This is a genomic window from Bradyrhizobium sp. Crot121, from assembly GCF_059512385.1.
In genome coordinates, this window is record NZ_JCAMOR010000003.1 from 338077 (window position 1) to 394636 (window position 56560).

55 protein-coding genes (2 of these 55 running past the window's edge) are annotated in these 56560 nt (G+C 64.3%); 28 read left to right on the plus strand and 27 right to left on the minus strand.

Annotation, left to right across the window (positions count from 1 at the left end; all coding sequences use genetic code 11):
* Positions 1–64, plus strand: partial view of an oxygen-independent coproporphyrinogen III oxidase gene (gene hemN / locus AC5ZGW_RS05730; RefSeq protein WP_130223996.1) — the final stretch only. The gene continues 1289 nt to the left of window position 1, outside the view; 64 of the gene's 1353 nt are visible here — the last part of the coding sequence; its start codon lies beyond the left edge, outside the window; its stop codon occupies positions 62–64.
* Positions 65–309: 245 nt separating this feature from the next.
* On the opposite strand, the gene AC5ZGW_RS05735 is transcribed toward hemN, so the two are convergent.
* The 6 genes from AC5ZGW_RS05735 to AC5ZGW_RS05760 form a co-directional block, all read right to left on the minus strand.
* Positions 310–2223 carry a nitric oxide reductase activation protein NorD gene (locus tag AC5ZGW_RS05735; RefSeq protein ID WP_130223994.1) on the minus strand — a complete coding sequence of 638 codons (1914 nt, stop codon included), beginning with the start codon at positions 2221–2223 and terminating at the stop codon, positions 310–312.
* A gap of 10 nt (positions 2224–2233) precedes the next feature.
* On the minus strand, positions 2234–3046 hold the full coding sequence (locus tag AC5ZGW_RS05740; RefSeq protein WP_130223992.1) for a CbbQ/NirQ/NorQ/GpvN family protein: 813 nt from the start codon (positions 3044–3046) through the stop codon (positions 2234–2236).
* Positions 3047–3106: 60 nt separating this feature from the next.
* Complete coding sequence (locus tag AC5ZGW_RS05745) at positions 3107–4453, minus strand: cbb3-type cytochrome c oxidase subunit I (RefSeq protein ID WP_130223990.1); 1347 nt, start codon at positions 4451–4453, stop codon at positions 3107–3109.
* Positions 4454–4493: 40 nt separating this feature from the next.
* Entirely contained in the window at positions 4494–4946 is a 453-nt protein-coding gene (locus tag AC5ZGW_RS05750; RefSeq protein WP_130223988.1) for a c-type cytochrome, read from the minus strand.
* 105 nt (positions 4947–5051) lie between these two features.
* Positions 5052–5318, minus strand: a complete 267-nt coding sequence (locus tag AC5ZGW_RS05755) for a cytochrome C oxidase subunit IV family protein (RefSeq protein ID WP_349645053.1) — start codon at positions 5316–5318, stop codon at positions 5052–5054.
* Positions 5319–5888 carry a cytochrome c oxidase subunit 3 gene (locus tag AC5ZGW_RS05760; RefSeq protein ID WP_130223986.1) on the minus strand — a complete coding sequence of 190 codons (570 nt, stop codon included), beginning with the start codon at positions 5886–5888 and terminating at the stop codon, positions 5319–5321.
* Between the two features lie 161 nt (positions 5889–6049).
* Here AC5ZGW_RS05760 and AC5ZGW_RS05765 point away from each other — a divergent pair, with 161 nt between their 5' ends.
* Positions 6050–6205 carry a hypothetical protein gene (locus tag AC5ZGW_RS05765; RefSeq protein WP_165435078.1) on the plus strand — a complete coding sequence of 52 codons (156 nt, stop codon included), beginning with the start codon at positions 6050–6052 and terminating at the stop codon, positions 6203–6205.
* Positions 6206–6222: 17 nt separating this feature from the next.
* Here AC5ZGW_RS05765 and AC5ZGW_RS05770 read toward each other — a convergent pair whose 3' ends face one another.
* From AC5ZGW_RS05770 to AC5ZGW_RS05810, 9 genes are all read right to left on the minus strand, one after another.
* Positions 6223–7626: an amidase gene (locus AC5ZGW_RS05770; RefSeq protein ID WP_130223984.1), complete on the minus strand. Its 1404-nt coding sequence runs from the start codon at positions 7624–7626 to the stop codon at positions 6223–6225.
* A gap of 92 nt (positions 7627–7718) precedes the next feature.
* Positions 7719–8480 (minus strand): SDR family NAD(P)-dependent oxidoreductase, encoded by a 762-nt coding sequence (locus AC5ZGW_RS05775; RefSeq protein ID WP_130223982.1) that lies wholly within the window; start codon positions 8478–8480, stop codon positions 7719–7721.
* Positions 8481–8556: 76 nt separating this feature from the next.
* Entirely contained in the window at positions 8557–9267 is a 711-nt protein-coding gene (locus AC5ZGW_RS05780) for an ABC transporter ATP-binding protein (RefSeq protein ID WP_130223980.1), read from the minus strand.
* Complete coding sequence (locus AC5ZGW_RS05785) at positions 9257–9976, minus strand: ABC transporter ATP-binding protein (RefSeq protein ID WP_130223978.1); 720 nt, start codon at positions 9974–9976, stop codon at positions 9257–9259. Before AC5ZGW_RS05785 ends, AC5ZGW_RS05780 begins: the two co-directional genes overlap by 11 nt.
* A gap of 1 nt (position 9977) precedes the next feature.
* Complete coding sequence (locus tag AC5ZGW_RS05790; RefSeq protein ID WP_130223976.1) at positions 9978–11051, minus strand: branched-chain amino acid ABC transporter permease; 1074 nt, start codon at positions 11049–11051, stop codon at positions 9978–9980.
* Between the two features lie 11 nt (positions 11052–11062).
* The gene (locus tag AC5ZGW_RS05795) at positions 11063–11929 is read right to left on the minus strand and encodes an ABC transporter permease subunit (RefSeq protein WP_130223974.1); all 867 of its coding nucleotides are present in this window, start codon (positions 11927–11929) and stop codon (positions 11063–11065) included.
* An 82-nt stretch (positions 11930–12011) separates the two neighbouring features.
* Positions 12012–13250, minus strand: a complete 1239-nt coding sequence (locus AC5ZGW_RS05800; RefSeq protein ID WP_130223972.1) for an urea ABC transporter substrate-binding protein — start codon at positions 13248–13250, stop codon at positions 12012–12014.
* Between the two features lie 33 nt (positions 13251–13283).
* Positions 13284–14282 (minus strand): acetamidase/formamidase family protein, encoded by a 999-nt coding sequence (locus AC5ZGW_RS05805; RefSeq protein ID WP_130223970.1) that lies wholly within the window; start codon positions 14280–14282, stop codon positions 13284–13286.
* Between the two features lie 17 nt (positions 14283–14299).
* A complete protein-coding gene (locus tag AC5ZGW_RS05810) occupies positions 14300–15700 on the minus strand; it encodes an amidase (protein WP_130223968.1) in 1401 nt (466 codons plus the stop codon).
* Positions 15701–16120: 420 nt separating this feature from the next.
* On the opposite strand from AC5ZGW_RS05810, the gene AC5ZGW_RS05815 reads away from it, so the two are divergent.
* Positions 16121–17296 carry a transporter substrate-binding domain-containing protein gene (locus AC5ZGW_RS05815; RefSeq protein WP_130223966.1) on the plus strand — a complete coding sequence of 392 codons (1176 nt, stop codon included), beginning with the start codon at positions 16121–16123 and terminating at the stop codon, positions 17294–17296.
* Positions 17293–17880 carry an ANTAR domain-containing response regulator gene (locus AC5ZGW_RS05820; protein ID WP_028162218.1) on the plus strand — a complete coding sequence of 196 codons (588 nt, stop codon included), beginning with the start codon at positions 17293–17295 and terminating at the stop codon, positions 17878–17880. The genes AC5ZGW_RS05815 and AC5ZGW_RS05820 overlap by 4 nt, the downstream gene beginning before the upstream one ends.
* Before the next feature lie 12 nt (positions 17881–17892).
* On the opposite strand, the gene AC5ZGW_RS05825 is transcribed toward AC5ZGW_RS05820, so the two are convergent.
* The 3 genes from AC5ZGW_RS05825 to tcuA form a co-directional block, all read right to left on the minus strand.
* Positions 17893–18195 (minus strand): putative quinol monooxygenase, encoded by a 303-nt coding sequence (locus tag AC5ZGW_RS05825; protein ID WP_130224099.1) that lies wholly within the window; start codon positions 18193–18195, stop codon positions 17893–17895.
* An 82-nt stretch (positions 18196–18277) separates the two neighbouring features.
* On the minus strand, positions 18278–19384 hold the full coding sequence (gene tcuB / locus AC5ZGW_RS05830) for a tricarballylate utilization 4Fe-4S protein TcuB (RefSeq protein ID WP_130223964.1): 1107 nt from the start codon (positions 19382–19384) through the stop codon (positions 18278–18280).
* Complete coding sequence (tcuA, locus tag AC5ZGW_RS05835) at positions 19371–20762, minus strand: FAD-dependent tricarballylate dehydrogenase TcuA (protein ID WP_130223962.1); 1392 nt, start codon at positions 20760–20762, stop codon at positions 19371–19373. Before tcuA ends, tcuB begins: the two co-directional genes overlap by 14 nt.
* Before the next feature lie 141 nt (positions 20763–20903).
* Here tcuA and AC5ZGW_RS05840 point away from each other — a divergent pair, with 141 nt between their 5' ends.
* On the plus strand, positions 20904–21584 hold the full coding sequence (locus AC5ZGW_RS05840; protein WP_165435077.1) for a GntR family transcriptional regulator: 681 nt from the start codon (positions 20904–20906) through the stop codon (positions 21582–21584).
* Positions 21585–21597: 13 nt separating this feature from the next.
* On the opposite strand, the gene AC5ZGW_RS05845 is transcribed toward AC5ZGW_RS05840, so the two are convergent.
* From AC5ZGW_RS05845 to AC5ZGW_RS05870, 6 genes are all read right to left on the minus strand, one after another.
* Positions 21598–22353: an IclR family transcriptional regulator gene (locus tag AC5ZGW_RS05845; protein WP_130223958.1), complete on the minus strand. Its 756-nt coding sequence runs from the start codon at positions 22351–22353 to the stop codon at positions 21598–21600.
* Between the two features lie 8 nt (positions 22354–22361).
* Positions 22362–23246 (minus strand): NAD(P)-dependent oxidoreductase, encoded by an 885-nt coding sequence (locus tag AC5ZGW_RS05850; RefSeq protein WP_130223956.1) that lies wholly within the window; start codon positions 23244–23246, stop codon positions 22362–22364.
* Between the two features lie 51 nt (positions 23247–23297).
* Complete coding sequence (locus AC5ZGW_RS05855) at positions 23298–24494, minus strand: ABC transporter substrate-binding protein (RefSeq protein ID WP_130223954.1); 1197 nt, start codon at positions 24492–24494, stop codon at positions 23298–23300.
* 20 nt (positions 24495–24514) lie between these two features.
* On the minus strand, positions 24515–25372 hold the full coding sequence (locus AC5ZGW_RS05860) for an alpha/beta fold hydrolase (RefSeq protein ID WP_130223952.1): 858 nt from the start codon (positions 25370–25372) through the stop codon (positions 24515–24517).
* A complete protein-coding gene (locus tag AC5ZGW_RS05865; protein ID WP_130223950.1) occupies positions 25369–25806 on the minus strand; it encodes a hypothetical protein in 438 nt (145 codons plus the stop codon). The genes AC5ZGW_RS05860 and AC5ZGW_RS05865 overlap by 4 nt, the downstream gene beginning before the upstream one ends.
* Before the next feature lie 361 nt (positions 25807–26167).
* A complete protein-coding gene (locus tag AC5ZGW_RS05870; protein ID WP_165435076.1) occupies positions 26168–26314 on the minus strand; it encodes a hypothetical protein in 147 nt (48 codons plus the stop codon).
* 234 nt (positions 26315–26548) lie between these two features.
* Here AC5ZGW_RS05870 and AC5ZGW_RS05875 point away from each other — a divergent pair, with 234 nt between their 5' ends.
* Together AC5ZGW_RS05875 and AC5ZGW_RS05880 are read left to right on the plus strand one after the other, a co-directional pair.
* Positions 26549–27910, plus strand: coding sequence for an epoxide hydrolase family protein (locus AC5ZGW_RS05875; RefSeq protein ID WP_130223948.1), 1362 nt, complete (start codon positions 26549–26551; stop codon positions 27908–27910).
* A gap of 45 nt (positions 27911–27955) precedes the next feature.
* Positions 27956–28621, plus strand: a complete 666-nt coding sequence (locus AC5ZGW_RS05880; RefSeq protein WP_130223946.1) for a VOC family protein — start codon at positions 27956–27958, stop codon at positions 28619–28621.
* Between the two features lie 85 nt (positions 28622–28706).
* Here the strand turns inward: AC5ZGW_RS05880 and AC5ZGW_RS05885 are convergent, their stop codons facing one another.
* Positions 28707–30056 (minus strand): MFS transporter, encoded by a 1350-nt coding sequence (locus AC5ZGW_RS05885; protein ID WP_130223944.1) that lies wholly within the window; start codon positions 30054–30056, stop codon positions 28707–28709.
* An 88-nt stretch (positions 30057–30144) separates the two neighbouring features.
* Positions 30145–31017, minus strand: coding sequence for a phytanoyl-CoA dioxygenase family protein (locus AC5ZGW_RS05890; protein ID WP_130223943.1), 873 nt, complete (start codon positions 31015–31017; stop codon positions 30145–30147).
* A 121-nt stretch (positions 31018–31138) separates the two neighbouring features.
* On the opposite strand from AC5ZGW_RS05890, the gene AC5ZGW_RS05895 reads away from it, so the two are divergent.
* Positions 31139–32149, plus strand: coding sequence for a LacI family DNA-binding transcriptional regulator (locus AC5ZGW_RS05895; RefSeq protein WP_165435075.1), 1011 nt, complete (start codon positions 31139–31141; stop codon positions 32147–32149).
* Here the strand turns inward: AC5ZGW_RS05895 and AC5ZGW_RS05900 are convergent.
* Positions 32146–33093: a hydrogen peroxide-inducible genes activator gene (locus AC5ZGW_RS05900; protein WP_130223939.1), complete on the minus strand. Its 948-nt coding sequence runs from the start codon at positions 33091–33093 to the stop codon at positions 32146–32148. The genes AC5ZGW_RS05895 and AC5ZGW_RS05900 overlap by 4 nt on opposite strands.
* Positions 33094–33219: 126 nt before the next feature.
* On the opposite strand from AC5ZGW_RS05900, the gene katG reads away from it, so the two are divergent.
* From katG to AC5ZGW_RS06000, 20 genes are all read left to right on the plus strand, one after another.
* Entirely contained in the window at positions 33220–35394 is a 2175-nt protein-coding gene (gene katG, locus AC5ZGW_RS05905) for a catalase/peroxidase HPI (RefSeq protein ID WP_165435074.1), read from the plus strand.
* A gap of 319 nt (positions 35395–35713) precedes the next feature.
* Positions 35714–36964 carry an ABC transporter substrate-binding protein gene (locus AC5ZGW_RS05910; RefSeq protein WP_130223936.1) on the plus strand — a complete coding sequence of 417 codons (1251 nt, stop codon included), beginning with the start codon at positions 35714–35716 and terminating at the stop codon, positions 36962–36964.
* Between the two features lie 125 nt (positions 36965–37089).
* The gene (locus tag AC5ZGW_RS05915) at positions 37090–37917 is read left to right on the plus strand and encodes a helix-turn-helix transcriptional regulator (protein WP_130223934.1); all 828 of its coding nucleotides are present in this window, start codon (positions 37090–37092) and stop codon (positions 37915–37917) included.
* 272 nt (positions 37918–38189) lie between these two features.
* Complete coding sequence (locus tag AC5ZGW_RS05920; protein WP_130223932.1) at positions 38190–39200, plus strand: branched-chain amino acid ABC transporter permease; 1011 nt, start codon at positions 38190–38192, stop codon at positions 39198–39200.
* Between the two features lies 1 nt (position 39201).
* Entirely contained in the window at positions 39202–40272 is a 1071-nt protein-coding gene (locus AC5ZGW_RS05925) for a branched-chain amino acid ABC transporter permease (RefSeq protein ID WP_130223930.1), read from the plus strand.
* Positions 40265–41047 (plus strand): ABC transporter ATP-binding protein, encoded by a 783-nt coding sequence (locus AC5ZGW_RS05930; protein ID WP_130223928.1) that lies wholly within the window; start codon positions 40265–40267, stop codon positions 41045–41047. The genes AC5ZGW_RS05925 and AC5ZGW_RS05930 overlap by 8 nt, the downstream gene beginning before the upstream one ends.
* Positions 41040–43256, plus strand: a complete 2217-nt coding sequence (locus AC5ZGW_RS05935; protein ID WP_130223926.1) for an ABC transporter permease — start codon at positions 41040–41042, stop codon at positions 43254–43256. Before AC5ZGW_RS05930 ends, AC5ZGW_RS05935 begins: the two co-directional genes overlap by 8 nt.
* A gap of 3 nt (positions 43257–43259) precedes the next feature.
* Entirely contained in the window at positions 43260–44093 is an 834-nt protein-coding gene (locus AC5ZGW_RS05940; protein WP_130223925.1) for a phosphoenolpyruvate hydrolase family protein, read from the plus strand.
* 21 nt (positions 44094–44114) lie between these two features.
* Positions 44115–46997 carry a flotillin family protein gene (locus AC5ZGW_RS05945; RefSeq protein ID WP_130223923.1) on the plus strand — a complete coding sequence of 961 codons (2883 nt, stop codon included), beginning with the start codon at positions 44115–44117 and terminating at the stop codon, positions 46995–46997.
* A 9-nt stretch (positions 46998–47006) separates the two neighbouring features.
* Positions 47007–47444 (plus strand): SRPBCC family protein, encoded by a 438-nt coding sequence (locus AC5ZGW_RS05950; protein ID WP_130223921.1) that lies wholly within the window; start codon positions 47007–47009, stop codon positions 47442–47444.
* A 191-nt stretch (positions 47445–47635) separates the two neighbouring features.
* Positions 47636–48079 (plus strand): SRPBCC family protein, encoded by a 444-nt coding sequence (locus AC5ZGW_RS05955; protein WP_130223919.1) that lies wholly within the window; start codon positions 47636–47638, stop codon positions 48077–48079.
* Between the two features lie 16 nt (positions 48080–48095).
* Positions 48096–48914, plus strand: a complete 819-nt coding sequence (locus AC5ZGW_RS05960) for an FAD binding domain-containing protein (RefSeq protein WP_496113882.1) — start codon at positions 48096–48098, stop codon at positions 48912–48914.
* Positions 48915–48921: 7 nt separating this feature from the next.
* Positions 48922–49401, plus strand: coding sequence for a (2Fe-2S)-binding protein (locus tag AC5ZGW_RS05965; protein WP_130223917.1), 480 nt, complete (start codon positions 48922–48924; stop codon positions 49399–49401).
* A gap of 12 nt (positions 49402–49413) precedes the next feature.
* Complete coding sequence (locus AC5ZGW_RS05970) at positions 49414–50991, plus strand: xanthine dehydrogenase family protein molybdopterin-binding subunit (protein ID WP_496113883.1); 1578 nt, start codon at positions 49414–49416, stop codon at positions 50989–50991.
* 2 nt (positions 50992–50993) lie between these two features.
* On the plus strand, positions 50994–52016 hold the full coding sequence (locus AC5ZGW_RS05975) for a xanthine dehydrogenase family protein molybdopterin-binding subunit (RefSeq protein WP_130231828.1): 1023 nt from the start codon (positions 50994–50996) through the stop codon (positions 52014–52016).
* 11 nt (positions 52017–52027) lie between these two features.
* Positions 52028–52909, plus strand: coding sequence for an AAA family ATPase (locus tag AC5ZGW_RS05980; protein WP_130231830.1), 882 nt, complete (start codon positions 52028–52030; stop codon positions 52907–52909).
* Positions 52906–54024: a vWA domain-containing protein gene (locus AC5ZGW_RS05985; protein ID WP_496113884.1), complete on the plus strand. Its 1119-nt coding sequence runs from the start codon at positions 52906–52908 to the stop codon at positions 54022–54024. The genes AC5ZGW_RS05980 and AC5ZGW_RS05985 overlap by 4 nt, the downstream gene beginning before the upstream one ends.
* Positions 54021–54908 (plus strand): amidohydrolase family protein, encoded by an 888-nt coding sequence (locus AC5ZGW_RS05990; RefSeq protein WP_130231425.1) that lies wholly within the window; start codon positions 54021–54023, stop codon positions 54906–54908. Before AC5ZGW_RS05985 ends, AC5ZGW_RS05990 begins: the two co-directional genes overlap by 4 nt.
* Before the next feature lie 45 nt (positions 54909–54953).
* Complete coding sequence (locus AC5ZGW_RS05995; protein ID WP_130231423.1) at positions 54954–55802, plus strand: MBL fold metallo-hydrolase; 849 nt, start codon at positions 54954–54956, stop codon at positions 55800–55802.
* Positions 55803–55822: 20 nt separating this feature from the next.
* Positions 55823–56560, plus strand: partial view of an isochorismatase family protein gene (locus tag AC5ZGW_RS06000; protein ID WP_130231421.1) — the beginning only. The gene runs 834 nt beyond the window's last position; the window shows 738 of its 1572 coding nt (coding positions 1–738); it begins with the start codon at positions 55823–55825; the stop codon falls past the right edge of the window.

Sequence of the window (56560 nt, forward strand, 5' to 3'; positions counted from 1 at the left end):
CGTCGCCTCGGCATTCGACGCGCATCTTCCACGATCCGTGGCCACACACAGTCGTGCTGTCTAGACCTGCCGGAAGGTTAGGGCGTACTGAGATCAGGCTAAGTGGGCGCCACGTCGGAAGTGTCTTACCTCTCCCCATCGGGGAGAGGTCGGATCGCATGCAGCGGAGCGAAATGCGATCCGGGTGAGGGGGATGCGCTCAATCGAGGGACCGTAACCCCTCACCCGGCGCTGCGCGCCGACCTCTCCCTATGGGAGAGGTGAACAAGCGCAATCACCCCGATTCAAACAAAGGTCATCGCGCTCTAACTATTGCGTCAGCTGGCGGTAGAGCGCCGGCAAGGCGGCTGGCAGGCGCCGGATGTTGCCGACGATTGCGTAGCCGCTGCGCCCGAACAGCGTCGGAAAATAGCTCTGGGCGGTCGCATCGATCGTGACGCCGAAGACTGCGGCGCCGAGCCGGCGCGCCTCCTGGACGGCCTTGCGGGTGTCTTCGATGGCGAAACGCCCCTCATAATGGTCGACGTCGTTCGGCTTGCCGTCGGTGAGAACGATCAGCAATTTCTTTCGCTGCGGCTGGGCCGCAAGTTCCGACGCGGCGTGGCGCACTGCCGCGCCGATGCGAGTGTAGTATCCGGGCTTGAGTGCCCCGATGCGCCGCTCGACCTGCGCACTCATTGGCTCTCCGAACGCTTTGACGGTCTCGAGCCGCACCCAGGAGCGACGGCGCGAGGTGAAGGTCAGGATGCTGTGGTGATCGCCGCAGGCCGACAGTCCGTGCGCCAGGACAAGCAACGCTTCCTTCTCCACGTCCAGGACGCGGTACCCATCGACCCAGGCGTCGGTCGAGAGCGATACGTCGACGAGCAGCGTCACCGCCAGATCGTGACCTTGCGGCCGCATCGCGAGGTGAACGCGATCGAGCGTGCCGCTGCCGGCACGGAGATCGCAACGCGCACGGACCAGCGCGTCGATGTCGAGATCGTGCCCGTCGGGCTGTGCCCGCGCGAGCTCGTGGCGAGGCCGCAGCGCCTCGAACTGGCGCCGCACCTGGCGGATGCGGCGGCGCGTGGCCTGGTCGGCCGCCCAGCTTTCGCCGGTCTGGCTCGCATGCGCCGTCAACACGCGGCAGTGGTCCTGCAGATAGATGCGGCCGCGATAATCCCATTCCGGGTACAGCCGCTCGCCGTCCAGCCGCGAGGGGTCGACCGCTTCCGGCGGCAGGTCGAGATCGAACTTCAGCTTCGTCGCAGGTTTTCCGCTGCGCCGCCCGATCGACAGTTCTTCCAGATCGTCGGCCGCCTTGCGCGCATTCTCGTCCTCGGTGTCGTCGGAGGGGCGATCAACGTTCACCATCTCCGCCATAGCCAGGATCTTCTCGAACCGGTTGAGGATGAACGGATCCCTCTTGTCGGCTCCGTTCTCCCGCTCGCGGGTCGCAAAGCGCTTTCGCGAGTCCGGCGCGTCCGCCTGGGCGTCGTGCGAGACATCGTCCTGATCTTGAGATATCTGGGCGAGGTCGTGGGTCCAGCAATCGCCCCACAACGGACACGGCAGCACCGGGCGATATCCGGGCGGCGCGCGTTCCGGCAACGCGTTCTCGCCGATCAGCGAAAACCACAGGTCCCCTCGTGGCGGAGCCGCGGCGCCAAGGAGCGCGAGCACGATCTGTTCGACCTCGCGCTCCACGCGAGGCAATGGCCGCTGCGGCCGGGCGGATACCACTGCCGCAGCCAGTCGTGTGTAGGAGTCTGCGAGTCCGGGAAATCGAGCGGCGACCATGGCGGCCGTGGCACGGGCGCGACGTAGGATGAGGAGATCGCGCCGCAGCGGATCGGTCTCGTCTATCGCCTCCAGCGGCACGGTGGCAAACCAGGCAGCGAGCCAACGATACAGCGCCGCGTTCAGGGCGCGATCCGGAAACAGGGCGATGCGCTCTGGCAGGAACACGGTCGCCGCGTCCCGTCCGGGATGGGCAAGGGATTCGTCACCGAGGCCAATCCGCTGCCTCCAGGCGAGCCGGTGTCCGGATTTGCGGGCGCCCGCGCCGGCGAGCGCGACGCCCGCCTCGCCGCCGAGCGCGCGGAACATGACGGCGATCTGTCCCTGCATCTCGGAGAGTGCGACCGCGTGATCGGCGTGAACCGGATAGGACGCGGTCGCGCCGACCAGGCGATGCCACGCACGGCCGACGGTCTCCTCCAGCTCGAGAAAATCCAGCATCGACGCTCACCTATCCAATGACGGCCCGTGCGACCTCCACCAGCGCGGCCTTGACGTCGTTATCATCAGTCAACGGCTCAATCATGCCGGCGAGGACGGCCTCGGTGACGGAAACACCGGCGGCGACGAGGGTGGCGGAGTAGACGATGAGGCGCGTCGAGACACCCTCCTCCAGGTCATGTCCCTTGAGCGCGCGCAGACGTCCGGCGAGCTGCACCAGCGGCCGCACGCGATCCGGTGGAAGCCCGCTTTCCGCCGATACGACGGCGATCTCCTGCTCCGGCGGCAGAAAGTCGAACTCGATGGCAACGAAGCGTTGCCGTGTCGACGGCTTCAATGCCTTCAGCAGACTCTGGTAGCCGGGATTGTAGGAGACGACCAGCATGAAGCCTGGCGGCGCGACAAGCTCCTCGCCGGTGCGCTCCAGCGGAAGGATCCGGCGGTCGTCCGTCAATGGATGCAGCACCACCGTCACGTCCTTGCGGGCTTCCACCACCTCGTCGAGATAACAGATGCCGCCTTCGCGCACCGCCCGGGTCAGAGGACCGTCCGTCCAGACCGTGTCGCCGCCCTTGAGCAGGTAGCGGCCGGTGAGATCGGCCGCGGTGAGGTCATCGTGGCAGGCGACGGTATGCAAGGGGATGCCGAGGCGTGCGGCCATGTGGGCCACGAAGCGGGTCTTGCCGCAGCCGGTCGGGCCTTTCAGCAGCACCGGCAGGCGGTGACGCCACGCGTGCTCGAACAGAGCGCACTCGTTTCCGCTTGGCGCATAAGCCGGAATCTCCGAAGCGGGGCCTGCCACAGCCTGAAAGACGGATTTCATGATGGTTCTCCGGGACATCGAGGGAATGGCGGCCGCGACGCGCGCGGCCGCCGCGTTGCTTTACTCGGCGGGCTGCAGCGCTCCGCCGGCGAAGGACCGCTTCTCACGTCCGGGCACCAGCACGGCCCAGACGAACATCAGCGCAGAGATCGCGACGAACACGCCGGAGCCGAGACGGACCCAGTAGAACATTGCGAGCTGGTCCTGCACTTCCATGTAGCCTTGGCCGAGCACGCGCTGCAGATGGACCTGGACGACGCCGGCGAAGGTCAGCGCGAAGGTCATCGTCAGCATCGCCGTGCACATGATCCAGCAGCTTGCCATGCTGAGCCACTGGTTGTAGGGCGCGCGGCCGCGGATCTCCGGGATCGCGTAGGCCATCACCGCGAGGTTCAGCATCACATAGGCGCCGAAGAACGCGAGATGCCCGTGTGCGGCGGTCACCTGGGTGCCGTGCGTGTAATAGTTCACCGAGGACAGGGTGTGCAGGAAGCCCCACACGCCTGCGCCGAGGAACGCCATCACGGAGCAGCCGACGGACCACAGCAGCGCCGCGCGGTTCGGATGCTTGCGTCCAGCCTTCCAGGTCATCTGCACGGTGAAGATCACCATGGTGAAGAAGGGCGCGACCTCCAGCGTCGAGAACAGCGAGCCGATCCATTGCCAGTATCCCGGCGCGCCGATCCAATAGAAGTGGTGGCCGGTGCCGAGGATGCCCGAGAACAGCGCCAGGCCGATGATGACGTAGAGCCACTTCTCGACCACCTCGCGGTCGATGCCGTTGAGCTTGATCATCAGGAAGGCGAGCACGGAGGCCATGATCAGCTCCCAGACGCCCTCGACCCACAGATGCACGATGTACCACCAGTACATCTTGTCGACCGCGAGATTTGCTGGATTGTAGAACGCGAACAGGAAGAAGATCGCAACGCCCCACAGGCCGAACAACAGGATGTTCGTCACCGTGGTCTTGCGCCCCTTCAACGCCGTCATCGTCACGTTGAACAGGAACATCAGGCAGACGACGACGATGCCGACCTTGATAATGAAGGGCTGCTCGAGGAATTCACGCCCCTCATGGTAGTGGAAGAGATAGCCGACGACCGCGGCGCCCGCGGCGCCGAAGAACATCCAGAACTGGATCTTGGCGAGCAGCGGACTGAAGAGCTCGGTCTCGGTCTCCTCCGGCAGCAGGTAATAGGTCGCGCCCATGAAGCCGATCAGCGACCACACGATCAGGGCGTTGGTGTGTATCATCCTGACGATATTGAAGGGCAGGAGGACCGAAAGCGTGTTCGGCAGGACGTAGATCGTGCCTGCAAGCAGGCCGAAGATGACCTGGGCAAGGAAAAGCGTCAGCGCGCCGTAGAAATACAGCATCGCGACTTTCTGGGTCTGGTACTTCATCGAAAAGCTCTCTTGTTGAAGGGCTGTCGGGACGCGGTGCTCATCCGGCCTTGTTGGGCGGCCAGTCCTGGCGCTTGATGGTGCTGGTCCATTGCAGGAAGTCGGCGAGATCGTTGAGTTCCTGGTCGGTCAGGTTGAATTGCGGCATCTGCCGCCGGCCGGGCGCGCCTGACGGCTGCGACTGCATCCACGACTTCAGGATGTCCCTTGCCGCGGCCGGATCTTCCTTGCCGCCCCAGCGATCCCACACGTTGCCGACCTCAGGCGCGAAATAGGCGCCCTCGCCGAGCAGCGTGTGGCAGTTGATGCAAGAGTTCTTCTCCCAGACATGTTTGCCGCGCGCGACCGAATCCCTCAGCGTCGAGGTGTTGGTCGAGGTGTTCACCATGTAGTAGTGGCTATGGGCCGTCAGGCCGAGGAAGATCGCAAAGAAGAAGGCGGACCCCCCGTAGAAGACGTTTCGGGCAGCCGTTTTCGTGAGGCGTTCAGCCATCACCTATCCTTTCCCGTTCTTGTTGATGGTGCGAGCGCCCGGCCAATCTACGCAGCACTCCCGTCGGTTCTTTGTGCTGGAGCAACCAGCGCCACATTCGACGCCTCAGATCAGCAATCTGGCGACGGAGGCCGCCCAGGCGAGCGATGCGACGGCGAGCACCCAAGCGGTGATCAGTCCGCGCCAGATCGCGGGCACGGAGCGAAGTCCGAGGAAGTCGAGCAGGATCCATCGCCCCTTCAGGGCCGCGAGCCCGAGCACGACGATATTGCCGAGCCATGCAATCGGCACGCTTCGGGAAGCGATCAGCGTCGCGATCGCGAGGCCAATCAGGAGGATCAGGGTCGTGTCGAGCGGATGACGGGCCATCATTCAGCGCACCAGGTAGATGATCGGAAACATCAGGATCCAGACCAGGTCGACCATGTGCCAGAACGACGTTCCGGTCTCGACCGCGTCCCCTTCCGCACCGCGCTGAACCATTGCGAGGATCACCATGCCGAGCACGACGTGCAGCAGGTGGAAGCCGGTCAGCAGGAAATACAGCGTGAAGAACGTGCTGGTCTCCAGTTCCACACCGGTCGCGATCTCGCCTGCATATTCGAGCAGCTTGATCGCGACGAACACGCCTCCAAGCGTGATCGCGAGCAGCAGCCAGCGACGGCAGGCTGCCGCTGCACGCGCGCGAGCGGCCGCCGCGCCACGTGCCGCGGCCCACCCGCTGGTCACCAGCACCAAGGTGTTGAGGGCCGCGAGGCCTGGATCCAGGACGGCCTGGCCGGAGGCGAAGACGGCGGGGTTGATGGCGCGGGCGACCGCGAACGCGCCCAGCAGCAGGCCGAAGACAGCGAATTCGCTGAAGATCAGGACCCAGATCATGGGATCGCCGGGGAGTTCAGCCAGCAGGCCGCTTTCCTGCACTTCGCAATCTTGAGCCGACATGGATCCTCCGGGCGGGGTCGTTCCTGGGATCGCTATCGGGGATGACAGCCCCGATCTTTGTCGCGGGACAAAGACGGGTGCAGGCCGCCGCGTAGGGTCCGGGTCCGCACGGTCGCGCGAAGACGGGCGGCATCGAGTTGCTACGAATCGGAGTTGGAACCATGAGCGACGCGCAGGTCGGCCTCGTCACCGCGACGCCTCTAATCATGATCTTCGCCTGCGCGCTGCGAGCGATGGGTGTCCTGTCGACCACCGCGACGATCGCGGCGATTGCGCTGTCGGGCGCTATCGCCGGCGTGCTCTTCTTCACGCAATAGGCCGGTCCCGGCCAGGGTCATCCAATCGGCGGCCGCAGGGTATGCCAGTCCGTCGTGGACTGGAAAGCATGGGCTGCGCGAGCAAGCACATCCTCAGACAGATGCGGGCCGACCAGTTGCATGCTCAACGGCATCCGATCCGACGCCATCTCCATGGGGAGCGTAATGGTCGGACTTCCACTGAAGTCGAACACCGCGGTGAAGCGCAGGATGCTCAACAACACATTCGGATCGGCGCCATACTCACTCATCTTCGCAAGGGTCGGAATCGGCACCGGCATCGTCGGAATGAGCAAAAGGTCGATATCCCCAAACAATGCTGCCAGGCTGCCGCAGAACTTGAGGCGCTCATGATGAATAGCCGCGATTTCGACACCGTTGACCGACCTGCCCTGCTCGATCAACTGCGCAAGGTCCGGACCGTATTCCGATCTGCGTGCTGGATAGGTCTCCAGGTGCGCTTCCGCCGTCTCGACCGAGCACATCGGGATCCATAGGCTGACGAGTTTCTCGTAGGAGGGAAATCGAACCTCACGGATTTCGGCACCGAGCTCCACCAGCGTGCGCTCGGCCTCCAGCAAGGCCGCCACGACCTGCGGGTCGATTCCTTCCTGCGTGTATTTGCGATCCGCCCCGATCCTGAGGCCGCGTACGCCATCGCCGATTCGGGCCAGATAATTCGGAACGGGAGCCTGCAGAGCCGTCGGGTCGTTGACATCAGCGCCTGCGATGACGCCCAGCATCGCTGCGGCGTCCGCAGCACTTCGGCACATCGGTCCGATATGATCGAGCGAGTCCGCCAATGGGAAAATCCCGTATCGGCTCACCCGGCCCCATGTCGGCTTGATCCCCGTCAACCCGCAGGTCGCCGAAGGAAATCTGATCGAACCGCCGGTGTCGCTTCCGATCGATCCGTAGCAGAGACCGGCGGAGGTGGCGACGCCCGATCCGGTCGATGAGGAGCCGACCCAATAGTCCGCATTCCAGGGATTGAGCGGGGCCTGATCATCAGGATGATGGCTCGTATAGGCGCCTTCCGTCATCTTGAGCTTTCCGAGCGTGACCGCGCCGGCGCGCTCGAGCCGATCAACGATCGTCGCATTGAAGGACGGCACGAACGTCGCATGAACCTTGGTGCCGCCCGCCGTCGGCGCAAATGTCGTGTAGCACAGGTCCTTCAGACCGATCGGAACGCCATGAAGCGGGCCGCGCCAAATGCCCTTGGCGATCTCGCTGTCATGCTGCCTTGCCTGCGCCATGGCCCGCTCCGCGAGGACGACGGCATATCCGTGCAAGCCTCCATCGAGCTTGTCGATGCGGTTCAACGTTGCTTCAGTGACCTCCGAAGGCAACACCTCCTTGCGGCGAAACAATTCGGACAGTTCAGATATGGACTTGTAGTGCAGTTGATCCGCAGACATGTCGAGTTCCTGTTGTCATCGGGAATGCGCTCGCGCGCCAGCACCGGACGCTCCGGCGTCGGGACCTTTCATTCGAATTCCGCCGCGCCTACCTAGAACTGCACGCCTCGTGTCAAGGCACCGTCCACGACAAGGTTAGTTCCCGTGATGAAGCTGGCCGCCCGGCTCGCAAGGAACACGACGGCATTCGCCATCTCCTGTGGCGTGCCCATCCGTCCTGTCGGATTGAGCGCCAGCGCACTCTTGTACAGTTCGGGATTGCTGTCCTTGATCATGTTCCAGACACCGCCCTCGAAATAGGTGTTGCCCGGAGACACGGAATTGGCGCGTATGCCCTTCGCGGCGAGCTGATAGGCCAGGCCCTGCGTATAGTGGATGATCGCCGCCTTGAAAGTGCCGTAGGGGCCGCTCGCAAAATCGACCTCGCGTCCCGACACGCTGGAGATCGTCACGATCGCAGGAGCGCCGCTCTTTTCCAGATATGGCATCGCGGCATTCACCAGGCGGACCGTTCCCATCATGTCGGTGGAGAATTCCTTCTCCCAGCTTTCCTCGTCCTGCCCTATGGAAAGGGCGCTGACATTGGCGACGACGACATCAATGCCGCCGAGCTTCGATGCCATGTTGCTCACCCAGGCCTTGAGTGCCGCACCATTGGATACATCGACCGAACCGCCAAACGCCGCAACGCCCTTTGCCTTGAGGGCGGCGACCGTGCTGTCCACGTCCGCCTGATTGCGCGCGCAAATTCCGACATTGGCGCCCTCAGCGGCGAAGGTCTCTGCGATCGCCCTGCCGATGCCCTTGGTGCTGCCCGTGACGAGAACGTTGGCTCCTTTAAGACCTAAATCCATGTTCGTCTCCCTCCCTGATCATTTTGATTTCAAATGACGCGTTCATGAACAAGGCGCGCTCCTGCAAAGGTGAGGCTCATAACAGCAGTTGCGCGCGGACATTGTCTGCGTTGACGTCCTCGCCGGCCAGCGACCGCGTGATCTTGCCTTTTTCCATGATGTAGCAGCGCTCGGCGATCTCCAGGATCGTGTCGAGATTCTGTTCGACGAAAACGATCGTCGTCCCCAACTCAGCCCGGAACGATTTCAACGCGTCGCAGATGTGCTGCACGATCGACGGCTGGATACCCTCGGACGGCTCGTCGAGGATCATCAAGGTCGGATTTCCGATCAGAGCCCGGCCGATCGCAAGTTGCTGTTGCTCGCCACCCGACATGGTCCCCGCAACCTGCCGTCGCCGCTCCTTCAGCCGTGGAAAATACTCGTAGACGAGCTCGGGCAGCTTCTTGCCCTCTGGTCCGCCGATCAGTTCGCCGACCTGCAGGTTTTCCTCGACGCTCATCTGCGGAAACACATCCCGTCCCTGCGGGATGTAACCGAAGCCGGCGCGCGCCCGGGCGTCGGCCTGCAACTGGGTCACATCCTCACCTAAGAAGGTGATCGTGCCGCGCCACGTCTCCAGAAGCCCGATCAGGCACCGCATCAGCGTCGACTTGCCGACGCCGTTCCGGCCGATCACGCCGACGATCTCGCCGCGGGACACCGACATGCTCACGCCCTGCAGGATCGGCGTGGCGCCGTAGCCCGCCCAGAGTTCCGATACGTCCAGAATCCGATCAGTGGGCATGCGTCTTACCAAGGTAGATTTCAGCGACCTTCTCGTCCTGAATGATCGTCTCGAGACTGCCTCGCGCGAAGATCTTGCCGAGATGCAGCACGGTCACGCGTTGCGCAATCTGCCGCACAAATGCCATGTCGTGCTCGACGACGAGAATCGTCATGCTCTCGGCATTGAACGACTTGATGAGCTCCCCGGTCTTGAACGTCTCCTCCGGCGACATGCCGGCGGTCGGCTCGTCCAGCAATAATAGCTGCGGCTGCAGCGCCAGCGCCATGCCGATTTCGAGCCACTGCTGCTGGCCGTGCGAAAGAGCACCGGCCAATTTGCCGCTGTCCGACGCAAGATCAAGAAGCGTGAGCAGCCGCTCCTCCTCAACGTCGCGCTCCGCGCCCGAGAGGCGCCCCTGCAGCGCGATCTGGATATTCTGCCGGACTGGCAGCTCCTTGAACACGCTCGGCGCCTGCATCTTGATGCTCATGCCCCGCTGCACACGCGCAAAGGGGCGCTCCTCGGTGATATCGATGGAGTCGAAGAAGATGCTGCCTTTGGTCGGCGGATAGAGGCCGACGATCAGCTTGAACAGCGTGCTCTTGCCGGCGCCGTTGGGGCCGATCAGGCAATGAACCTCCCCGGCATTGATAGTCAGATCGACGTCGGAGACCGCCGTCAATCCGCCAAAGCGTTTAGTCACGCCCTTCACATCGACAAGTGCCATGTCAGGCCTCATCCGATTGCAGGCGACCGGTGTCCGCCAGAGTGGAATTCGCGTCACGCCGCCGGCGCCCGGTCCAGCGATCGACCACGAGCTTGCCGACACCGAGCACAAAACCCTGCGGCGCCAGCATCACGGTGGCGAGCAGAAGCGTACCCATCAGCACGAGCGCAGCCTGCTGGCTATAGACAGTGATGGTCTGGAAGCCGAACAGCAGCAGGAACGAGCCGACCAGCGTCGCCGTCAGATCGCTTCGTCCGGAGAATGCGACCCACACGATCGGCATGGCGGCGGCCGGCAGTCCGATGCTCGATGGGGTGATGAACTGCCCCCAGGACGTATAAAGGGCGCCGCTGAGGCCGGCGAGCCCGCTCCCGATGACGAATGTAAGCAATTGATACTTGCGGACGTCGTAGCCGAGCATCTCGGCGCGCTGCGGGTTCTCGCGCGTCGCAACTATCACGTTGCCGATGCGCGAGTTCACCAGCATGCGCAGCGCGATGTAGACGATCACGATCAGCGCAACCATTACGTAGTACAGCGCGGATCCCTCGATGTAGAAATCGCCGACGGTGAGCGGGTCCATGCCCTTCATGCCGTTGAAGCCGTTCAGCCGCGCAGTGCCGATGTGCCATTCCGGCCCGGCGGTCTGTCCAAGGAAGAACGCCAGCACCAGCGTCGCCGACAGCGTCACGATGCCGAAGAAGATGCCGCTGATGCCGCCCCAGATCATGAAATAACCGAGGATTCCTGCCGCGATCATGGCGATGAGCACCGACAGCACCAGCGCTGCGATCGTCGTCGAACCTCCGCCCATGTTGATGGCCAATACGCCATAGGCATAACCGGAGATGCCGAAGAAGAATGTCTGGCCGAACGACAGCATGCCGCCATAGCCCCACATCAGGCAGAGGCCGAGCGCCATGAAAACCCAGATCAGGAAGTAGGAGAAGTTGCCGACATCGTAGGAGTCCGCGAAGACCGGATAGATCAACGCGGCTGCCAGCACGGCGAGAAAGCAGGACCAGAACGTCCATCCACGTCCCAAGGTCTGCGGACCATCTAGCAGTTTGAACATCACACCCCCGCTTAGCGTCCGCGACGGACCAGCACGCTGGAAAGGCCTTCGGGCAAGACACGGATGATCAGGATCACTGCAAACAGCATGCCGATCTGGCCGATGATCTGCCCATAGCTTGCATTGAGGGCCATTCGAATCATCGCCAGGAACACGGCGGCCGGCGCGGTACCAAGCAGGACATTTGCCCCGCCGACCACGACGGTGACGAAACTCTCCACCACGAACGTAGCACCCATCGTCGGAATCAGCGTCATCGTCGGCGCGTAAAGCGCACCGCAAAGACCGGCGAGCCCGGCGCCGATGCCGAAACTGATTGCGTAGATCCGCCCGGTGCGCGCACCCAACGCCTTTGCCATCGCGGCATTCTGCATCGTCGCGCGCGCCATCACGCCGAATCGTGTCTTCATGAAGATCACATAGAGACCGATCAGCACAGCGACCGCACACGCGAACAGCACGAGTCGATAAGTCGAGAATGTGTAGCCGCCGATCGCAAAGCTGCCCTCCGGCGTGCCGATCCCCGTGACCGACGATCCCACGAACAGCAGCATCGATTGCGTGACGATCAGGCTGAGTCCCCAGGTGGCGAGCAAGGAATCCAGCGGTCTCTTATATAGCCGACGAACAATGAGGTATTCGACGGCAACCCCGATCAATCCAGCCGTCACCGCGGCAAGCCCCTGCGCAATGGCAAGCGGGACGCCGAGCTTCACAAGTCCGACCGTCACATAGGCCCCGCACATGATGAACTCGCCATGCGCCATGTTGATGACGCCCATCATGCCGAACACGATCGCAAGACCTGCCGCCGAGAGGATCAGAAACGCGAAGACGTCGGCGAATTGGTAAAATACCGAGAATAGTTCAGCCGACATCGTCGGTCTCCCGCTCCTTCGTCATGGACGCCGCAGCGATGCGCCGTCCGCGCAATCCAAAGTCATGATCCGATGAGTGGCGTCACGACTTGTTGGGCAAATGACTCGGCGTGTACTGGTCCTTGTCATTCTTCTTGGTGAGGTCGCAGCCGATGTCGCCAAGCCAGTACGGCTTGATCGTTCCGTAGTCCTTCACGACGGTCACCTCATGTTGAGGACCGACGGAGATCAGACGCATGCGGTGAGAAGTGTGCTGGCTCTTCGGGTCGATGCAGACCTTGCCTTCGGGTGCATCGATGCAGGCCTCACCAGTTGCGATCACCTTGCGCATGTCCTCGAGCTTGGTCGATTTCGCCTTCTCGACCAGCGCCTTGTACATGTAGAGCGCGTTATAGGCGTTGTAGCCCATGTCGTTGATGTAGAGTTCATCGGGGAACTTCGCGTGCCAGCGCTTCTTGAAGTCGTTGGCTTCGGGCGTATCAATCTCCTCGAACCAGTTCGCGGTCGCATGCATGTTGTTGAGCGCCGGCGGCTTGAACCGCTTGTGCTCGAAGCCGAGCATGACCTTGATCGACGAGCCCATCGGCAAATTGAGCTTTGCCGCGGCGGCCTGCTCGAAGAACGAGTCCTGGGCGGCGCCGACATTGATGGTCAGGAGCCAATCCGGCTTCGCCTTCTGGATATTCTGGATCGTCTGCGCGAACTGCGAAACGCCGAGCGGGATGAATTCCTCGCCGACGACCTCGCCGCCGAGGTCCTTCATGATCTTGCGGTTCCACTCCGCCGAGATCTGTCCGAAATTGTAGTCGGCAGCGATGACGTAGACCTTCTTTCCGAACTTCTCGACCATCCAGGGGATCAGCGTCGAGAACTGCTGCTCGGGGACCGCCCCCATGCTGATCATGCTCGCGTCGCAGACGCCGCCTTCGTACTGGTTGGTGTAGAAATACGGCGTCGTCGTACGATCGATGATCGGCCGGACGGCCTCGCGCGAAGCGGACGTGATGCCTCCGATCAGCACGTCGACTTTGTCGCGGCTGAGCAGACGTCGCGCAAACTCCTGATAGCGGGCATTATCGCCCTGCGGATCGAGATGGATGAGCTCGATCTGCCGCCCGAGGATGCCGCCGCTCTTGTTGATCTCTTCGACCGCAAGCTGCGAGCCGTGGAGTTTCGGCATGCCCATGAACGCAAGATCGCCGGAGACGTCTTCGAGCAGACCGACCTTCAATGGCGGCTCGGCTGCCTGCGCGGCGCCGAACGCCGCCGCCCCAAGCGCGACGCCGAGAACAGCAGTCCTGAGCAGATGTCGTGATTGCATTGAAATGTCCCCTTGTTGAAAAGCGGCTGAAATTTACGCCTTGAGGTAGGTTTTCAGGATCGATGCACCCATCGTGTATTTCGGGTCGACCATGTTGCCGAGCCGCATGCGTCCGGTCTGGCTGAGCAGCATGTACGCGTCGATCTCGTCGAAGCCGTAGTCGGCGCTCATCCATCGCGTGAGTTCGCGGTAGGCGATGCGGGCCGCATCCTCGAGCGGGCGTGCGCTGCCGATGGTCATGATGAAGTCGCGCGTCTCCAGACGCGGCCAGGCAAAGCTCCAGTTCTTGATCAGATCGATCTGGAGCGTGACCGTCGCACGCTGTTCGAGCGCAACGCCGGAGAGTTCGCCATCGCCCTGTGTTGCATGGCAGTCGCCGACGTAAAGAAGCCCGCCCTCGGCATGCACGGGCAAATAAAGAACGGCCCCGGGTGCGACATCGGGCAGGTCCATGTTGCCGCCATGATAGTCCGGCTGCAACGAGGAGATTGCCTCGATCTCGGGCGAGACACCAATCGTGCCGATGAACGGCTCGTAGGGCAGCGTGATCTTGTCGTTCCAGCGCACGCCGTTCCTGTCGACATGCAGCTTGCGGACGCGCTCAGGCAGCGGTGGATTGAGCATCGCTGTCGAGCTCGTCCCGACAAGCCCGCCGAACTCAGGGATGATGCAGGTCGTTCCGGCCGGCTGCTCGCCGCGAGTCTCAACGTCGTGGATATAAACGGCAAGGCAATCGCCCTTCTTGGCGCCCTTCACTGCGATCGGCCCGCATTGCGGGTTGAGGTAGGGAAAGTTCAGTTTCGCCGTCGGACTGTCGCTCTCGCTCGTAAGCACGCCGCCGAACGCGTCCTCGGTCTCGACGACAACGACCTCTCCCGGATCGATCGACAGCGTCGGCTTCGCATAGGGTCCGTAGACGTAGTGAAAGCCCCCCTGCTGCTCGATCGTCAAACTACGTTTCGTGCCGGCCACCCCCTTGGCGAGGCCGCGCTTCGACATGATGGAACTCTGCAACCAATCTTCTGCTGTCATGCGAACGGCTCCTTGGATCAGAGAGCGGGATGATGCTTGTGCCAATCGGTGACGCGCTGGAACGCGTCACCCGCATGGACAAGACCCGCTTCATCGAAATGGCGGCCGACAAACTGAAAGGCGACCGGGCCGCCGTTCGGGGCGAAACCGCCCGGAAGCGTAATGGTCGGGCTTCCGGTCATGTCGAACGGACAGGTGAAGCGCAGCAATCCGGCGATCAGGGAAGCGTCTTCGCCGAGCGTTGCCATCGTCGCGAGCGTGGGTGCGGCAAAGGCTTGGGCCGGCACAGCGATGAGATCGACCGTCTCAAACAACCGTCGCACCGCGCCGCGAAACGCTTCGCGCCGCAGCACGATCTTCTGATAGTCGGTGCCGGACTGCTGCAGGCCGAGATCGAGCAGCCCCGCAAGCGCGGGACCGTATTCGCCCTTGCGCGACGGGTAGGTCGCCTCGTGCGCAACCGCTGCCTCGATGCCGCAAAGCGGAAACCAGTCGTCGACAATGGCCTTGGTATCCGGAAAGGCGATCTCGCCGATTTCTGCGCCGAGGTCCACCGCGACCCGCAAAGCTTCACTGAGGACCTTGCTTGCGGCCTCATCGGTGCCTTCGCTGGTCCAGCGCCGATCGACACCGATCGCAACGCCCCGCAGACTGCCGGACAGGCCGGCAAGATAGTCCGGCACGGCCAGCGGCACGGCGGTGGTGTCCTTGGCGTCCTCGCCCGCGATCGCGCCGAGCATGGCACCGCAATCGACCGCGCTGCGCGTCATCGGCCCGATATGATCCAGCGTCGCCGCGAGTTCGAACGCGCCATAGCGACTGACCCGCCCCCAGGTCGGCTTCAGCCCGGTGATGCCGTTGGCTGCGGATGGAAAGCGGATCGAGCCGCCGGTGTCGGTGCCGAGCGAGCCGAAGCAGAGGCCGGCTGCGGTGGCGGAACCCGAACCGCTCGACGACGCGCCCGACCACAAATCCACGTTCCATGGATTTTTCGGTGGGTCGATCTTCGGATGATGATCGGCGTAGGCACCTTCGGTCTGCTGCAGCTTGCCAAGGATGATCGCGCCCGCCTCTTTCAGGCGCGCAACGACCGTGGCATCCTCACTCGGACGGAAGTCGCGATGGATGGTCATTCCATGCGCGGCCGGTGCGCCCTTGACCCAGCAAAGATCCTTGATCGCAACCGGCACGCCGTGCAGCGGCCCCTTGACCTTACCAGAGGAGATTTCCTTTTCTGCTGCCGTCGTTTCCGCAAGCGCGGAATCAGCCATGACACAGGCGTAACTCTTGAGCTTGGGATCGAGCCGATCAATCCGTTCAAGCATCGCCTTTGTCACTTCGACAGGCGACAGCTTCTTCGCCTGTATCTGCTGCCCAACCTCGACCAACCCGAGATAGCAAATATCTGTCGTCGGCATCGCCTTTTGTTCCTCGCTCGTCGCTTCCCAGGCGCATCAGGCCGATCGTCGCGCACGCGCCATCGGCCTGGCGACACGCATGTTTCGCCAGTTTCTTGTACGGCAAAAGAAAAAAGCCACCCGCCCCTCCGGAATGAGGTGACGAATGGCTCAAATGCCGCTGCTATGGTCTATCGCATGGGCTCAAGATCGAACGGAGCAGTCGCCGCTGGGATCAGGACGTCATCGGCCTGACCGAAGCAAATTAAGGTTCGACAGTAAGCCCGGCAGTCAAAAATACTAGGTTCGTGCCTAGCGCATTGTCAACGAGGGAGGTTGCACAAATTTCGCGAGCGTCATGCGCAGTAAATCGGCAAGACCTCTTGCACCGATATCGGCGATGATGATTTCCTCAGGGCTCCGTCTCGTCGAAAGCCATCAATGACAAAGCCGTCGGTTCCAGTTGGCATCATATGTTCGCAGTCCGGGCCCTATCAGGCCATGGGCCGCGAGATATTGAAGAGCGCCCTGATGGCGGTCGACGAGATCAACAATCACCCTGACTTTGATTTCTCGCTCACCGCGCATGTCCGCGATCCCCGCGGGGTCATTTCGGAATACCACACGGTTTGCGATGACCTCATTCGCAACGCAGGCGTCGAGCATATCATCGGCTGCTACACTTCGGCCTCGCGCAAGCAAGTGCTGCCGATCGTCGAGCGAACCGATCGCCTGCTCTGGTACCCTGCCCGTTACGAAGGGTTCGAATGCTCCGACAACGTCATCTATGTCGGCGCGTCGCCCAACCATAATGTGCTGCCGCTCGTGCGCTACGTGCTCGACAATTTATCACGACACATCTTCTGCGTCGGATCCAACTATGTCTGGACCTGGGAGACCAATCGCGTCACCCGCGAACTGGTAACAGCGGCGCAGGGAAGCATCCTTGCCGAACGGCTGCTCGAGCTGGGCGAAAGCGCAGTCGGGCACATCGTCGACGAAATCGTCCGCCGCAAGCCGCCCGTCGTCTTCAATACGCTCGTCGGCAGTTCGAGCTACGATTTCATCCGCGCCTTTCATGCCGCTACCACGGCGGCCGGTCTCGACATTCCGATGCTGAGTTGCAGCCTCTGCGAGCCGGAGCTCAAGATAGTCGGACCCGCATCCGCAGGATGCATCACGTCGTCAGCCTATTTCGAGAGCATCCGCCTGCCCGAGAACCTCGCCTTCATGCAGCGCTGGAAGGCGCGTCATGGCGAAGCCAGCAGCCCCTGCGTCGATGGACAATCCACCTATGTCGCGGTGTATCTCTTGGCGCGCGCGCTGCATCGGGCCGGGACGTCTAACATTGGTGAGGTGCGGCGCGCGGCCGCCGGCTATCGCTACAATTCGCCGCAGGGACCGGTCTGGATCGATGGTGCCAATAACCATTGCGTCCTTACGCCGCGTCTGGCCGTCTCGAATGCGCAGGGACAGTTCGACATCTTCTGGGAGTCCGACGCACCGGTTAAGCCGGATCCCTATTTGACGCAGCTCGACATCGCCGCCGGACCCGTGCGTGAGAAGTCAAGGGACGGAACGTCGCCGAGTGCGCTTCATTTGCGGGTTGTGAAATGAGCAAACCGTCTTCATTTTCCCTCCGCGGCCGCAAGGCCCTCGTCGCCATCAAGGACGAGCGCGACCTGTCGATCGTCAGGCGCCAGTTCGAACGTCTGGGAATCGACGTCCTGACATGGGAGCAAGGAAGCGCTCTCGCGTGTCAGTCGGATGTGACGCTGATCGACGATGAATTCCTGCCGCTGACCTCGCCGACGCAGCGGGCCTTGCTTGGACAATGTCCTGTCATCGCCCTGCTCGGCACGGAGACTCCAAGCCGGCTGAAGCTGGTGCTGGAACTCGACCCGGCGTCATTTCTGGTCAAGCCGCTGCGCTCAGCCGGCATCTACGCCGCACTGGTGATGGCGTTCGAGCGGGCCGAGCGCACCAACGAATTGAAGCAACAAGTCCTCAAGCTGGAAGAACGCCTGCGCTCGCGCCGCGTCGTATTGGCTGCCGTCCTTCAGGTGATGCACACGCACTCCGTTGCCGAACCTGCCGCTTTTGCGCTGATCCGGCGAGCTGCCATGGAGCAGCGCAAAACCATCGAGCAGATGTCGGCCGAAATCGCCGCGAACGGCAGCCTACCCCGCGCGACAGGATAGATTCGCGATGATCTAGTCGTTCTTCCTGGAAATTTCGGTGCCGGTCACCAGCGTCACCTCGCCATCGATGATGGGCTTGGCGACGCCGAAGAAGCGGAGGACGGCGTCGGAATTGTTGTGCATATCCATCGCTGCGCGATCGACGTAGCGCTCGTAGGTCGTGAACACACACGGGTCGATCGTGTCCTGCGATATGTAATAGCCGACAGTCGTCGTTTCGTTCGCGCGAACGCTCGCTGCGACTTCGAGCAGCGCCTGACGCATGACGGCCTCATGGCCCTTCTTGGCCCGGATAATCGCGGTGATGGTCAACATGTCGCCCTCCCCCGGCTCACGGATGATCGGCGGCGCCAGATCATCGTCCGGCTCGCGCAGCGCGAACATGCCATCTGTTCGCCTAATCGCTCAAGCCGTGACGCCGCTCCTGTGCATAGCGCACCAACGCGGCGAAGCGGTAGATGCCGTGGACGAACTTGCCATAGGGCATGGTGATGAACAGCGCGAACACGGCGCCGAGATGCAGCGCGAGCAGCGGTCCCATCGCCGGCGTCTCGCGCAACAGCAGCAGCGCCATTCCGGTGATGCCCGTCAGGAACAGCATGGCGATGAACCCGACATCCATGCCATAGCTGGCATCATCGAGCAGCGCGGGATCACGCTGTCCTTTCGCCAGGAGCAGCCCGATCGGCCCGACGATCAGGCCGATGCCGCCGAGCGAGCCAAGCACGACCGGCAGGTCCCACCACGCATACGGCGCCTCGCGTCCCAGAAGATAGTGATAGAGCGTGGCGACCGACGTCGCAGCAAAGCACAGCAGGAAGCCGTAGAAAGTGAAATGATGATAGAGCTTGCGCCGATCGGTCGGACGGTCGTCCTCATTGTAGCAACCGACCCCGCCGCCATGGAGATAGCGCAGCTCGCCGGCATCGCGGATCGCCTGGAAGATCGAGCCACCGTCGGCGCGCCCACCGGTCGGCTCGCCAATATCGCGCCAGAATGCGCGCACGCTCATGACGAGAGCCAGGATCGCATAGAGAAAAGCCGCGCTGAACAGCGCCGCCATCGCATTGTGCGGCATCAGCTTGTAGAAGGCGCCGGGGCCGGTGTGGACGCCGAAGAGCAGCGTCGGCCCGTTGAAGGCGGCAAAGCCGAAGATGAAAGCGGCCATGCTGAAGGCGGCAATCAGGCTGATGACGAGCCCATTGCGTGCGAACACGCCGGACAGCGCGCGCGGCCAGGCATAGGCGGCATAGGATTCGGCGCGCGCCACCGCCAGCGTCTTCGGCACATTGACGTTGAATTCATGCGGCGGCGAGAACTGGCAGTCGACATAGCAGGCGCCGCAGGCGTGACAGAGATTGGCGAGATAGTTGAGGTCGCCATCAGAGAACGACCGGCGCATCTCCATCGCGGGGAAGACCGCGCACAGCCCCTCGCAATAGCGACACGAATTGCAGACCGTCATCAGACGATCGGCTTCCTGCAAGATCCTAGTTCCGTGCATTCTTTGCCGCTTCCCGTCCTGCGATCCGGCCGAACACGCTGCCGATGGTCATGCCGATGCCGGCGGCATAGCCGCGTCCCAGCACATTGCCGGCCATGATCTCGCCGGCGGCGAACATGTTGGCGGAAGGTTTGCCATCCTTCATCAGCATCCGCGCCTGCTTGTTCACGCGCGTGCCGAGATAGGTGAAGGTGATGCCGGGCCGCACCGGATAGGCGAGATAAGGCGGCGTCTCGATCCGGCGCGCCCAATGCGTCTTCGGCGGCACGATGCCTTCGGTGCGGCAATCATCCAGGATGGTGTGATCGAAGGTGCCGGGCCGCACCGCGGCGTTGAACTCGATGATGGTCTTTTCCAGCGCCGCCGGATCAAGCTCGAGCTTGCCGGCAAGCTCGGCGATCGTACCGCCCGCGATCGGCGGGAACAGCGTCGGCATGAAGCTGGTCACGACGGTCGAATCGAAAATGATGTTGGCGATCTGGTCGGGCTGTGCGGCGACCAGCCGGCCCCAGATCGCATAGCGCTTCGGCCAGATATCCTCGCCTTCGTCGTAGAAGCGCTCGGCGTGTTTGTTGACGACGATGCCGAACACGACGGAGTCATGGCGTGTGATGATGCCGCCGTCGAATTTCGGCGCGCGGGCGTCGATCGCCACCGCGTGGCACTGCGTGGGATCGCCGACCTCCTGCACGCCCTTGGCCAGTAGCACCTTCAGGATCGAGCCGCGATTATAGGGCGTGCCGCGGATCAGGAAGTTGTCGGCGGCCTCGCCCCAATATTCCCTGAGCCATTCGATGTTGGCCTCGAAACCGCCGGCGGCGGCCACCAGCGCCGCAGCGTGCACCTCGGTCGTGCTGTTGATCGGCCGCCTCAGCTCGGCCGAGAGGAACATGCCGTCCTCGACCTTGATATCGACGACTTCGGCATCATAGCGGATGTCGACGCCAAGCCGTTCCGCGGTGAGATAGAGCGCGTTCAGCATCGCGCGTCCGCCGCCGAGGAAGAATGAATTGGTGCGGCCAAGGCTGAGCGTGCCGCCGAGCGAGGGCTGCCAGCGCACCCCCTGTTCCACGATCCAGTTCAGGATATCCTTGGACTCGTGGATCATGAATCTGGCGAGGTCCTCGTCGGTCTCCCCGCCGGTAACGCGCAAGAGATCGTCCCAGAATTCCTCCTCGGTATAGGGGCCGGTGAGGATCTCGGTCGCGGCGTCGTGGGCGCAGCGCATGTTGCGCGTATGGCGCGTATTGCCGCCGCGGTAGAACTTTGGCGCCCCCTCCAGCACCAGCACCGAAGCGCCCGCACGGCGCGCGCTGATCGCCGCGCACATGGCCGCGTTGCCGCCACCGATCACCAGCACGTCGTATTTGCTGCTCATTCCCTCTGCCCAACCGAAAGGCCATTTTCGACGCTTTCCGGGATGCCTGCACCATTGTCCATTTGTGTATACAAAGATATACATAAGCACCGCAAGCGCCGTCTTTGCATGGGATTGATGCGCTTTGCGACCGGAGACAGGATGGCAAAGCGGCCAAACAAGGCGATCGGATCGATTTCGCGCGGTTCCGGCGTTCAGCTCGGGGAAGCCGTGTTCCGCTCATTGTGCGAAGCGCTGAAGGCGGGGGCCTACCGGGCCGGAGACCGGCTGCGGGAAGAAGAGGTGGCACAGCGACTGAAGGTTAGCCGCACGCCCGTGCGCGAGGCGCTGGGCCGGCTTGCAGCGCGCGGTTTCGTGGCGCCGGCGGGCGGACGGGGGCTGATCGTCCGCAGCCTCGATATCGGCGAGGTGCTCGAGCTTTATACCATGCGCGAGATCCTGGAAGGCTCGGCCGCCCGGCTCGCCGCCGAACACGCCTCGCAGCCCGAGATCGATGCCCTCACTGATATCGAGCAGGCCTTTGCGGAACACCCGGACGATCCAGTCGAGATGGCAGAGCTCAACCGCGCCTTCCATGAAGCGATCTGCCGCGCTGCCCGCAATCGCTATCTCGATAATGCCTCCAGGGAGCTGCAGGATTGGATTGCGCTGCTCGGCCCCACCACGTTCTCCGTGGCCGGCCGCCCGTCGACCAGCCGCAGGGAACATCGCGCCATCATCAGCGCTATCGCGGCCCGCGACGGCGACAAGGCGGAGAAGCTGGCGCGCACCCATATCCGGGAAGCGCTGCGCTGCCGCCTGAAACTTCTGCAGAAGCAATAGCGCACGCTGCGCGCTATTTCCTTGCCCGCCGCTGCGTACGCGCCGTCCCCTCGAGCGGTGGGGTGGCGCGGTCCAGGAGCTCGGTCGGGCCGCCGAGCGAGTGCGTCAGCCGCGCCGCCGCTTGCGACAGCAGCGATGACATCGTCTTGATACTGTCCTTGGTGAAGCGCGGTTTGGGGCCGGACAGCGACAGCGCGCCGACGAGCTTGCCGTTCGGCCCGAACACGGGACAGGCAATGCCGGCACAGTCCGGGTCGCGCTCGCCGAACGAAACCGCAATGCCGCCCTTCCTGATGGGATCGTAGGCCTCGCCGCTCTCGCCATCGAACGCCAGGATGACTCGTCCTGCGGCGCCGCGGTCGAGCGGCAGCAGCATGCCGGCCTCGACGCGGTCGAGCGTCGAGTGCTGGGAATCGATGCGAAACACGCACAAGCGGCGCTTGCCGTCATGTCGGACGTGGAACGACGGACTTTCCGTGCCCGCGGCCACCAGTTGCCGCAGGACCGGCATCACCTGGTCATGCAGATTATTGGCGCGCTGATAGATCGCGCCCAATCGGAACGGCGTCGGCCCGAGATGGTAGCGGCCGTCGGTGAGCTGCACGAGATAGCCGAATTCCTGCAGCGAGGTCATCAGCCGCAGCAGCGTGCTCTTGTACATCCCGGTGTGCCGCGACAGCTCGGCGAGACTCATCGGCTCCGGCTTTTCCTCGAACGCTCCCAGGATGGTGAGCGCACGGTCGACGGCGGCAACGCCGGGCGAACGCATGGTGCTTCCTATTTGGAGAAGCCGGCGGGATCGATCAGCTTTGCGATGACTGGAAAATACGCATCCCCCATCCCCTTGTCGATCGTCTCCTCGAAAATGCTGCGCAGGAGCGCTGCGCCCCGCAGGTTCAGGCCGGCCTGGCCGCCCAGCTCAAGCGCATAGGTCAGATCCTTCAGTGCATATTCGGTCGAGAATGCCCGCAGCGGGAATTCCTTCGCCACGATCGCCTTCATGCCGTGATTGCGGAGCGCAAAACTGTCCGCCGACCCCTTGGACAGGGTTTCCAGCAGCAGCTTTGGTTCGACGCCGCTGTGGCTCGCGACGGCAACAGCTTCTGCCAATGCATTGACCGTCTCGAACAGCACCATGTTGTTCAAGATCTTCGTCACCTGGCCGGCGCCGGTGCCGCCGCAGAGCGTGACGTCGGTGGCGAAATGCCGGATCACCGGCTCGACCTTGGCAAACGCATCGGCCGTCGCGCCAACCATCACGCTGAGCGTGCCATCCTGCGCCGCCTGGCGGGTGCGCGCGATCGGCGCGTCGATCCACAGCGCGCGCTTTTCCGCCAGGCGCCGCGCAAACTCGCGGGTCATGCCGACTTCGGAGGTACCGAGGTCGATCACGGTCTGACCGCTTCGGATCGATTGCGCGATGCCGCCCTCGAAGGCCGATGACACATGCTTCGCGCTCGGCAAGCAGATGAAGGTGATGTCGCTGCCGCTGACAACATCGGCAATCGACCCGGCGGCCACACCGCCATCGGCGACGATCCGGGCCAGCGGCTCCGCCGAAAGGTCGAACGCCAGCACCTTCTGTCCGCTCTTGCGCACCAGATTGCGGCAGATCGGCTCGCCCATGACGCCAAGACCGATGAACCCGATTGTCCCTGTCATGCAGGCATTCTCCTCACACTTTGGGGCGGCACCCCGCCCGTCTCGATAACTTCACTTGACCAGCGGACAGCCGCCTTCGCTCATGGGCCGGAACACCTCTTCGCCAGGCCTCGAGCTCACGATCCTGTAGTAGTCGTACTTGTACTTCGATTCTTCCGGCTTCTTCACCTGCACGAGATACATGGTGTGCAGCACCCGTCCATCAGGACGAATCACGACATCCTTGTTGTACATGTCGTTGACCTTCATCTCGTGCATCTTGGCGGCAACGGCGGTTGCATCTGTCGTTCCGGCCGCCTTCACCGCGGCGAGATAGTGGTGGACGCCGCTATAGACGCCGGCCTGGACCATGCTGGCGACCTTGCCATCCATCAACGCCGCATAGCGCTTCGACCAGGCGCGGGTCACCTCATTGAGGTCCCAGTAGAAGGAGGTCGTCACCTGCAGGCCTTGCGTCGCCTTCAGCCCGAGCGAGTTGACGTCGGTAATGAAGACAAGGAGACCCGCCAGCTTCTGCCCGCCTTCGACGATGCCGAACTCGCCGGCCTGCTTGATCGCGGTCTGCACGTCCGCGCCCGAGGTCGCAAGCCCGACGACATCGGCCTTCGAGCCTTGCGCCTGCAGCAGGAACGAGGCGAAGTCCGCCGTGCCGAGCGGGTGCGCGGCCGAACCGATCACCTTGCCGCCGGCGGCCTCGATGAACTTGGTGGCGTCGCGCTGCAAAGCATGGCCGAACGCATAGTCTGCCGTGACGAAATACCAGGTCTTGCCGCCGGCGCGCGTGATCGCATCGCTGGTCAGCTTCGACAGCGCATAGGTATCGTAGTTGAAGTGAAAGCTGATCGGCGAGCAGGACTTTCCGGTGAAGTCGGACGAGCCTGGGCCGCTGATCACGAAAATCTTGTTCTTCTGCCGCGCGATTTCGAGGATGGCAAAGCCGGCGGACGATGCGGCACCATCAGCGATCATGTCGACGCCTTCATTGTCGAACCATTTGCGCGCGGTGGCGGAGGCAATGTCCGGCTTGTTCTGGTGATCGGCGGTGATGATCTCGATCTTCTTGCCGAGGATTTCGTTGCCGAAATCCTCCGCCGCGAGCTTCGCCGCGGCCACCGAGCCGCGGCCACCATTGTCGGCGAACACACCGGATTGGTCGTTGAGCACGCCGATTCGAATGACGTTATCGGCTGCCGACGCGACACTCACCTGCGCGGCCAGCACGGCCGCGATTATCAAACGCAACTTCATCAATGCGCTCCCTACCTAACTCAAGTATTCTGTCCGTTCAGGATGTCCTGCAGCACTGGAGCGATGTAGGCGCGGAATTGCGCTGGATTCTCGCTCATCGGGAAATGGCCGAGCCGCTCCATGATCGTGGCCTTGGCGCCGGGAATGCTCGCGGCGGTACGCAGCGTGTCCTCCGGAGTGCAGGAAAAATCGTATTCGCCGGTCAAGAGATAGAGCGGGCACTGGCGCACATCGATCTGGCCGACGCGGCCGCGCAAATCGCCGTCGACCCGGTAGAAATAGAGATCGCCCTTGAAGATGCCGGGACCGCCCTGCTTGTAGCCCCAAAGGGTCTCGTCGCGCGCGACCACTGGACCGTTCGGCGCGATCAGGCCCGAGACCAGCGCCGCGCAAACTTCGCCGCCATGGACATCGGACCGGTTCAGCCATGCCGTGTCGTACCAGGGCTGCTGGAAATCGGCGGCCTCAAGGCCGATCAACGCGCGAAACTCGCTGGCGTGCGAGATCGCAAGATTGAGGACGATACGGCCGCCGATCGAGCAGCCCATCACCACCGGCCGATCGAGATTCAGCGCGCTGCAAAAGGCGCGGATGATGGCCGTGTAGGTCGCGGTCGTCAGCCTGTACTCGTTGCCATACTGGCTGTCCGGCGGGTTCGACTTGCCGTGCCAGGGCATATCAAACGCGATGATGCGGAATCGCTTCGTGAACTCTTCGTCGACCAGCAAATGGCGCCACTGCCGCGCATCGGAGCCGGCGGTGTGCAGGCAGACCAGGGGAATACCGGTGCCATTCTCCTCGAAATAGATGCGGTTGATCTCGCCATCGATCTCGACATGGACGTAGCGTCCGACGATCGGTTCGACAAAGCCGCTCATGGCGCGCTCACCAATTCGCTGCGACGTGGCAGCGCCAGGAGATCCTTGAAGTACTGCAGGTGCGACATGAAGGGATGCAGATCGCCTTCCAGTGTCGCCTCCCCGCGCTTGGTAAGCGCGAGCAGATCGTGCCAGCCCGGCGGCGGCACCGCCTGCCAATAGGCGCGATACGCGGCCGGCGTCGCGCGATAGGCGAAGCGCCAGGACCGCATCAGCACCGGCGCGGGAGTCATATCGAGGATGCGCCCGCCGCAAATGGTCACGTGAAAGGGCTGCACCGTGGGTCCGAGCAGGCACTCCACGTCAAGCAGCCGGCCGCGGCCGATCAGCTTCTCGTCGCGCGACAGCAACTCTGGAATGGTCTTGAACGCATCGACCACCTGATTGTCGAACGCAACAGATGGCCGGTCGGTCGATGCCGCATCAGGGTTCACGCTCGATTCCTCCGGGCCGTTCGTTCTGCAGAACAGAACGACGTTCTATTTTTCTGTCACCCGTTTAAACGCACTTCCTGGCTGAACTCAAGGGGATTCGGCCGCGGTTGGCGGTCGAGCCAGCGCTAAAGGTATTTCCGCGCGATCCGAGGGAGCGCGGGCATCACCACAATGGCGGCGGGATGATCCGTGCCCGGCTAACGCGCCGGGGAGATTCTCTGTAATGAGGCGATGTCAGCGCGGTTGATCGCGGGAAGACGTCGAATGCAAGCGCGTCGACCGCCGCTGCTGGCGCCAATGATATATTTCGATCGAGGCCGGAGCGCTCAATGCGCGCCAAGGCAGCCGTCTTACGGTAAAATCACCGGCGTTGCGGCGTTTCGTCGTCCTGCTGTGAGCTGGCTTCATCCGCCGCCGGGAATATGGCGTCGTAGATCGCACGCGCTTCCCGGATAAGCCGGGCCCGCTCGAGCTCAGACTTTGGAACAAATCGAACGACTTCACCCATATGCGGCTCCAAGCCAGACTGGGGCAGTTCCCCGTTGGATGACAACTATCATTTCAAATAGATCGTAAATCCTGTCCGGATCCGCATCCCATCTGTCCCGATGCGGGCATAAAATGATCGTGAAATCGCGTGAGAGAAGGAACCGAAAGTCCCCGACTATTTCCTCGAAACGGTGACGACTGCCGAACTGATCGCTGCTTTGTCGACGACTTCTGATTCAAAGGAGACAGTTCAATGACCGCTCGCATCGAGACACCCGTCGGAGTCGCGGCGGAGCAAACAAATCCCGAGATCGTCAACCAGGATAGGCGCAAGTTGCTGACTGCCACCGCGATGGGAATCGCTGTCGCAGGCGCGGCCAACTTGTTTCCTGCCTATCCGGCGCCGGCCGACACAAACGATGCGATCCGGCCCTTCCGCATCAACATCCCCGAGCAAGACCTCGTCGAGCTTCGCCGGCGCATCGTTGCGACGCGCTGGCCCGACCGCGAGACGGTCGACGACCAGTCGCAGGGCATCCAACTCGGCAAGCTCAAGCCGCTCGTCGAATATTGGGGCAAAGGCTACGACTGGCGAAAGGCGGAAGCGAAGCTGAACTCTCTGCCCCAGTTCATGACCGAGATCGACGGCCTCGATATTTATTTTATTCACGTCCGCTCCAAGCATCCCAATGCGCTACCGGTCATCATCACCCATGGCTGGCCGGGCTCGGTGTTCGAGAAGCTCAAGGTCATCGGTCCGCTGACGGATCCGACTGCCCACGGCGGACGCGCGCAGGACGCCTTCGACGTGGTCATCCCTTCGATGCCGGGCTTCGGCTTTTCCGGCAAGCCGACCGACACCGGGTGGGGTCCCGACCGCATCGCGCGAAGCTGGGCGGAGCTGATGCAGCGTCTTGGCTATACGAGATACGTCGCGCAGGGCGGCGACTGGGGCTCGCCCGTGTCGAGCGCGATGGCGCGCCTGGCCCCGGCAGGCCTGCTCGGCATCCACATCAACCTGCCGGCGGTCGTGCCATCGGAGATTGCCGCTGTGATCGCCGCCGGTGGGCCAGCGCCGGAGGGACTGTCCGAGAAGGAACGCGCGGCGTTCGACGCGCTCAGCGCGGCAGCCAAAAAAGGCAACAGGTCGTACGCGGTGATCATGGGCGCGCGGCCCCAGACCATCGGCTACGCCTTGGCGGACTCTCCGACAGGTCTCGCAGCATGGATGCTCGGCCATCCCGGCTTCACGAATTGGACCTACGACAACAGCGATCCAGAAAAGTCGCCTGACGAGGTGCTCGACGACATCACGCTTTACTGGCTGACGAACAGCGCAACGTCGGCGGCGCGGATCTATTGGGAATACGGCGGTGAGCGCAGCCCTGTGCTGGCGGCCGGAGAAAAGACTTCCGAGATCTCGCCGCCGGTTGCCATCACGGTATTTCCGGGGGAAAGCTATCAAGCCCCGGAGACCTGGGCCCGACGCGCCTATCGCAACCTCATCCATTTCCACGAGGTCGAGAAGGGCGGCCACTTCGCGGCCTGGGAGCAGCCGGAGCTCTTCAGCGCGGAGATCCGAGCCGCGTTCAGGCCGCTGCGGCAATCGATGTGAGATGAACAGGCACGCCAACCGACGACCAACATCAGGGAGATATCCATGACCGGTGCAACCGAAGGCGTGAGAGTACGGGTCGACATGAAGCTGGAGATCCTCGTCATTCCCGTTTCGGATGTCGACCGCGCGAAGCAGTTCTACGCGAACCTTGGCTGGAGGCTCGATGCCGACTTCGCCGCCGGTGACTGGCGCGTGATCCAGTTCACGCCGCCTGGCTCGCCCTGTTCAGTCATCTTCGGCAAGAACGTCACCGCGGCGGCGCCCGGCTCCGCGCAAGGCCTCTATCTGGTCGTCTCCGACATCGAAGCCGCCCGCAACGATCTGCTCAGTCGCGGCGTCAAGGTCAGCGAGGCCTTCCACGGCGGCGGCGACGTGCACACTGGCACTGACGAACCCTATCTATTTGGCCGGCTGCGGGTCAGCGGCCCCGATCCCGAGCGTGGGAGCTACCAGTCGTTTGTCTCCTTCAGCGATCCTGATGGCAACGGCTGGCTGGTCCAGGAAATCACCGCGCGTTTGCCGGGACGGGTGGACACGGACGGCACGACATTCGCCTCGCGTACCGATCTCGCGAGCGCGCTCCGGCGTGCGGCGGCCGCACATGGCGAGCACGAGAAGCGCAGCGGCGGCCAGCGCGACGAGAACTGGCCTGACTGGTACGCCGAGTACATCGTCAATGAACAGGCCGGCAAACCGCTGCCGTCATAGTGGCGGCTTACCCGAGGCAGCGCGGCGGCCAGTCGCCGCTCCATGAAGCAGAGCGGCGACTGGACGCGGAGCGGCTGCGTTGCCCTCAGGCCCGCTGCGGCATCGCCACGGGCAAGTCGTGCTGCACCACGGGCTCGTCGGCGGCGATATCCTCCCGATAGGTCTCGGGCCCGATCCACACCGCGATCACCGTACACAGCGACAGGAACATCGCGTAGCAGGCGACCGGCCACCAACTGCCATAGGCCGCGACCAGCGCCGTTGCGACGAACGGCGCCGGACCGCCCGCAAGCAGCGAGCCGAGCTCGCGCGCAAACGCGAATCCCGCAAAACGCCGCTGCGGCGGGAACAGCTCGGCGAAGTAAGCGGCTTGCGGTCCGAACATCGCGGCCGTCACCACGGCCCTCGCCAGGATGAAGGCCACCGCGATCCAGATCCATTCTTTGGTACCGACCATCCAGAAGAACGGGAACGCCAGCGCCACGCCGGCGAGCGCGCCAAACATGTAGACCGGCCGCCGTCCGATGCGATCGGACAGCGCCGCAAAGCCGAGGATCGCAAACAGTTCAACGGTGAACGCGAGCATCAGCGCGCTCAGCGCCTCCGATTTCGGTACGCCCACCGTGGTGATGACGTAGCTGAGGCCGAACACCGGGAAGAAATAGCCGAGCCCGTTCTCGGCCATCCGCGCGCCGAGCACGACCAGGAAGTTGCGCGGATGCTGGCGCAGCGCCTCCATGGCCGGATTGCGCTCGATCTTGCCGCGCGCGACGACGGCCTCGGTATAGACAGGCGTTTCCGTCACGCGCAGGCGCACGAAGATGCCGACCAGGATCAACAGGAAGCTCGCCAGGAACGGCAGGCGCCAGCCCCAGCTCAGCATCGCCTCGCGCGGCAGCATGGTCACCAGCGCAAAGGCGCCGGCGGCAAGCAGATTGCCGACGGATACGCCAAGCGGCGCGAAGCCGCCCCAGAAGCCGCGATGCCTCGCCGGCGCATTCTCCACCAGATAGATCACCGCCCCGCCATATTCAGCGCCGGCGCCAAGGCCCTGCACCACGCGCATTGCGACCAGCAGCAATGGCGCCCAGATCCCGATCTGATTGTAGGCCGGCAGTAGCCCGATCGCGGTAGTGCCGACGCCGATCATCAGCAGCGTCGCGACCAGCACCGGCTTGCGGCCATAGCGATCACCCATGATGCCGAAAATGATGCCGCCCAACGGGCGCACCACGAAGCCGACTCCGAAGGTCAGGAACGCCAGCAGCGTTCCGACGACGGGATCGCTCTTGGGAAAGAACAGCTCGCCGAACACCAGCGCAGCCGCCGTGCCATAGAGGAAGAAGTCATACCATTCGAGCGCGGAGCCGACGCTCGCAGCAAGGATCACACGTAAACGCGATTGGCCGGCGCCGCCGGCCTTGAGCTCGGTCATTGGTTTCCATCCCTGTTGATTTGTTTTTTGGTCGTCGCAAGCGCGAAGCCCGCGGGAGTTGCTCCCCGCGGGCTTCGTCAGATTTCTTTTAGGCAGCGCGCGTGAAGTAGCTCTTTTTCGACGCGGACTGCGTTTCGTAGATCGAGCCTTGGCGCTTCGGCGGCGGCAGCGGCATGCGCACGGGAACGCTGGTCATGCGCGGCGCGACCACCGAGCCGCCGGCGAGCAGACGGCTGTCGAACTCGGCAAAGTCCTTCACGCCGGCCAGCGGCCAGGCATCGCTTGCCGCGACCTCATAGAGCAGAAGGTTGCGCGGGCGGTTCGAGGTGTTCGTCGCCGAGCCGTGCAGCGCGCGCACGTGATGGAACGACATGCTGCCGGCCTTGCCGATGCAGGGCACCGCACGCTTGATCTCGTCCTGAATCACATCAGGGTCGATCAGGCCGGCGAAGCAACCGTCCTCACCATGATGATCCCACATGGTGTCGCCGACATGCGACCCGGGCGTCACCAGCATGGGACCGTTCTCCAGATCGCAGTCGTCGAGCAGCACGCCGATCGCAAGGATGTCATCATTGGTGTGGGGATAGAACGCCCAGTCCTGATGCCACTCGACCGGCGAGCCGTACTGCGCGGATTTCATGTTGAGCTTGGAGCCATGCAGGCGCAGGCCAGGGCCGATCAGCTTGGTAAGGATGGAGATGACCGGCTCGCTGCGCACGATCTGATCGAAGATCGGGTGCACCTTGTGCGGCGCCTTGATGCGGCGGACCCTCGGGTTCTCTTGGGTGTGGCCGGGTTCGAGGTCATAGACGTCGGTGTGCTCGGTGACATCAGCGGCACCGGCGACCAGTTCAGCCAGCACGGTGCGGACCCGCGCCAGAGTATCCTTATCGAGCACCTCGGGGACGACGATCACCCCATCGCGCCGGTAGGTCTGGACCACTTCGTCTGAAATCATACGGCGGTTCCTCCTTTTGTTATGCTAGCGCTACCATGGCCGAATGTTAGCGCTATCATATGCAATGCTAGCGCTATCACTATGGATGCGCAATCCGGAATCGTGCAGATTCACCGCCACCATGGGTTCCAACCTGACCGAGACCGAAATCAGTTCCGACGAGGCGGCCCCGACGCTGTCGGCGGTGGCGAAACGCGCCGGCGTCTCATCGATCACCGTGAGCCGCGTGGTCCGATTGCCGGATCTGGTCGCGCCGGAAACCCGCGCCCGGGTCGAGAAGGCGATGCGGGAACTCGGCTACGTGCCCAACCTGGTCGCCGGAGCGCTTGCGAGTGCGAAGACCAATTCGGTCGGCGTCCTGGTGCCGACGATCGCCAACTCGATCTTTGCCGACACCGTGCAGGGCCTCTCCGACAAGCTCGAACCGCTCGGCTATTCCGTGATCCTCGCGCAGTCGCGCTACGACGCCGCGCGCGAGGACCGCATGCTCGCGGCGCTGCTGTCGCGGCGGCCGGAAGCGATCATCATGGTCGGCTCGCCCGCGACCGAGGACGGCAAGCGACTGCTGCGTCACGCGCGGATTCCGATCGTCGAAACCTGGGAGCTGCCGATCGATCCGATCGATGCCGTTGCGGGTTTCGACAATTACGAGGCCGGCGTCGCGGTCGCGCGGCACTTCATCGCGCAGGGCCGTCAGCATCTTGCCTTCATCGGCGGCGACGACCCGCGCGGCACGCGGCGATGGCTCGGCTTTGAGGACCACGCACTGGCGCACGGGTTACAACCGCCGCGCCGGCTGATCCTCGAACGCAACGCGTCCGGCAGTGTCGCCGCGCATGCGAACTTGCCTGGTGTCGATGCCGTGTTCGCAGCCAATGACGCTCATGCCATCGGCTTCATGGCCGGCCTGCGCAAGGCCGGGCTGCTGCGCGACGGCCCGGCCGCGGCGCAGCCGGTCGCCGTCGTCGGCCTCGGCGATCTCGAGATGGGACGGCTGATCTCGCCGAGTCTGAGCACCATCAGCGTCCATGGCGATGCGATCGGCCGCACCGCGGCGACACTGACGCTCGAGCGCGGCGGCGAGCGCCGGATCGATCTCGGCTTCGAACTGGTGCTGCGCGACAGCGGCTAGCGCGCGATCCGCGATCGTGATCGCGCTGAAGACTTTGGAACGCGCTGTTCGCGCAACGCATCGGCTGACAGACAAACCACTTCGGAAATCTGCATGAGCTGCCTGGACAAAGGACTGGTCTTGCGCCAGACCATGCCGATGGTTCGCGACGGCTGCGGGTCCTTGAAGCGGGCGACCGATACCGATGCCGAGCGCGTCTCCACCCCCACGGCCATTTCCGGGATCAAGGTGACGCCGATGCCAGCGCCGACCATTTGAACGAGCGTGGACAGCGAGCTCGCTTCCAGCACCTCGCGTGGCGGCGATGATTTCATGTTGCAGAACGACAGCGCCTGTTCGCGAAAGCAATGTCCTTCTTCCAGCAGGAGAAGCTTCATTTCGCGCAGCGCTTCGCTGCTCGGCACCGGCGTTCCCTCATCCTCGCCCGGCCGCACCAGCAGGAAATTTTCCGTGAACAGCGCGACCTCGGTCAACGAAGGTTCCGACACCGGCAGGGCGACAATGGCCGTGTCGAGCCGGCCTTCCGCCAGCTCCTTGATCAGCTTCGGCGTCACCGTTTCGCGGACGTGAATGTCGAGTTCAGGATGCATCTGGGTGAGATTTCCGATCACCTTGGGCAGCAGATAGGGAGCAATCGTAGGAATCATGCCGATGCGCAAGCGCCCGACGAGCTGGTCCCGCGACGCCCGTGCGAAGTCCCCGAGTTCATCGACCGAACGCAGGATTTCGCGGACGCGCTGGGCGAGTTCTTCGCCGAACTTCGTCAGCACGACCTGCCGGGCGCTGCGCTCGAGCAGCACGCCGCCGAGCGCCTCTTCCAATTCCTTGATCTGCATCGAGAGCGCCGGCTGCGTGATGGCGCATGCCTCCGCCGCACGCCCGAAATGGCCGTGACGCGCCAGCGCGTCAAAATAACGAAGCTGTCGCAGGGTAAACTGGATCATCAGGATATCTTATCGGTACAATCACGAAAGTCAATTTCACCTGATGATAACGGTCGTTTAGAGTCGTTCAAGAGCGACCAGAAACTGCCAACCAGACCCGACCAGAAACTGCCAAAGGAGGCGATGATGGATGACAAGACAAAATGCCCGGTCGCGGGCGGAAAACACAGATTTACCAACCGTGACTGGTGGCCAAGCCACTTGGACGTCCAGGTCCTGCACCGGAATTCCGACCTGTCCGATCCGATGGACGCGGAGTTCGACTATGCCAAGGAATTCAAGACGCTCGACCTGAACGCGGTCATCAAGGACCTGACCGCCCTGATGACGGACTCCCAGGAGTGGTGGCCCGCCGACTTCGGCCACTACGGCGGCCTGATGATCCGCATGGCCTGGCACAGCGCGGGCACTTACCGCATTACAGACGGCCGCGGTGGCGCCGGCGCCGGTCAGCAGCGTTTCGCTCCGCTCAACAGCTGGCCGGATAACGCCAACCTCGACAAGGCCCGCCGCCTGCTCTGGCCGATCAAGCAGAAATACGGCCGCAAGATCTCCTGGGCCGACCTGATGGTTCTTGCCGGCAACGTCGCGCTGGAATCGATGGGCTTCAAGACGTTTGGCTTCGCGGGTGGCCGCGTCGACGTCTGGGAGCCGGAAGAACTGTACTGGGGTCCCGAGGGCACCTGGCTCGGCGACGAACGCTACAGCGGCGAGCGCCAGTTGGCCGAGCCGCTCGGCGCGGTGCAGATGGGCCTTATCTACGTCAATCCGGAAGGCCCGAACGGCAAGCCGGACCCGGTCGCCGCGGCGCACGACATCCGCGAGACCTTCTTCCGCATGGCGATGAACGACGAAGAAACCGTCGCGCTGATCGCCGGCGGCCACACCTTCGGCAAGACCCACGGCGCCGGCGATCCGTCGCTCGTCGGTTCGGAGCCGGAAGCCGGTGCGCTGGAGGATCAGGGCCTCGGCTGGAAGAGCAAATTCGGCACCGGTATCGGCGCTGATGCGATCACCGGCGGCCCCGAGGTGATCTGGTCCCAGACCCCGGTGCAGTGGAGCAACTACTTCTTCGAGAACCTGTTCAAGTACGAATGGGAGTTGGTGAAAAGCCCGGCCGGTGCCTGGCAGTGGCAGGCAAAGGGAGCCGAAGCTATCATTCCAGATCCCTTCGACAAGTCGAAGAAGCGTCTGCCGACTATGCTGACCACCGACCTGTCGCTGCGCATGGATCCGGCCTACGAGAAGATCTCACGCCGCTTCTATGAGAACCCCGACCAGTTCGCGGACGCCTTCGCCCGCGCCTGGTTCAAGCTCACCCACCGCGACATGGGTCCGATCGTGCGCTATCTCGGCCCGCTGGTGCCGAAGGAAACGTTGATCTGGCAGGACCCGATCCCGGCCGTGGATCATCCGCTGATCGACGACAAGGATGTCGAAGCGCTGAAGGCGAAGATCCTCGCCTCCGGCCTGTCGGTGCAGCAGCTGGTCTCGACCGCATGGGCCTCGGCGTCCACTTTCCGCGGCTCGGACAAGCGCGGCGGCGCCAACGGCGCGCGCATCCGCTTGAGCCCGCAGAAGGACTGGGAGGCGAACGAGCCGGCGCAGCTCAAGAGCGTGCTGCAGAAGCTCGAAGCCATCCAGAGCGAGTTCAACGGATCGCAGAAGGGCGGCAAGAAGGTCTCGCTCGCCGACCTGATCGTGCTCGCCGGCAGCGCCGCGGTGGAGAAGGCCGCCAAGGACGGCGGCACCGACGTGAAGGTCCCCTTCGCGCCCGGACGCATGGACGCCTCGCAGGAGCAGACCGATGTCGCCTCCTTCGCCCCGCTCGAGCCGCGGGCCGATGGCTTCCGCAACTACATCGGCAAAAAGCATCAGTTCATGCAGCCCGAGGAAGCCCTGGTGGACCGCGCGCAACTGCTGCGGCTCACCGCGCCGGAGATGACGGTCCTGCTCGGCGGACTGCGCGTCCTCGGCGCCAATGTCGGCCAGTCGAAGCATGGTGTCCTCACCACCAAGCCCGGCACGCTGACCAACGACTTCTTCCTCAACCTGCTCGACATGCGCACGCAGTGGAGTGACGTCGGGAATGGCGTATACGAGGGCCGCGACCGCAAGAGCAACGAGCTGAAGTGGACCGGGACCCGCGTCGACCTGATCTTCGGTTCGCACTCGCAGCTCCGCGCGATCGGCGAAGTCTATGCCTGCACCGACTCGAAGGAGAAGTTCGTGAAGGACTTCGTGGCGGCTTGGACCAAGGTGATGAACCTCGATCGCTACGACCTCAGAGCGGCCGCTTGAGGCGCCAAAGGCTGTCGCAAGCGACAACCAAGAAATCAGGGCGGCGTTTCAACCCGAAACGCCGCCCTCTTTGCGTCCACCGTGCCGTGCCTGCGTCGGCCCCACCTATCCGCCTCAACTGACCCGCCCGCACGACAATCCTCCACCAGATCCCGCTGCGGCGCAGCATGCAAAATGAGACTGCCCGTCAAGCCGCGCGGCGCGGAGACGTCCGCGCTGCATCCGCCATCGGTTAGCTTTCGCCCAACAACCAGACGTCGCGGCCGTCGCAAACACGCGGGCCGCATGCAAGACGCTGCAAAATGGGAGGAGGAGAGCGATGTTGAAAGGCAGTGTGGGACTGATCGCGCTAGGCAGCCTGTTGCTTTCGGGCGCCGCAGTCGCGCAGGAGAAGATCAAGGTCGGCGTCACCGCAACGCTCGAAGGCACCTACACCGTGCTTGGCGAGGACGGCATCCGCGGTTTCCAGACCGCGCTCAATACGCTCGGCAAGAAGGTCGGCGACAAGGAGCTCGAATTCGTCATCGCCTCGACGGATGCGACACCCGATTCCGCGGTGCGCGCGGTGCGCAAGCTGATCGAGCAGGACAAGGTGCAGATCCTGCTCTCGCCGCTCTCCGGCGACGAAGGCATCGCGGTGAAGAATTTTGCCAAGTCCCGCCCCGAGCTGACCTTCGTCAACGCCGCGTCCGGTGCGCAGGAGACGACCTATGTCGACCCGGCCCCGAACTTCTTCCGCTACAACATGGACGGCGCGCAGTGGCAGGTCGGTCTCGGCAAATACGCCTATGACACCAAGGGCTATCGCAAGATCGCGACCGTCGGCGAAGATTACTCCTTCATCTACACCCAGGTGTTCGGCCTCGTGCTTGAATTCTGCGGCGCCGGGGGACAGGTCACGAACCGGCAATGGGTGCCGCTCGGCACCAAGGACTTCGCCTCCGTGATCGCCGCTCTGCCCGACGATGTCGATGCGATCTATCTCGGCCTCGGCGGCGCTGACGCCGTCAACTTCCTCAACCAGTATCAGCAGGCCGGCGGCAAGGCGCATCTGATGGGCGGCTCGATCATGATCGACCAGACCATCCTGTCCTCCAAGGGCAACGCCAAGAACGCGCTGATCGGCACCATCGCCGCGAGCGGCCAGGCCGACACCTGGGAGGATCCCGGCTGGCAGAAATTCGTGAAGGCCTATCAGGACTCCTTCCCGCCGAACAAGCGCTTCCCGAGCCCCTCGCTGCTTGCCACCAATTATTACGGCTCGACCATGGCGCTGATCCTGGCGCTGCGTCAGGTCAATGGCGACCTCAGCAATAACCAGGCAAAGCTCAAGGAAGCGCTGGCCAAGATCGAGCTCGATGCGCCCAACGGCAAGATCAAGCTCGATTCCAACCGGCAGGCAATCGGCACCAATTTCGTGACCGAGGTGGTGGATGACGGCAAGGGCGCCCTGTTCAGCAAGGTCGTGAAGGTGATCCCGGACGTGAACCAGACGCTCGGTTACGATCCGGCGGTGTTCGCCAAGATCGGCCTGCCGAGCCGCACTATCCCGGAATGCAAGAAGTACTGACCTAATTTTTGCAGGTGCGAACCGACTGTTGGCTGACGGCCGCGCGGCGTTCTCACGCTTGCGTTCTTCCTTCGGATGTTGAACGCTGGTTGAAAAGATCAAAAACATCCCGCGGGAGGGAGGGCATGAGCAAAGCGCTTGCCGTCTTCCACGGCCGGTTCGGTCGCGCGACGGTCTATCAATTGAACCGTCCCTTCAACGTGCATGCGCACCGCGAAGGACATCTGATCTTCCATGTCGGCGGCACACCGGCGCAGATCGACGTCTGCGATCAGCGGCGGCTCCTCACCGAGGATTCCGTCGTCGCAGTCAACCCGTGGGAGCCGCACAACTTCCTGCCGGCGGACATGGACAGGGGCGCGATCTTCTTCGTGCTTTATGTCAACGCGGAATGGTTTGCGCCCGACACGCCGTGCACGCAGGGCCTGCGCTTCGGCCGCACTCATTTCAAACGCAGCGACACGCTCGACCGGCTGATCCGCCACACCGCGGCGCTTGTGTGCGGTGCCCCCTCGCTCAAGAGCCTCGATGGCGAATTGCGGCGCCTGATCGATCTCAGCTACGAGGAAAGCTGGCGGCAAACCGAAGCCCGGCAGGAAATTCGCACGACTGCGGCGATCACCGATTTTCGCATCCGCAAATCCGTCAAACTATTGTCCGAAAGCCCCGGCGCCGAGATCGAATTGGATTCGGTCGCCCGCGCCTCCGGCCTGTCGCGGCCGCACTTCTATCGCTTGTTCCGCACCCAGACCGGCGTCACGCCGCACCTCTATCGCAATACGGTGATGATGGAGCAGGCGCTGGACGCGCTGGTCGCCACCGAAGCGCCGATCGCCGATATCGGCTACGATCTCGGCTTCTCCTCGCAAAGCGGCTTCACCCGCTTCTTCGCTGCCAATGTCGGCATGGCCCCGACCGACTATCGCCGCGCCGCCAAGGTGCTGCGCCCGTAGCGCCGACTTCACCTCTCCCGCTTGCGGGAGAGGTCGGCGCGTAAGCGCCGCGTGAGGGCTCTCTCCGCATCGGGAGTCCCAATGCGGAGACACCCTCACCCCAGCCCTCTCCCGCAAGCGGGAGAGGGAGCGCAGCGTCGCCTGCGGATTCGACCTGATCTTTGGCGCCGATAAAAGATACTCCCGGTCAAATCCGCCCGCTCGGCCCGCACTAAGATGCGGACAACGCGATCCGAAAAAGACGATCGCGAGCCTTGAGGGAACGCACGTCGATGGCACGGTTCATCGAACGCCATCCGGCATGGGCGCTGATCGCGATCATCGCGGTCGCGCTCCTGCTGTGGCTGGTCTTCGCGGTGTGGCCGCCGGGCCTCGAGCAGGCGATCGGCCGCAAGCGCGTCTTCCTCAACGCCATCTTCAACGGCATCACGCTCGGCGGCCTCTATTTCCTCGTCGCGAGCGGCTTCACGCTGATCTTCGGCTTGATGCGCAACGTCAACCTGGCGCATGGCTCGCTCTACCTGTTCGGCGGCTATGTCGGCTACGCCATCAGCGCCTGGACCGGCTCCTGGATCTTGAGCTTCGCGGTTGCTTTCCTCGCGGTCGGCCTCGTCGGCGTGCTCCTGCAGATCCTGGTGTTCCGCCGCATGGAGGGGCAGGACCTGCGGCAAACCATGGTGACGATCGGGCTTGCGATCGTGTTCGCGGATTTGATGCTGTGGGTGTTCGGCGGCGATTTCTACCAGATCCCGACGCCGAGCTGGCTGATCGGCCCGGTGCAGCTTCCGTTCATCACCGCGGTCAAATCCTCCGGCGAGCCGGTCTATCTGCAATATCCGATGGTGCGGCTCGCGATCTTCGCCGCTTCCGTCGTGATCGGCATCGCGATGTGGCTGGCGCTGAACCGCACGCGGATCGGCATGGTCGTGCGGGCGGGAGTCGATGATCGCGACATATTGGCCGCGACCGGCGTGCAGATCCAGGCCGTGTTCGTGCTGGTGTTCGCGCTCGGCGCAGGATTGGCCGGCATCGCGGGCGTGGTCGGCGGCACCTTCCAATCAATTTCGCCGGGCGAGGATACGCGCTTCCTGCTCGCTTCCCTCGTGGTCGTGATCGTCGGCGGCATGGGGTCGATCCCGGGCGCTGCGCTCGGCGCCGTCATCATCGGTCTCGCCGAGCAGCTCGGCTCGGTCTACATCCCGACCTACGCCATCGTCGTCACCTTCCTGATCATGGTCCTGGTCCTGGCGCTGCGGCCGCAGGGCCTGCTGGCGAGGCGATGACATGTCGTTGACGCAGCTTCATGCACCAGCGACCGCGGTCGAACGTCCGAAGTTCCGTGCCTGGCCCGAGCTCAACAATCCCGCCGCCTGGCTGGTCGCGCTGATCCTCGTGATCATGCCGCTGATCGCGAACGGCTTCTTCCTGATCGAGATCTTCGGCACCTCGCTGATCCTCGGCATTATCGCGCTCAGCCTGATGTTCCTCGCCGGCTATGGCGGCATGGTCAGCCTGATGCAGCTCACCATTGCGGGCTTCGCCGGCTACATGGTCGCGGTGTTCGGCGTCAGCGGCAACGCCAATATCAGCCTCGGCTGGCCGTGGTGGCTGGCGACGCCAATGGCGCTGGTACTCGCGACGATCTTCGGCACGCTCGGCGGCGCGCTCGCGGTCCGCACCGAGGGCATCTACACCATCATGATCACGCTCGCGATCGGCGCGGCGTTCTACTATTTCACCAACCAGAACTGGGCCATCTTCAACGGCCATACCGGCATCAACACGGTCGCCACGCCGCAGTTCTGGGGGGTCGACTGGCGCTCCGATATCCCCTTCTACTATCTAGTCCTCGGCGTCGCCGCGCTCTGCTATTTCGCAGTCCTATATGTCTCGCGCGCCCCATTCGGGCTTGCGCTGCAAGGCGTGCGCGACAATTCCCGCCGCATGGCGGCACTCGGCTTCAACGTCAACGCGCACCGCGTCGCGGCCTATGCGTTCGCATCCTTCATTGCCGGGCTCGGCGGCGTATTGCAGGTCTGGAACTACCGGCAGATCTCGCCCGGCTCGGTCGGCGTCGAACGCTGCATCGACATCCTGATCATCGCCGTGGTCGGCGGCATCACCCGGCCGGTCGGCCCCTTCATCGGCGCGCTCATCTTCGTCATCCTGCGCACCTTCGCGCTCGATGTCCTGATCAAATTCGGACTCGACGGCAATCGCTTCCGCCTCCTGATCGGGCTCGGCTTCCTCGCGATCGTGTTCTGGTCGTCGGATGGCGTGATCGGCCTTTGGGAGCGCTGGGGCCGCCGCCAGACACGAACCTCAAGCAGCACCGTTGGACGCCGCCATGGATAGCGCCGCCCATCGCCTCTCCGCGGTCGGCGCCGGCGCCGCGCTGGAATTGCGTGGCGTGACGCGATTGTTCGGCGCGCTGGCCGCGCTCACCGACGTGACGATGACGGTGCGGCCCGGCGAGCGGCGCGCGGTGCTCGGCTCCAACGGCGCCGGCAAGACCACGCTGTTCAACTGCATCACTGGCGATTTCCCGCCCTCGTCCGGCACCATCCGCTTCTTCGGCGAGGACGTCACCCGCTTTCCGCCCTATGAGCGGATCCGCCGCGGCCTGCGCCGCACCTACCAGATATCGGCGCTGTTCCCGGGCCTCACCGTGCAGGACAATGTCTACCTCGCCTGCCGCGGCGTCTCGCGCGGACGCTTCTCCTTCCTGCGTCCGGGAGCGAACGATGCGCTCATGCAGGCGACGGAGACGCTGGTGCAGGCGGTCCACCTCACCGCCGTGAAAGACCAGCGCGTCGCCGAGCTCGCCCATGGCCAGCAGCGCCAGCTCGAGATCGCACTCGCGCTCGCCGGCGCGCCGCGCTTCATCCTGTTCGACGAGCCGGCGGCGGGCCTGTCGCCGGCCGAGCGGCTCGAGCTGATCGAGATCCTGACCTCTCTTCCTGCGCATATCGGCTACATCATCATCGAGCACGACATGGATGTCGCGCTGCGCGTCGTCGAGAGCGTCACGATGATGCACAACGGCCGCGTCTTCAAGGAGGGCCTGCCACGCGAGATCGAATCCGACCCTGAGGTGCAGGAGCTCTATCTCGGAGGCGGACATGAATGAGGCCCGCCGCACCGCGCCCGCCTTGGAGGTCAGAGGCCTCGACGTCTACTACGGCCATTCGCATGCGCTGCAGGGCGTCGATCTCACGCTGGATTCCGGCGTGTTCTCGGTGGTCGGCCGCAACGGGATGGGCAAGACCACGCTCTGCAAGACCATCATGGGCCTGGTGCGCGCCAGCGGTGGCTCCGTGCGCATTCGCGGCGAGGACGTCACGCGCCTGAGCCCGGCCCGGATCGCACGGCTTGGCGTCGGCTATGTGCCGCAAGGCAGGCGCCTGTGGCGCTCGCTCAGCGTCGACGAGCATTTGCAGCTCGCCGGCGGGATGCGCCGCGGCCCGTGGACAGTCGAGCGTATCTACGACAGCTTCCCGCGGCTTGCCGAACGTAAGGATCACGGCGGCAGCCAGCTCTCCGGCGGCGAGCAGCAGATGCTCGCGATCTCGCGCGCGCTGCTGACCAATCCGCATCTCTTGATCATGGACGAGCCGACCGAGGGGCTGGCGCCGGTGATCGTGGCACAGGTCGAGGAGATGCTGGTCCGCCTCGGCGAAGACGGCGATATGTCGGTGCTGGTGATCGAGCAGAACATCGGCGTGGCGACGGCGATTTCCAAGAACGTCGCCATCATGGTCAACGGCCGCATCAACCGCATCATCGATTCCGTGCGGCTGGCCGCCGACCGCGAATTGCAGCAGCGCCTGCTCGGCGTCGGGCTCCACGGCGATGTTGCCGCCGACATCGACGCCGGCCCCGCAAAGCCGGAACCGAATGCCGCGCCGCAGCCCGCGCGCGGCAAAGGCCCGGTCCGCATCTACATCTCCAATCCCACGCCGCCGACGCGCTGGTCGCAGCCGGTGCCAATCGCCCGAATCGAGGCCGCCGCGCGAACGCATTCGGCAGGCGTCACGCGGCTTGAAGAGAGCACGCGGCAGCGGCGCGAACCGGCCGCCGCGCAGACCGCGGGCCCGCCGGTCACGTTGGTCGTCGGCACGCTCGACACCAAGGGACCGGAGCTGCGCTTCATCCGCGATATCATCGCGGCAAGTGGGCTACGCTCTCGCCTGGTCGACGTCTCCACCAGCGGCAAGCAGACGACTTGCGACGTCTCCGCGCAGGAGATCGCGCTGAACCATGGTCGCGGCGGACCCGGCGTGTTCGGTGCCGATCGCGGCGCCTCGGTCAGCGCGATGGCGGATGCCTTCGCCAAATGGCTGCAACGCCAGGGCAATGTCGCCGGCATCATCTCGGCCGGTGGCTCCGGCGGCGCGTCGCTGGTCGCACCCGCCATGCGCAGCCTGCCCGTCGGCGTGCCCAAGATCATCATCTCCTCCGTCGCCTCGGGCGACGTCGGCCCCTATGTCGGGCCGGCCGACATCATGATGATGTATTCGGTCACCGACGTCCAAGGCCTCAACTCGATCTCGCGCGCGGTGCTCTCCAACGGCGCCAATGCGCTGGTCGGCATGGTCAAAGCGCGTCTCGACGAGCGCGGCGCCCGGCAGCGCGAGACCGGCAGCAGTCTTCCCGCCGTCGGCATCACCATGTTCGGCGTGACCACGCCTGCGGTGCAGAAGATCGCGGCCGCGTTGAAGGACGATTTCGAGTGCCTGGTGTTCCACGCCACAGGCGTCGGCGGGCGCTCGATGGAGAAGCTTGTTGCTTCCGGACAGCTCGCTGCCGTCATCGATCTGACCACCACCGAAATCTGCGACCTCCTGATGGGCGGCGTCTTCCCGGCCACCGACGATCGCTTTGGCGCGATCATCCGCAGCCGTGTGCCCTATGTCGGCTCGGTCGGCGCGCTCGACATGGTCAATTTCGGCGCGCCTGACACCATCCCCGAGCGCTATCGCCAGCGCAAGTTCCACGTCCATAACCCGCAGGTCACATTGATGCGGACCACGGCGGAAGAGAACGAGCGCATGGGCCGCTGGATCGGCGAACGGTTGAACCAGATGGATGGTCCCGTGCGCTTCTTCCTACCCGATGGCGGCGTCTCCGCGCTCGATGCAGCAGGTCAACCGTTCTGGGACCCGGATGCCGATGCGGCGCTGTTCCGCGCGCTGGAGCGAACGGTGCGCCAGACCGGCAATCGCCAGCTCATTCGTATCAAGCGCAACATCAACGATCCCGAATTTGCGGCTGCGATCGTAGCCGCGTTCCGTCCTCTGCTCGGACGCGCCGGTGGACGGCGGAGAGTGGCGAGGTGACCCATGGCCAGGTTTGAACGCGCGGCGCTGTTGAAGAGGTTTCGCGACATGGCCGCCAGGGGCGAGCCGATCGTCGGCGGCGGCGCGGGCACCGGGCTCTCAGCCAAATGCGAGGAGGCCGGCGGCCTCGACCTGATCGTGATCTACAATTCGGGGCGCTACCGCATGGCCGGCCGTGGCTCGCTCGCCGGGCTAATGCCTTACGGCGACGCCAACGCAATAGTGCTGGAGATGGCGGGCGAAGTGCTGCCAGTCGTGACCAACACGCCGGTGCTCGCCGGCGTCAACGGCACCGATCCGTTCCGCGACATGGACCTGTTCCTCGACCAACTCAAGGCGCTCGGATTCTCCGGCGTGCAGAACTTTCCGACCGTCGGCCTGATCGACGGGATCTTCCGCGCCAATCTCGAGGAAACCGGCATGTCCTATGCGCTGGAGATCGAGATGATTGCCAAGGCGCATGACAAGGACATGCTGACGACGCCTTACGTCTTCAGCGAGACCGAAGCGGCGGCGATGGCGATCGCCGGCGCCGATATCATCGTCTGCCATCTCGGCCTGACCACCGGCGGCTCGATCGGGGCGCAGACCGCGCTCAAGCTCGAGGACTGCCCGGCCCGCATCGATGCCTGGGCCGAGGCCGCCCTCAGCGTCAATCCGCACATCCTGGTGCTCGCGCATGGCGGTCCGATCGCGGACCCCGCCGACGCCGATTTCATCATGAAGAAGACCCGCAAATGCCACGGCTTCTATGGCGCCTCCTCGATGGAGCGCCTGCCGGTCGAGCGGGCGCTCACGGATCAGGTACGCAAGTTCAAGGCGATCGGCGCCCGCTAGCGCCGAGCAAGGGAGGTTAGGATGTCAGGGATTCTCATCGGCGAATTGATCCTCTGGCTCATCGTGGCGATCATCGCGATCGTCGTCATCGTCTACATCGTCAACTGGCTCTATCACCGCTCGTCGAAGGAAGTGTCCTTTGTCCGCACCGGCTTCCTCGGCGAACGCGTCGTGATCAATGGCGGCGCCTTCGTGCTGCCTTTCATCCACGACTACACGCCGGTCAACATGAACGTGCTGCCGATGGGGATCGTGCGCTCCAGACAGGACGCCGTTATCACCCGCGACCGCATGCGCGTCGATATCGAGGCGGACTTTTACGTCCGCGTGCAGCCGACCCGCGAAGCCGTCTCGATCGCGGCCGCCACGCTCGGCCGCCGCACCATGGAGCCGGAACAGCTCCATACGCTGCTCTCCGGCAAGTTCGTCTCCGCCATCCGCTCGGTCGCCTCCGAAATGACCATGGAGCAGATGCACGAGCAGCGCGGCGACTATGTCGCCCGCGTCAAGGCTGCCGCTGCTGAGGCGCTCGCCCAGAACGGCCTCGAGCTCGAATCCGTCGCGATCACCGATCTCGACCAAACCGACCTCGAGTTCTTCAATCCCTCCAACCGTTTCGATGCCGAAGGTCTCACCCGCCTGATGGAGGACATCGAGGCCAAGCGCAAACTGCGTAACGACATCGAGCAGGACTCGATGATCAAGATCCGCTCCCGCAATCTGGAGGCCGAGAGGCAGGCTCTCGAGATCGAGCGCGAGAGCGAGACCGCGCGGCTGGAACAGGAGCGCGACATCGAGATGCGCCGCGCCCTGCAGCGCACCGAAGTGGCGCGCGAGCGCGCGCTGCGCGAGACCGAGGCCGAGCAGGCCCAGATCACCGCGCGCGAGGCGATCGAAAAGGCCCGAATCGCCAACGAGCAGGCGATCACGGAGGCCCGCATCGCCTCCGAACGCGAGACCCGGCAGAAGGAAATCGAACGTACGCGCGCGGTCGAGGAACGGGAGCTCTTGGCCCGCGAGGAGATCGAGAAAGCCCGGATCGCCAATCAGCGCTCGGTCGACACCGCGCGGATCGCCTCCGAGCGCGAGGTGCGCCAGCGCGAGATCGAGCGCATGCGCACGGTCGAGGAAGCCGAGATCGCGGCGCGCGAAGCGATCGAGAAAGCGCGCATCCAGCAGGATCGCGTCGTCACCGATGCCCGCATCGCCAATGAGGAAGAGACCCGGCGCCGCGAAATCGAGCGCACGCGCACGGTCGAGGAAGCCGAGATCGCTGCGAAGGAGGCGACCGAGAAGGCGCGCATCACCCAGACCATGACCGTCAATGTCGAGCGCATCGCCTCCGACGAACGTACCCGCGCGCTGGAGATCCAGCAGGTCCGCGCCATCCAGGAAGCGGAGATCGAGGCGCAGAAGGCAGTCGAGGCAGCGCGTATCGCTCGCGAGCGCACGCTCGCGGCCGAAAGAATTGCCGCCGAGCAGAATACGCGGCAATTGGAGATCGAACGCAACCAGGCGCTTGATGTCGCCGGCATCGCCGCGCGCGAAACCACCGAGGCCTCCCGTATCGCCCAGGAAGAACGCATCCGTTCGCTGGAGATTGCGCGCAACCGCGCCGTGGAAGAAGCCGACATTGCCTCGCGCGAGGCCATCGAGGCCGCGCGCATCGCGCAGGAGAAGTCCGTTGCCGCCGAGCGCATTCAGGCCGAGCGAGAGACGCGCGCCCTCGAAATTGCGCGCAGCGAAGCGATCGAGGCAGCCGACCTCAAGCGGCGCGACGCAATCGAGCGCCAGCGGATTGGGGTGGAGCTTGCGCTGGAATCCGAGCGGATCGCCTCCTCCAGGACCCGCGAGGTGCTCAATATCGACCAGAAGAAGACGATCGAGATCGCCGACGAGGAGCGCGTGATCGCGCTGTCCGCCAAGCGGTCCGAGCGCATCGATGCCGACCGCCAGGTCAGGCAGGCGGAAATCGTGGCGCGCAAGGAAGTCGAGACCACCGATGTCTCGCGCGAGCAGGCTCTGGAGGCAACACGGATCGAACGCCGCCGCGCCATCGAGCAGCTCGAGGTCGCGCGCGTCCAGTCGCTGCAGGAGGCCGAGATCGCCTCCCGCGAGGAGGTCGAGCGCGCTCGCATTGCCTCCGACCGCGGCCTCGACGAGGCCCGCATCGGCCGCGAGCGCGATCTACGGCGGCTCGAAGTCAATCGCGAGAAGGACGTCGAGACCGCTTTGATGGAGAAGGCGATCGTCCTCTATCAGAAATCGCTGGAGGAATCCGCGGCGAAGGTGGCGGCGGAAGATGCGCGGGTGCGCGCAACCGAAGCCGCCGAGCGCGTCGTCACCGCGCGTGAGAGTGAGATCGCACGCCGCCGCAAGACGGTGGAGGTGCTGCTCGCCGAGAAGCAGGCCGAGGAGACGCGCATCGCGGCCGAGGCCGAGCGGGTGCGCGCCGCGGTGGAAGCAGAGGCGCAGCGGCTGCTCAACGAAGCCGAGAACGTGCTCACCGACCAGGCGCGCTACTCGCTGTTCCGCCGCAAATTGCTCGACCGCATCGAGGGCATCGTGCGCGAGAGCGTCAAGCCGATGGAGAAGATCGAGGGCATCCGCATCCTCCAGGTCGACGGCCTCAATGGCAACGGCAATGGCAATGGCTCGTCGCGCAGCGCTACCGACGAGGTGATCGACTCCGCGCTGCGCTACCGGGTGCAGGCACCGCTGATCGATTCGATCCTGTCCGATATCGGCGTCGAGGGCGGCAGCCTTGCGAAGATGCCAGGCCTGATCCGCGAGGCGCGCGACATGCAGGGCATCAAGGATTCCACGACCCGCAAGAGCGGCGAAGCCAAGCCGCCCGCCAGTCCCGCCACGGGCGAGCCACGCCCGCCGCGCAAGAAGGAGTGAGCACGCGCCATGGCCAGGGTCTATGTCTCCACCGTCGTCAACGCCCGCAACGATCGCGTCTGGGCCCGCGTGCGCGACTTCAACGGCCTGCCGAACTGGCATCCGGCGATCGCCGAGAGCCGCATCGAAGGCGGCGAGCCCGCCGACAAGATCGGATGTGTGCGTGATTTCCGCCTGCGCAACGGCGACCGCATCCGCGAGAAGCTGTTGGGGCTGTCCGACTACGACATGTTCTGCACCTACTCCATCCTGGAATCGCCGATGGGGGTGGAGAACTATGTCGCGACGCTGCGGCTGACGCCGGTCACCGATGGCGACCAGACCTTCCTCGAATGGACCGCCGAGTTCGACTGCACGCCCGAGCGCGAGGCCGAACTCGTCGGCAATATCGGTGGCGGCGTCTTTCAGGGCGGCTTCGATGCCCTCAAGCGCGCCTTCGGAGGCTAGCGCGATGCGATTGAGTCCACCCGCTGTCGCGACGATCACTCACCTCTCCCCATCGGGGAGAGGTCGGATCGCATCGCAAGATGCGATCCGGGTGAGCGGGAGCGCTCTCTCGAGGGACCTGAGCCCCCTCACCCGGCGCTTCGCGCCGACCTCTCCCGTGTGGGGAGAGGTGACATGGATCGGAGGCTAGCGTGCCGCATATCGTCAAGAGCACGATCATCGATGCGCCGACCGAGGCGGTGTGGGGCGTGCTCCGCGATTTCAACGGCCACGACCGCTGGCATCCGGCAGTCGCGACCAGCACGATCGAGCGCGCACATGGCGCCGACAAGATCGGTTGCATCAGGCGGTTCAAGCTCAAGGACGGCTCGGAGCTGCGCGAGCAGTTGCTGGCGCTGTCCGACCTCGAGCAGTCCTTCAGCTACTGCCTGCTCGATACGCCGATCCCGATGTTCAACTATGTGGCGCATGTCCGCCTGCTGCCCGTCACCGACGGCGATCGCACCTTCTGGCACTGGGAATCGCGGTTCACGACGCGGCCGGAGGACAGCGCCAGCATCACGCAGACGGTTTCCGAAGAGATCTACCAGGCCGGCTTCGACGCCATTCGCCGGCACCTGAAGGAGGCCGCATGAGCGCGGAGGAATGCCCATGACCGTCACGGTAAGGACCTTTACCTCAACCGGCGAGGCAGCCGCGGCGCTCTCATCAGATCGCGGCGCGCGCTATTTCGGCGGCGGCACGCTGGTGATGCGCGCGCTGAACGAGGGCGACATCTCGATCTCCACCATCGTGCGCGCCAGCGACCATGCGCTGACGCGGATCGATGCGACCGGTTCCCGCGTCGCGATCGGCGCGGGCGTTACCTTTGCCCGCATCCTCGCCGAGCGCGATCTCGCCTTCCTGCACGCCGCAGCCCGCTCGATCGGCGGCCCGGCGGTACGCAACATGGGCACGGTCGGCGGCAATCTGTTCGCCGCGACCCCATATGGCGACTTCACCGTAGCGCTGCTCGCGCTCGACGCTATGGTTTCCGTGCAGGGCGGCCTCGGCAGCCGCGACGTGCCGATCGAGGAATTTTTGCAGACGCGCGAGCGGCAGACCGGGACGCTCGTGCTCGCGGTCTCCTTTCAGAAACCTGCGAGCGCGGACGCGTTCCGCTACCGCAAGATCGCCCGCATCAAGCCGAAGGGCGGCGCCGTGATCACGCTCGCCGCGCATCTGCCTGTCAGCAGCGGCCGCATCGTCGGCGCACGCATCGCGCTCGGCTCGATGGCGCCGACACAGATTCGCGCCCGTGCCGCCGAGTGGGCGCTGGAGGGGCGCACGCTCGATGCAGCGACGATCAGCGCCGTCGCCGCGGCTGCGGTCGAAGGTACCTCGCCCGCCGACAACGCGCTCGCCTCCGGTTGGTACCGGCGTGAGATCGTCGGCGTTCACCTCAGACGTTTGCTGTCCGGTCAGGAATAGGATCATCATGGCCAAGACCGCCCTGCAATTTCGACACAACGGCCGCGACGTCGCGATCTTCGTCGACGGCGGCACCAATCTCCTGGTCGCGCTGCGCGAATTGATCGGCGACATGACACCGAAGTTCGGCTGCGGCCAGGGCGGCTGCGGCGCCTGCAGCGTCCTGCTCGACGGCGAATTGCATCTCTCCTGCCTGACGCTGGCCGAGACGGTCGCCGGCCGTTCGGTGGAAACGCTTGATGGCATCAAGGATGGCCCGAACCTGCATCCGCTGCAGCGCGCATTCGCCGACAATTTTGCCGCCCAGTGCGGCTATTGCACGCCGGGCATGCTGATGGCCGCCAAGGCGTTGCTCGACCGCAACCCGCAGCCAAGCCGCGCGGATGTGGTCGAAGCGATCTCGGGCAATATCTGCCGCTGCACCGGTTACGAACCCATCATCAATGCCGTGCTCGCCGCCGCCTCGGTCGGTCGTGCCCGCGCTTGAAGGACTTGAGCCATGCTGGAATTGCGCAAGGACATCTTCGCCGACGAACGCGACGACAATCTGAAAGAAATCGGCAAGGGCACGCAGCGGCAGGATATGCTCGGGCATGTCACGGGCACCTCGACCTATTTCGACGATCACAAGCTGCAGGGCATGCTGCATCTGAAGGTGGTTCGCAGCACCCATGCCCATGCGCGGCTACGCCGTATCGACACCAGCGAGGCCGAGCGCGCGGCGGGCGTGCGCCGGATCATCCGCGGCAGCGACGTGCCGCGCAATCTCAACACCCTGCTCAGCCTGATCAATTTCGGTAAGGACGACGAGCCGTCGCTCGCGGTCGACAAGGTGCGCTACAAGGGCGAGCCGATCGTCGCCATCGTCGCCGACAGCCCGCGCGAGGCCTATGAGGCGATCGCGAAGGTCCGCATCGACTACGAGCCGCTATCGGCCGTGTTCGACGTCGAGGATGCGCTGAAGCCGGGCGCGCCCGTTGTCAACGAGACCTATCCGAAGAACGCGTTCATCTATCACGATATCTACGATCACCAGAAGCTGCGCTTCGGCGACGTCGAGCGCGGCCTCGCCGCGGCCGACCATGTGCTGGAGCAGCGCTACCAGATGTCGCCGATCGAGCACGCGCCGACCGAGACCAACGGCTCGATCGCCGCACCCGACACCAATGGCCGCTACATCGTCTACACCTCGACCCAGGCGCTGTTCTTCTCGCTCGACACCTGCGCCAAGATCCTCGACGTGCCCTCGAACACCTTTCACTTCATCGGCGGCACCGTAGGCGGCGGGTTCGGCGGCAAGGTCGATACGCTCACCGAGCCGCTCTCCATCCTCGGCGCCATGCTGACCGGGCGTCCGGTGCGCTACGTGTTCGGGCGCGAGGAAGAGATGCAATACGGCCCGCCGCGCGGCGCCGAGCGCATCTACATCAAGGATGGCGTGATGCGCGACGGGCGGATCGTGGCGCGCAAGATCCGCGCCTACTTCGACAGCGGCGCCTATACGCGCCTCTCCAGCTACGCCGCCGTCAAATGCGCCGCGCATCTGCCGGGCCCTTACACGATCCCCAACGTTTACGGCGACGTCTATTGCGTCTTCACCAATCGCACGCCAGCGACCGCGATGCGCGGCTTCGGCGTCACCGCGATGGATTTCGCGATCGAATGCCAGATGGACAAGCTCGCGCATCTCGTCGGTACGGACCCGATGGAGTTCCGCATCCTCAACGCCTATCGCGACGGCGACATGAAGGCGCATCGCCGCGAGGCCAAGAACTGCGCGCTGATCGAATGCGTCCAGGTCGCCGCCGAGAAGGCCAAATGGCCGATCCGCGAGGACTTCAAGCGCGCCTCCTCGCGCAAGGATGGCGGCGGCAGCCGCGCCGCGATCCCGCCGACGCCACGCGATTCCTACGCGCCGGTCGCGACGCCGTCGCAACAACGGACGACCTATGACCGCGCGCCGGCCGCCTCGCGCGAGCCGCCTCCGCCGTCGCCACCGCCCCCTCCCCCGCGGCCGCAGGCGCCATCGCATGGCGCCGCGCGCTTCTCCTCCGTCTTCGGCACCAGGAGGCGCTGACCATGACAAGACATCGCGGACGCGGCATCGCGTCGATCAACTACCCGATCGGGATGAATCTCGGCGGCGACCCCAGCCAGGCGCTGGTGCACTCCAATCCCAGCGGCAAGTTCACGGTGGCGCTGTCCTCGATCGATCTCGGTCAGGGCATGAAGTCGGTGACGCGGCAGATCTGCGCGGAGACGCTCGGCGTGCCGGTCGAGGACGTCTATGTCGACACCGCCGATTCCGATACCGGGCCGCACTGCATGGGCTCGTTTGCCTCGCGCGGCACGCATCGCGTCGGCAATGCGGTAATGATGGCCGCACGCGAGGCTCGTGGCGTGATGATGGAAGCGGCCGCCGAAGAGCTGGAAGTCAACGCCGCCGATCTCGAGACCGACGGCCGCGGTACCATCCACGTCAAGGGCGCGCCGCATCGATCCATCTCGACCAAGGACGTGGCGATCGCCGCGCAGTTCAAGCAGGGCAAGACGATCTCCGGCCGCGGCATCTTCCTGGTGCCGCTGTCCGACGTCGATCCTGAAACCGGCGAGATGTCGCCTGCCACATGCTACGCGCATGCCTGCCTGGTCGCCGAGGTCGAGGTCGATGACGAGACCGGCGAAGTCGCGATGGTCCGCATGGACAGCGCCTATGAGCTCGGGCGTGCGCTCAATCCGCGGCTGGTCGAGCAGCAACTGGTCGGCGGCGCCTGGATGGGCATCAGCCACGCGCTCTACGAGACGCCCGAGCCCTATTATCCCGACCCTAGCCACGGCCCGCGCGACTTCGTCGAATATCTGATGCCGGGGCCCGGCGACATCTGCCCGCACGATATCGCAGTACTGGAGCGCCCCGCCGCCGACGGACCGTTCGGCGCCAAGGGCCCGGGCGAGATGTGCGCCAACCCGGTGCTGCCGGCTGTGGCGAACGCGATCTTCAACGCCGTCGGCGTCCGCATCGATGAACTGCCGATTACGCCGGAAAAGGTTCTGCGCGCGATCAAGGCGCAGGGCGGCGCGCGGCCGCAGGCGCGGCGCTAGAGGCAGCAGATATGCCGGTTCGCAGCAACATCGTCGGCATCGACTCGCCAGAGGCGCTGGAGAAGGCGCTGCGCGCAGCCTACTATCTTGCCGACGACGGCATCGCGACGTCAGCCTATCTCTCGCTCGCGCTCGGCAAGCCGCTGCTGCTCGAAGGCGCGCCCGGCGTCGGCAAGACCGAAGCTGCCAAGGCGATCGCCGCCGTGCTCGGCCGCAAATTGATCCGCCTGCAATGCTATGAGGGCATCGATGCCGCGGCCGCGCTCTATGAGTGGAACTATCCGCGCCAGATGCTGGCGATCCGGCAGGCCGGCGACGAGACCATCGACATCTATGGCGAGAGCTTCCTGATCGAGCGGCCGATGCTCGCTGCGCTGCGCGCGCCTGACTCGACCGTGCTCTTGATCGACGAAATCGATCGCGCCGACCAGGAGTTCGAGGCTTTCCTGCTCGAATTCCTCTCCGACTTCCAGATCTCGATTCCCGAGCGCGGCACGGTGCGCGCGGCAGAACATCCAGTCGTGGTGCTGACATCGAACCGGACGCGCGACCTGCACGAGGCGCTGCGCCGCCGGTGCGTCTATCACTGGATCGACTACCCGACCGCCGAGCGCGAGGCGCGCATCGTCATGATGCGGGCCTCCAGCGTCGCCGAATCCACTGCCCGCGCTGTCGTTGCCGCGGTCGAAAAACTCAGGCGCGAACCGCTGAGCAAGGCGCCCGGCATCGCTGAAGCCGTCGACTGGGCCGAGGCGGCGACGCTCTTGCATAAGGGCGGCGCGCGTTGGCCGGACGCATTCAAGCGCTCGATCGGCGTCGCGCTGAAGGACGAGGAGGATCTGCATTTCATCTCGCCCCGGCTCGATGCGCTGATAGCGGAGGCTGCCGCGTGAACGACGAATTGCTACTGCCGCGCGCCGCACAAGTGTTCATCTCCTTTGTCGCGCTGTTGCGTAGCAACGGCTTCGCGGTCGCGCCGGAACAGACCACCGCCTTCCTCGCCGCGATCGAATTGCTCGGGCCGCGCAGCCTGGAGCACATCCGCCGCGCGGGTCTCGCGACACTCGCGCCGCCGCCGGAACGGCGCGCGACCTATGACCGGCTGTTCGATATCCATTTCCGCGGTGCTGAGGCCATCGAGCGGGCCGAGGGCGAAGACGAAGACATCGTGCGCCTGCAGGAGGAAGGCCGCGGCGAGGACGAACCGCCGCTCGCCGACGGGGCCAACGAATCCGGCCTCGCCGCCGCCCGCACCGAGGCGCTGGTCGAGCGCCGCTTTGCCCACGGCACGACCGGCGATGTGCTGCGCCGGCTCGCGCGCGAAGCGCCGCGGCGGCTGCCGCGCCGCCGTGGCCACCGGCGGATGCGGGCGCGCCGCGGGCCCTTCGCCGATATTCGCCGCACCTTGCGCGACAGCGTGCGCAACGACGGCGAAGTGCTGCGGCTCGGGCATCTGAAACGCCGCCAGCGCCCGCGCAAGATTCTGCTCCTGATCGACGTCTCGGGCTCGATGAAGGCGCGCACCGAGGAGAACATGAAGCTCGCGCATGCGCTGATCCAGGCCGCCCGCAATGTCGAGGTGTTCACCTTTGGCACCCGGTTGACGCGCGTCACCCGCGCGCTGCGCCTGAAGCGTCGCGAGCAGGCGCTGAACGCAGCCGCACATCTCGTCAGCGACTGGGACGGCGGCACCCGCATCGGCGACGCCTTGCAGGCATTTCTCGCCGTGCCGCGGTTCGGCGGCTACGCGCGCGGCGCCGCCGTGGTCGTGGTCTCCGACGGATTGGAGCGCGGCGACATCTCAGCCTTGCGCGACGCGGTCGCCAAATTGTCGCGACGCGCCTGGTCCCTGAGTTGGCTGACGCCGCTTGCGAGCGGACCTGACTTCCGGCCGCAGACCGAAGCGCTGATCGCGATCGCGCGTTTCGTCGATGACCTCTCCGACGGCGGATCGAGCGCCGCCGTCGTATCGCATCTGTTGTCGCTCGGAGGAAGGAGAGCGGCATGACCGACATTGTCGACGCCCACCACCACATCTGGCGGCAGGCGGATCTCGCCTGGCTGTCCGGCCCGATGCAGCCGCGCATCTTCGGCCCCTATGAGCCGATCCGCCGCGACTATCCGATCCGCGAATATCTCGACGACCTCGCCGGCACCGGCGTGATCCGCTCGGTCTATGTCCAGACCAACTGGCCCACTGATCGCTTCGAGGATGAGGCGGCCTGGGTGCAGCAGACAGCGGGCGAGCACGGCTGGCCGCATGCCATCGTTGCCTATGCCGACTTCTCCGCCAGCGACGTGCGCCCGCAACTCGACCGCCTCGCGCGCTATCCGCTGGTGCGTGGCGTGCGCATGCAACTGCACTGGCATGAAAATCCGCTCTACCGTTTCGCCGCGCGGCCCGATCTCTGTGCCGATCCCGTGATCCGCCGCAACGTCGGCCACCTTGCTGATTATGGCTGGAGTTTTGACCTGCAGGTGTTCGCACCGCAGATGGCGGATGCCGCCGGCCTCGCCGAATCCTGCCCCGACGTGACCTTCATCCTGCAGCACGCCGGCATGCTGGAAGACCTGTCGCCGGCAGGCCGCGCCGCCTGGCGCGCCGGCATGGCAAGGCTCGCACGCTGCCCGAACGTGGTCTCGAAACTTTCGGGGCTCGGCACCTTCATCCATCGCAACGACCTCGCACATATCCGTGGGATCATTGAAGACACCGTCAATGTCTTCGGCGCCGAGCGCTGCCTGTTCGGCTCAAACTTTCCGATCGAGAAACTCTGGACCAGCTACCGCGAACTGATCGCCACCTATCGCGCGGCCACCGTGCAGCTTCGAGGTGAGCAGCGCGACGCCATCTTCAGGGCCACCGCGATGCGCGTCTATCGTATCGGATGACGGCGCACGAAGTCGCACAAAGCAAGATCAATCGGGAGGGAATGGATGCCGCTGGAAATCAAGATCCTGGACTATGGCGATATCGAGTTGGAGTCGAGCTTCCTCGTGCTCGGGCGCGACTGCGGCCGCACCCGGCGCGTGCTGACGCTCGGTTTCCTGATCCTCGGCGGCCCCTATCCTGTCGTGGTCGACACCGGCTATCGCTCCAACCAGATCATGGAGACGCTGGGCATGCGCGGCCTGCAATTCCATGAGAACATGATCGAGAACCAGCTTGCGCGTCACGGCGTACGCGTGGGCGACGTGCGCTTCGTCTGCCACACTCATCTCCATATCGACCACGCCGGCAAGGACGATCTGTTTCCGATGAACACGACCGTCGTTCTCAACCGCCGCGAGCTGGAATATTCCGTGTCCGGCCTGATGCATCCGCAATATCCGGCGCCCGACATCAAGCACCTGGTCGACCGCTTGCACACCAAAGGCGCGCTGCGCTTCCTCGATCTCGAGATCACCGGCCCGATCGAACTGATGCCCGGCGTCTATTGCGACGCCGCCAATGCTCACACCGAGGGCTCGATGAATATCCACGTCCACACCGCTGATGGCATCGCCACCATCTGCGGCGACGTGATCTATGATTTCAACGACCAGATCGTGACGCCCTTCAACGAGATCCATGACTGGGAGCCGCGAACCACCGGCAACCACGGCACCAGCAAGCGCGCGGAGAAGGCCGCGATCAAGAAGCTGCTCAGCAGCTCGCGCTATCTGCTGCCGGTCCACGACCGACCCGCCAAGATCGAAGGCGGTGCAGTGGTCGGCCGATTGCACGACCAGGTGCCGGGCCCGATCGTGCAGAGCCTGCCGGAGCGCCACTGGTTCCCGGCGTGAGCGCAAGAGGACTTTAGCCGATGACGCACGTCACGCTGCGGCCGGAATTCGAGAACCTGATCGATCCCTATGCGCCGGTCGGCCAGGTGGGCACCGGCTTCGAGTTCACGGAGGGCCCGATCTGGCATCCGACCGATCATTATCTGTTGTTCTCGGACATGCCGGCCGACGTGCGCCGGCGCTGGGATGCGCGGCGCGGCGTGGTCGAGGTCAGGCGCCCCTCCAACAAATGTAACGGGATGACCTATGACTCGGAGTTGAACCTGATCGTCTGCGAGCACGCCACCTCCTCGCTGATCCGCGAGCGGCCGGATGGACGGCGCGACGTGCTCGCTTCGCATTTCGAGAACCAGGAGCTCAACAGCCCGAACGACGTCTGTGTCCATTCGAGCGGCGCGATCTATTTCTCCGATCCATGGTATGGCCGCATGCCGGTCTATGGCGTCGAGCGGCCGCGCCAGCTCGGCTTCCAGGGCGTCTATCGCGTGCCGCCAGGTGGCGGCGCAGCCCGCCTGCTCGTCGATCGCAATTTGTTCGAGCAACCGAACGGGCTCTGTTTCTCGCCGGACGAGCGTGCGCTCTACGTCAACGACACCGTGCGGGCGCTGATCCGCGCCTTCGACGTCGAGGCCGACGGCGCGCTCGCTAATCCGCGCGTCTTTGCCAGCAACATCCGTTCAGAGTTCGAGCCCGGCGTGCCCGACGGCATGAAGTGCGATCAGCACGGCAATGTCTGGGTCACCGCGCCCGGCGGCGTC

Excerpts from the sequence above, each read along its gene's own strand:
- AC5ZGW_RS05735 (WP_130223994.1), bottom strand. The coding sequence starts at position 2,223 with ATGCTGGATTTTCTCGAGCTGGAGGAGACCGTCGGCCGTGCGTGGCAT.
- AC5ZGW_RS05740 (WP_130223992.1), bottom strand. The coding sequence starts at position 3,046 with ATGAAATCCGTCTTTCAGGCTGTGGCAGGCCCCGCTTCGGAGATTCCG.
- AC5ZGW_RS05745 (WP_130223990.1), bottom strand. The coding sequence starts at position 4,453 with ATGAAGTACCAGACCCAGAAAGTCGCGATGCTGTATTTCTACGGCGCG.
- AC5ZGW_RS05750 (WP_130223988.1), bottom strand. The coding sequence starts at position 4,946 with ATGGCTGAACGCCTCACGAAAACGGCTGCCCGAAACGTCTTCTACGGG.
- AC5ZGW_RS05755 (WP_349645053.1), bottom strand. The coding sequence starts at position 5,318 with ATGATGGCCCGTCATCCGCTCGACACGACCCTGATCCTCCTGATTGGC.
- AC5ZGW_RS05760 (WP_130223986.1), bottom strand. The coding sequence starts at position 5,888 with ATGTCGGCTCAAGATTGCGAAGTGCAGGAAAGCGGCCTGCTGGCTGAA.
- AC5ZGW_RS05765 (WP_165435078.1), top strand. The coding sequence starts at position 6,050 with ATGAGCGACGCGCAGGTCGGCCTCGTCACCGCGACGCCTCTAATCATG.
- AC5ZGW_RS05770 (WP_130223984.1), bottom strand. The coding sequence starts at position 7,626 with ATGTCTGCGGATCAACTGCACTACAAGTCCATATCTGAACTGTCCGAA.
- AC5ZGW_RS05775 (WP_130223982.1), bottom strand. The coding sequence starts at position 8,480 with ATGGATTTAGGTCTTAAAGGAGCCAACGTTCTCGTCACGGGCAGCACC.
- AC5ZGW_RS05780 (WP_130223980.1), bottom strand. The coding sequence starts at position 9,267 with ATGCCCACTGATCGGATTCTGGACGTATCGGAACTCTGGGCGGGCTAC.
- AC5ZGW_RS05785 (WP_130223978.1), bottom strand. The coding sequence starts at position 9,976 with ATGGCACTTGTCGATGTGAAGGGCGTGACTAAACGCTTTGGCGGATTG.
- AC5ZGW_RS05790 (WP_130223976.1), bottom strand. The coding sequence starts at position 11,051 with ATGTTCAAACTGCTAGATGGTCCGCAGACCTTGGGACGTGGATGGACG.
- AC5ZGW_RS05795 (WP_130223974.1), bottom strand. The coding sequence starts at position 11,929 with ATGTCGGCTGAACTATTCTCGGTATTTTACCAATTCGCCGACGTCTTC.
- AC5ZGW_RS05800 (WP_130223972.1), bottom strand. The coding sequence starts at position 13,250 with ATGCAATCACGACATCTGCTCAGGACTGCTGTTCTCGGCGTCGCGCTT.
- AC5ZGW_RS05805 (WP_130223970.1), bottom strand. The coding sequence starts at position 14,282 with ATGACAGCAGAAGATTGGTTGCAGAGTTCCATCATGTCGAAGCGCGGC.
- AC5ZGW_RS05810 (WP_130223968.1), bottom strand. The coding sequence starts at position 15,700 with ATGCCGACGACAGATATTTGCTATCTCGGGTTGGTCGAGGTTGGGCAG.
- AC5ZGW_RS05815 (WP_130223966.1), top strand. The coding sequence starts at position 16,121 with ATGACAAAGCCGTCGGTTCCAGTTGGCATCATATGTTCGCAGTCCGGG.
- AC5ZGW_RS05820 (WP_028162218.1), top strand. The coding sequence starts at position 17,293 with ATGAGCAAACCGTCTTCATTTTCCCTCCGCGGCCGCAAGGCCCTCGTC.
- AC5ZGW_RS05825 (WP_130224099.1), bottom strand. The coding sequence starts at position 18,195 with ATGTTGACCATCACCGCGATTATCCGGGCCAAGAAGGGCCATGAGGCC.
- tcuB (WP_130223964.1), bottom strand. The coding sequence starts at position 19,384 with ATGCACGGAACTAGGATCTTGCAGGAAGCCGATCGTCTGATGACGGTC.
- tcuA (WP_130223962.1), bottom strand. The coding sequence starts at position 20,762 with ATGAGCAGCAAATACGACGTGCTGGTGATCGGTGGCGGCAACGCGGCC.
- AC5ZGW_RS05840 (WP_165435077.1), top strand. The coding sequence starts at position 20,904 with ATGGCAAAGCGGCCAAACAAGGCGATCGGATCGATTTCGCGCGGTTCC.
- AC5ZGW_RS05845 (WP_130223958.1), bottom strand. The coding sequence starts at position 22,353 with ATGCGTTCGCCCGGCGTTGCCGCCGTCGACCGTGCGCTCACCATCCTG.
- AC5ZGW_RS05850 (WP_130223956.1), bottom strand. The coding sequence starts at position 23,246 with ATGACAGGGACAATCGGGTTCATCGGTCTTGGCGTCATGGGCGAGCCG.
- AC5ZGW_RS05855 (WP_130223954.1), bottom strand. The coding sequence starts at position 24,494 with ATGAAGTTGCGTTTGATAATCGCGGCCGTGCTGGCCGCGCAGGTGAGT.
- AC5ZGW_RS05860 (WP_130223952.1), bottom strand. The coding sequence starts at position 25,372 with ATGAGCGGCTTTGTCGAACCGATCGTCGGACGCTACGTCCATGTCGAG.
- AC5ZGW_RS05870 (WP_165435076.1), bottom strand. The coding sequence starts at position 26,314 with ATGGGTGAAGTCGTTCGATTTGTTCCAAAGTCTGAGCTCGAGCGGGCC.
- AC5ZGW_RS05875 (WP_130223948.1), top strand. The coding sequence starts at position 26,549 with ATGACCGCTCGCATCGAGACACCCGTCGGAGTCGCGGCGGAGCAAACA.
- AC5ZGW_RS05880 (WP_130223946.1), top strand. The coding sequence starts at position 27,956 with ATGACCGGTGCAACCGAAGGCGTGAGAGTACGGGTCGACATGAAGCTG.
- AC5ZGW_RS05885 (WP_130223944.1), bottom strand. The coding sequence starts at position 30,056 with ATGACCGAGCTCAAGGCCGGCGGCGCCGGCCAATCGCGTTTACGTGTG.
- AC5ZGW_RS05890 (WP_130223943.1), bottom strand. The coding sequence starts at position 31,017 with ATGATTTCAGACGAAGTGGTCCAGACCTACCGGCGCGATGGGGTGATC.
- AC5ZGW_RS05895 (WP_165435075.1), top strand. The coding sequence starts at position 31,139 with ATGGGTTCCAACCTGACCGAGACCGAAATCAGTTCCGACGAGGCGGCC.
- AC5ZGW_RS05900 (WP_130223939.1), bottom strand. The coding sequence starts at position 33,093 with ATGATCCAGTTTACCCTGCGACAGCTTCGTTATTTTGACGCGCTGGCG.
- katG (WP_165435074.1), top strand. The coding sequence starts at position 33,220 with ATGGATGACAAGACAAAATGCCCGGTCGCGGGCGGAAAACACAGATTT.
- AC5ZGW_RS05910 (WP_130223936.1), top strand. The coding sequence starts at position 35,714 with ATGTTGAAAGGCAGTGTGGGACTGATCGCGCTAGGCAGCCTGTTGCTT.
- AC5ZGW_RS05915 (WP_130223934.1), top strand. The coding sequence starts at position 37,090 with ATGAGCAAAGCGCTTGCCGTCTTCCACGGCCGGTTCGGTCGCGCGACG.
- AC5ZGW_RS05920 (WP_130223932.1), top strand. The coding sequence starts at position 38,190 with ATGGCACGGTTCATCGAACGCCATCCGGCATGGGCGCTGATCGCGATC.
- AC5ZGW_RS05925 (WP_130223930.1), top strand. The coding sequence starts at position 39,202 with ATGTCGTTGACGCAGCTTCATGCACCAGCGACCGCGGTCGAACGTCCG.
- AC5ZGW_RS05930 (WP_130223928.1), top strand. The coding sequence starts at position 40,265 with ATGGATAGCGCCGCCCATCGCCTCTCCGCGGTCGGCGCCGGCGCCGCG.
- AC5ZGW_RS05935 (WP_130223926.1), top strand. The coding sequence starts at position 41,040 with ATGAATGAGGCCCGCCGCACCGCGCCCGCCTTGGAGGTCAGAGGCCTC.
- AC5ZGW_RS05940 (WP_130223925.1), top strand. The coding sequence starts at position 43,260 with ATGGCCAGGTTTGAACGCGCGGCGCTGTTGAAGAGGTTTCGCGACATG.
- AC5ZGW_RS05945 (WP_130223923.1), top strand. The coding sequence starts at position 44,115 with ATGTCAGGGATTCTCATCGGCGAATTGATCCTCTGGCTCATCGTGGCG.
- AC5ZGW_RS05950 (WP_130223921.1), top strand. The coding sequence starts at position 47,007 with ATGGCCAGGGTCTATGTCTCCACCGTCGTCAACGCCCGCAACGATCGC.
- AC5ZGW_RS05960 (WP_496113882.1), top strand. The coding sequence starts at position 48,096 with ATGACCGTCACGGTAAGGACCTTTACCTCAACCGGCGAGGCAGCCGCG.
- AC5ZGW_RS05965 (WP_130223917.1), top strand. The coding sequence starts at position 48,922 with ATGGCCAAGACCGCCCTGCAATTTCGACACAACGGCCGCGACGTCGCG.
- AC5ZGW_RS05970 (WP_496113883.1), top strand. The coding sequence starts at position 49,414 with ATGCTGGAATTGCGCAAGGACATCTTCGCCGACGAACGCGACGACAAT.
- AC5ZGW_RS05975 (WP_130231828.1), top strand. The coding sequence starts at position 50,994 with ATGACAAGACATCGCGGACGCGGCATCGCGTCGATCAACTACCCGATC.
- AC5ZGW_RS05980 (WP_130231830.1), top strand. The coding sequence starts at position 52,028 with ATGCCGGTTCGCAGCAACATCGTCGGCATCGACTCGCCAGAGGCGCTG.
- AC5ZGW_RS05990 (WP_130231425.1), top strand. The coding sequence starts at position 54,021 with ATGACCGACATTGTCGACGCCCACCACCACATCTGGCGGCAGGCGGAT.
- AC5ZGW_RS05995 (WP_130231423.1), top strand. The coding sequence starts at position 54,954 with ATGCCGCTGGAAATCAAGATCCTGGACTATGGCGATATCGAGTTGGAG.